This is a genomic window from Corallococcus sp. AB032C (genome assembly GCF_003668935.1).
GTDB classification, from domain to species: domain Bacteria; phylum Myxococcota; class Myxococcia; order Myxococcales; family Myxococcaceae; genus Corallococcus; species Corallococcus exiguus.
The window spans coordinates 1-56,787 of the sequence record NZ_RAWP01000048.1; the positions used below are offsets into that span (position 1 = coordinate 1).

Here is a 56,787-nt window from a genome sequence, read left to right on the forward strand (position 1 = left end):
CCGGCCTTGTACTCCGCCGTGAACTCCCGGCGCGGCCTGCGGGGCTTCCTCTGCTTTTCGTCAGTCGCGGACATCCCGTGCTCCTTCCATCACATCTCGGGTGTCCACGGAACCGGGCCAGGCTCACCGTCGGAACCGAGGAGCCGTAGCACGCAAGAGCATCAAGGGCTTGCGCGCTGCGCGCGCTCGCCCCTGATGTCCATCAAGCTGCGCGGCGCGCTGACGCGCGCCTCCAGCGATGGCCATCAACCAGCCGGCTCACCCGACCATCAACAAAGGTGCGCGGCAACAAGTACGCAGGCGGGCGCGCCATTGTTTGGTTCGCGTTCGGTGAGCGAGAGCTACGACCCTATCCGCCATCACCACCGCAGTGGCTCGTTGATGCCCAGCGGCGGCAGGAAAATGCGTGGCACGTTGTGTTGACCGAGGCCGACATCAAAGACCCCGAGCCCGCGGGACCTGTCAGCGTGAAGGAGACAGTGGATTCGTGAGTTTACTGCGCAGCCTGACGTGAAGAGGCAAGCCGCGCGGGGGGAGCCAGACGGCGTTCGGCAAGGTCTGCGGCTTCGGTGGGCTGCGAGAGAAGCGCTCGGGGGGCGCGAGCGGACCTCAGCCACGCGAAGCGCATGCTGTCTCCGTGCAAGAAGTAGCCGCGCTCAAGCCGTGAAGCCAATGCCCCTGGACGCTACTGTCAGCATCCAGGGGCTTTTCACGTGAAGCGCTCCAGAAGGGAGAGGTCCGCCATGCGCCTCTATCGTCCCGTCGGGCTTGCCGAGTTGTTGTTGATCTACCGGTCGGGCATGCGGCGTTTTCCACCGCGCCTGCCGGAGCAGCCCATTTTCTACCCGGTGCTCAACGAGCCCTATGCCCGGCAGATCAGCCGGGACTGGAACGCCAAGAGCCCCGAAGGCGCCGGCTACGTGACGGCGTTCGACGTGGAGGATGCCCACGCGGCCTCATTCGAGGTCCAGCAGGTCGGTGCCCGGATGCACCAGGAACTCTGGGTTCTGGCCGAGGCCTTGGATGCGTTCAACGATCACATCCAGGGACGGATTCGTGTGATCGCCGCGGACTTTGGTCCGCACTTCACGGGCAGGATTCCAGAGGCCTTCTCCCTGCGTGGGCAGAATGCGCGGACCCAACTGAAGACCCTGATTGGGATCCACGGGTACAACGGGATGGACTTCCACGCAGAGGTGACCGCGAACCATGAGGCCGTGTTCGCGCACCTCCCCTATTGGGGGCAGATCGCCACCGGGAACGGGACCCAGGTGGTGGAAGCAATCCGCGAGGTGTGGAGCGGAGCCTTCCCGGAGATCCCGCTGGGGGAGGCCCGTGGATGAATTGGTCCGTCTACGCCGACTTGTCGCGCTCACTGACCGCTGCGGAGCGGCGGTCTGTCTTTGAAGCGCTTGACGAGGTCGTGCTCGATAGCGGTTGTGTCGGCCCGCAGAATGGCGGAGTCGAAGAGGTGCATTTCCGCGTGGATGCTGTCTCTGCCGCGGAAGCGAGCGTGACTGCCGCGAGGCTGATGGATGTCATCCTCGCGAAGTCGGGTGTCCAAGTGCGATACGAGCTTCAGCTGCAGCCCGGCTACTGAGCGCTGGAGCCGTGGTACGTCTTGCGCAGCTTCAGGTCCGGCACGTCCACCGTGCCGTTCTTGTTGTCCGTGCAGTACCAGAGCGCGCCGTGCGGGGCCTGGACGCCGCCCTTCTGCGTGCGCGTCAGGCCGTTGTAGACGGAGCCCGCGATGAGGTAGCGGAACACCTGCGGCGCGGTCGCGCTCACCAGTGTGTTGTTCTGCTGCATCTCCTTCCAGACCACGCAGTACTGCTTGAGCGCGGCCCAGGCACCCTTGGAGTAGCGCGGGCTGCCCAGCATCCAGACCTCCAACTGGGGGCACATCTCCCCTTCGCCGTCGTCCGCCGCGCCGTAGTTCATCGCCTCGCAGACCTCATCCGCGCGGCTTTCGTTGAACGTCACGTCGCCCTCTGCCTGCCAGCCGGTGAGCCGTGACAGCTGGAAGCGGCGGATCATCAGCGCGTCATCCCTCGTCAGCGACGGCGCCATGAAGGCCTGCGGCTCCGGCAGGGCGAACGTGCCTCCGCCTTGCGGCCCCACACCCGCGTCCAGCACGTAGCCGCCCCATGTGTACATGAGGAACAGCGACCACGCGTCCTTCACGAAGGCCCGGTACGAGGGCGGCGTCGCCAGCGCCAGGCCCCAGTCGAGGATGTCCGTCATCGCCGCGACGGCCCAGTCGTCCGACTCCTGGTACCAGTAGTACCAGCGATACGCCCTCGTGCCCGCCTTCGTCAGGAACGCCTGCATGCCTCGCACGGTGACGTTCTTGTGCGCGGCGAAGTCCCGCTCGTAGGTGGCGACGTGCGCGTCCAGGCACCAGAAATAGATGGTGACGCTCTGTCCCGCACAGCGTGTCGCCAGCGCCTTCGGCGCGGTGATGTCGCGGTTGCGGTCTGTCGGAGGAGGGCCAATCCAGGTGTAGTGGACGTCCATCCGGTGAAGTCTACTCCGTCCACCGCCCCCTCTGCGTGGGCTCCTTCAACGCCTGCTCTAGCGCCGTCAGGAAGCGCTTGCGCGGCCACGACTCCGCGCCGAAGCGCTCCAGGTGCTCTGTCTCCACCTGACAGTCGATGAGCTGGAAGCCCCACCCCTTGAGTCGTTCCACCGCCGTGGCGAACGCCACCTTCGACGCGTCCGGCGCCAGCGCGAACATGCTCTCCCCGAAGTACGCCGCGCCCAGCGACACGCCGTACAGCCCGCCCACCAGCACCTCGCCGTCCCACGCCTCCACCGAGTGCGCCAGCCCCAACTCGTGAAGTCGGATGTACGCCTGCTTCATCGCGTCCGTAATCCACGTGCCGTCCTGCCCCGGCCGGTGCACGCGCGAGCACGCGTCGATGACCTTCGGGAACGCGGTGTCGTATCGCACCGTGTACGTGCCTCGGTTCATCACCTTGCGCAGCGAACGCCCCACGTGAATCTTGTCCGGCTCCAGCACGAAGCGAGGGTCGGGCGAGTGCCACAGGATGGGCTGGCCCTCGCTGTACCAGGGGAAGATGCCCTGCGAGTACGCGGCCACCAGCCGCTCCGGACGCAGGTCGCCTCCCACCGCGAGCAGGCCGCTCTTGTCCGCCTTGGAGGGCGGGGGGAACAGCTCCGGCTCTTCGTCACTCAGCAGGTAGATGGGCACGCGTGCGCGCCAGTCTAGCGGGACACGTTGAGCTTCACGTCACCCTTGAGGAAGTAGGGGACCTGCAACATGGGGCCCTTCAGCTCGCCCTTCACGCTGTAGGGCAGGACGCCCTTCCCGATGAGCGCCTTGACGCCCGGGCCCCAGGACTGGGCCGTCACCGCCACCTCCACCGGGTACACGCCCGTGGCGGACGCATCCACCGAGTCCGCCTGCGCGGTGGTGCCCTCCTCCAGGGGCTTGTCCGCGACGGCGACCTGGTAGGTCAGCGAGTCCAGCCGCAGCGGGAACGGGTTCGGGTTGCGCACGCCCAGCCGCAGGTTGATCTGCACCTCCTCCGGCGAATAGCGGGCCGCGTCCAGGCTCTCCACGATGACCTCCGGCAGCCTGGGCACGCGCACGGCACGGCTGGCGGCGAAGGGCAGGGTGTCCTCGCTGCCGCCGGAGCGCACCACCAGCGTGCCTCGCAGCGCGATGAGCACCGTGCCGCCCTGGGCGCTCAGGCGGGCCAGGTCCTCCGGGCTCTTCACGTAGGCGGATTTCTCCTCGATGGAGAAGTCCGCGGGCGCTCCCGGCGCGAACGGCACCCCCAGCTTCGTGGAGCCCGTCTTCACCACCTGCCCGTCGGCGACGAGCTCATAGTCGGCGCGCTCCACGACGCCGTTGGCGGTGCCGGTGATTTGTCCGGTGTAGCGCACGGAGGCGTCGGTGAGCCCCTGGGAGACGACGGCGGTCTCCTGGGCCGTCAGGGCAGGGGGGCCCCCGGAGCGGACGGGGGCGGAAGCACACCCGGAGTTAAGGGCGAACAGCGCGGACACCAGGGCCATCAGGCAGGTCGAGCGATTCACAAAGGACATTCTGGGGAGGCCAGGGGCCAGTCCCAAGGGGATTTCCGCTAGACTGTCCACCAACCGTGGCTCCCCGACGTCCCAACTTCAACCGGACCCTGCGCTCCCTCATCCGGGACATCGCCGCGCGCATGCCCGAGTTCAACCACGTGAAGGTGGGCCGCATCCTGGTGGTGGCGGGCGAGGCCCGCAGGGCGTCGCGAGGCACGGTGAAGCCCCTGTGCTTCAAGGGGGGCAAGAGCATCGACAAGGCGGGGCGGCGCAAGCCGGAGGTGCGCATCCGGGGCCGCCGCATCCTGTACTGCATCACGCTGCGCCCGCTCTTCTTCCGGGGCTCCACCGCGAAGTCGCGGTTGGAAACGCTGATGCACGAGCTCTTCCACATCTCGCTTCGCTTCGACGGCACGCTGCACGCGGGCCGCCGCCACGCGAAGCTGGGCACGGAGTTCGGGCGCCGCCTGCGTCCGCTGGTGCGCCGCTACCTGAAGCTGTGCCCGGAGGCGCTGCTCGCGGACCTGGCGCACTCGGGCGAGGTGCGGGTGCTGCAGTGGCTGGAGCGCCCGGGCCCGGCCTACCACCCACGCGCGTCGCATCGTCGCGTGCGCAAGGTCTACACGGAGGATCAGCTCTACTCCGGAGTGGCCCGAATGGTGACGCCGCGTCCGCGAGTGGCCCGCGAGGCCCATGTGCGTGACGACAAGGTGCACTGAAGCGCGTGATGGCCGCGCCCACCGACTTCGTCAGCCTGGGAGCGCTCCACCGCGACCTGGAGGAGCTGTTCCTCCTGCACCAGGAAGCGCTGATGGGCATGGACCTGCCCGCCGCGCGTGAACGGCTGGCGCGCTACCGCGAAGAGCTGACGCGGCACCTGGAGGCGGAGGAGGCGCTGCTCTTGCCGGAGCTGCCGCGCGCCGGAAGGATCCGAGGCGCCGCGCCAGAACTCTTCACCGGCGAGCACCAGCGCATGCGGGAGCTGCTGGCGAAGTGTCAGGAGGCCGTGGACGCGCTGGACGCGAGCGCTCCGGACTACCGCCGCGCGGTCTTGCGCGTGTTCGACATGGAGAGCACGTTCAAGCATCTGGAGCACCACCACTCGTTGCGCGAGGAGACGTATTTGTTCCCCGCGCTGGATGGGGTGCTGAATGAAGAGGAGCGGAAGGCGCTGTTGGCCGCGTTCCTTGAGCGCACGGCCCCTACCTCTCCGAGGGCGTGAACCGGGCAAGGTCGTGGATTCCAAGCGCGCGCTCCAACTGAGCCACCTCCTTGCGCGCGTTCTCGAAGCCGTTGCTCCCCAGCAGCCGGTGTTCCTGCTCTTCGAAGCGCTCACCGAGCTCCTTGAATTGCTTCTCGTCGAAGAGGTTGCGGAAGGCGGGAAACAGGTCCGTGTCCTCGCGCGCGGCGTGCGGCCCGTACATGCGGATGAACAGATTGAGCTGCCGCGCGACCGTGGCTCTTGGCTGGGGTTGCGTGAGTGCGTCGCGGCCTGAGGTCGCGGCGAGGATGGACTCGGTGAGCTTGCGCCCTGCGGCGTGTTGCTCGATGAGCACCTGAACGAGTTCCCTCTGCTGGCCCGCCTTCACCAGCCGGGGGAACACCTCAGTCTCCTCTGTTTTCTCGTGGTAGGCCTCGCCAAAGCGGCGCATGAGCCGGGTGGCCTGGGCGAGCACCTCCACAGGAGCCTTCTCTTCACGAAGGTCGAGGCGGCGAGCGATCTCCTCATAGACCAGGAGCGTGCGGCGGATGATGCCGTGCTCGCGCATCAGGTCCTCGGTGGCGTTCACCTCCGCGGGTTTGGACTTGGGTGCAGCGCTCGCGGTGCTTCCAGCGCCCAGCAAGACGACCGTGGACAAGAAGCGGCGACGGCTGGACGCCTCATTCATGGACATGCTCTTTGTATGAGCCGCTGTCTCGTCGGCCGAACTTGTCCAACAGTCGAACAGGTTTGTGCGTGGCGCGGCACGACTGCTTGTCGATGGCATGCGAAGGTCGCCCCTGAGCGCGACACATGAGTGATTTCGAGACGGTGTGGCATGTGGACCCGGCGGGCAGGACGGGTGCGGACCGCGTGCTGGTTCTGACGCCAGGGGATGTGACGGTGCTCGTGGTGGCGGATGGGGCGGGGAACTCACGACGTGGCGCCGAGGCCGCGGAGGCAGTCCTGCATGGCGTCCAGGACGCCGTGGAGGCCGGGGCCGACGTGGAACGTGAAGAGACCTGGCGCGATGTGCTGGTGCGGTGCGACGCGGCGCTGGGGGCTTCGGGCCAGGGAGGAGAAACCACCGCCGTGGTCGCCTGTGTCACCCCACGACGCGTGGTGGGGGCCAGCGTGGGGGATTCGGAGTTGTGGCTGTTCCAGGGCAGCGAAGCGACCGCGCTGACGGAGCATCAACACCGCAAGCCCCTGCTCGGTAGCGGGCAGGCTCGGCCCGTCACCTTCGAACGCGTGTGGCGAGGCGGCGTTCTTCTTGGCGCGTCAGATGGATTGTTCAAGTACGTCGACCTCCGTCGCATCCAGGAGCATGTGACCATCGCCGACGCACACGCCGCGGTGCTCGCGCTGGCCGCTCTGCCTCGACTTGCGAGCGGCGCGCTCCCGGATGACGTGGGGCTCGTCCTGTGCCGCCCGAGCGCTCCACGCCCCTGACGCGGTTGTCCGAAGCTCGGGATCGTGGAACCTATTGGAGGGCGAGCGGGCAGGGGGGCCGTCGGTCTCCTGGCTCTGCCTGCCGTCGAGTCGTGCGTGCTGTCTTCGCGGGCGCTGGCTCGAACGAGGTTTCCTCCTGGTGGGACGCGGGGTCTGGGTGTGGTGCTGGGCGCTCGTGGCGCTGGCGCTCGCGGGTTGCGACCCGGGGGCGGAGCTGACGCCCTGTGCCGTCGACTGCGAGGGCGCGGCCTGCGCGGCCTGTGTCACGTCCCTGCCTGAAGAGACTGCTCGGCCCGCGCTCGCGTGTGATCAGCTCCCCGCGCCGTCACGGTGCCTGGGGCCTCGCGTGGTGGAGCGCTGTGTCGATGGCGCCGTGCACCGGGAGGACTGTGCGGAGGACACGACCTGCGTCGAATCGCCGGAGGTCGCCTGTGTCTCAGGTACTGCATGCGTCGACGGCGTCTCGCGGTGCACGGAGTCCCGGGCGTTGCAGGTGTGCACGAATGGCCGGTGGGTCGCGCGCGCTTGCGACGTGGCCTGTGAAGCCGCTCCTGGCCGGGGCTTCTGCGGCAGGCCCGGGCCCACGTTGAGCGGCACGGTGCGCTACGCGCGCCGCTTCCCGGATGCGGAGTTCCGCGCGTGGACGCTGGACGTGGAGCCGGTGCCTGCTCGCGGGTTCCTCATCGTGTCGTTCCAGGGCACGAAGGTGCTCGACTCGCAGGTGACGGATGACGCCGGCCGCTTCACGCTGAAGGTGTCGTCCTCCTTGGGAGATGACGACCGCGTCGTCGTGTACGCCGCTGGCCGGGGACGGGACGGCGCGGTGGCCTACGCGGTGGCGGACCCGGGGCTGCCGGGCGCGCAGTCGGTGAAGACGGTGCCGGGGGACGCGGCCCGCATCTGGAGTTGGTCGCGCACGACGCGCGAGCTGTCCGAACAACCTGCGTTCACCCTCGCCGAGTCTGAGGGCTCCGGCGCGGCTGCGGTGTTCGACGTGCTGGGCACGGCCTGGCGCCAGATGCGCGAGCGCTACGGCGGACGCGACGGCCTGCCCGTGGTGGCGTGGCTGGGCTTCGGGACGACCTGGTCCTGCGGAGCGTGCTTCGCGCCCTGGCCGGTGACGGCGGTGGGCCGGAGCTGGGACGCGCAGGTGTGGCTGCCGGGTGACTCGGATGCGGCGTGGTGGTCGGACGCGATGGTGATGCACGAGCTGGGGCACTGGGTGATGGCCAGCCGGGGCACCAGTCCGGAGGAGGGCGGCTCGCACTACGTGGGCGTTCCCACCTTCCCGGGACAGGCATGGAGCGAGGGCTGGGCCACATGGTTCAGCACGGACGCGCGCCGCAGTCCCCGCTACTTTGACAGGCAGGGCGGGACGCTGTTCTGGGTGGACCTGTCCGCGCGAGCCTCCTCGGTGAGCCCGTGGACGCGGCCCCGCGCCGAAGATGGCCTGCTCCAGCCCGTGGACGAGAACGAGGTGGCCGCCATCCTCTACCGCACGGCCACCGGTACACCGTCGAGCCAGCCCCTCTACGACGCGCTCGCCGCGCCCTCGATGAACCGAGCGCCCTGGGCGCGCGGTTACACGCGGCACACCTGGACGCGGGATGAGAAGGGCGCGCTCACGGACGTCGTGGACACGGGCAGGTCCTCACCGTGTCTCGCGGACTTCCTGGACGCGCTGATGTGCCAGGGCTTCCCGAGCACTCGGGTGGACGCGGCCACCGAACCCGCCACCGCCTTCCCGTATCCGAGCCACGAGCCCCTGTGTCCATGAAGCTCCCGCGTCCGATGCAGCGAAGCCGACGGTCCACGGCCGTGATGCGCAAACGCGTGGCGGGAGCCGTGCTGGCACTGGCGCTCGTCGGAGCGCTTTCGGCGGGCATGGCCTCTGGTGTGGAGCGCGTGCGGCGCAGGAAGCCGCCAAGGCCTTCCGATTCACCTCCCCAGGCTCGGGAGAAGCCCCTCCACGCGTCCTCACCGACGCTCCTGGCGTCCGCGCGGTCGGTGGCGCTCCCCGCGTACGGAGTGGATACGTGGGACGTGAAGTCGCGCGTGCGTCAGGGCTCGCGGCCTGTTGTGCCAGCGAAGACGCACGCCACGGAGATGCCGACCGCGGTGCTCACACGAGGCACGGAGGACGGCGCCACGGCCACGGACAGCCCGGCGCCACGGCCCACGGTGCTCCCCGCCACGACGCGCATCCCCGCGCCCCTGCATGTCTCCTGGCGGTTGGTGGACGCCAGCGCGGACACGGTGCGGCTCGTCGCGCGGTTGGACCGGAGCCCGGGCTTCACCGCGCCCGTGGAGGTCTCCCTGCGCGTGCCGCCGCGAACGGTCCTCCGGGAGGGCCCCACGTCGCCCATCGTCCTGGACGGTGACACGCGGGAAGTGCCCTGGACCCTGGGCCTGCCCGAGGGCGCCAGTCCCGATGACGACCTCGTGCTGCTGGCGAGCGCCGGAGGCGAGTCCTTTGGCGTCCACGCGGAGGCGCGCTACCACTTCGGCCGGCCGCTCGCGGAGTCACCGCGTCCCACGCCCACGGGGCCTCCGCTGCCAGAGGCCCTCATGCGCTCGCGCGAATAGTCCCCTGCTCAGTTCAGGCTGAGTGACTCATGAGCAAACATGGGTCAAAGCGTCTCCCAATCCAAACACTGGCGGGGTGAAGCCGACCCTGGTTGCACCCGAGCCATGCGTTGGCTCCAGAGGTGCGATGTTGTTTGAAAAACCGCCAGAGCGGAATTGGTCGTGGTGTCTTGATTATCCTTTAACCCGCAAAGGACAATCAGGTTGGTCCAGATGCAGGCGGGGACGGGGGGCCGCTCTCCTTGGAACCTTGGCCTGTCGCTGGACCTCATGGCAGTTCCACCCCCGAAGTCTGAGGTCGAAATGGACGACAAGAAGAAGTGGATGCCGAAGTTCCTCACGCCTGCGGCCCTGTCTCTGCTGTTCGGAAGCGCGTTCGTCGGTGATGCGGCGGCGATGCAGCCTGTCGTCAGCGAGCCGCTCACGCTCGAGAGCGCCGTGGCCATCATCGACAACCAGAACCAGAACCAGAACCAGAACCAGAACCAGACCGAGATGGCTTCCGCCATGAAGCCGTCCATGCTCAAGCAGATCAACGCCGAGATCGCGCTCAGCTGATTCCTCACGGCTGATACGAGTTGCTGAAGGGCGGCAGCCCCTTCCGCACGAAGTCAGTCTGGCGGAGGCGCTCGGCTTGGCGCCCCGCTTCATCCTCGGGGCGACGACATCCGGTGCCCCAACACTCGCCGCAGCGTGGAGGTACTCGCAGATGGCATCCGTCAGCGCAACTGAGTCTCAAGCCCCTCGGCCGGACGTGGCTCGGGAGCGAGCCGATTTGCACGTCATCTTTCCTCCGCAGTGGTCCCCCTTCCAGCCGTTCCTGAGCACGCCTTCCCTCAAGGCCTATCTGGAGCAGAAGGGGTTCCAGGTCCGACAGGAGGATTGGAACGTCGTCTTCTACCGGTGGTTCATTGGCTCCGAGCGGCTTCCCCTGGCCCGGACCCGGCTGACGCGGTACGCGGAACGCCTGTCGGAAGATGACACGGTCTACCGCGCCAAGTGTCTGCATGCCCTCTCCGTGTTGGATGACCACGAGCGGCTGACACGCATGGTGGAAGGGCTCCGTGGTGGCAATGCGTGCGATGCCCTGGCTGATTTCAAGGCCAGCGTGGATGCCTTGCGCTCCCTGCTCGCGGCGTTCTCCACCGCTGAACCGGTCATTGAGGTGGGGACGACGTCGCTGTCGCACGGCGACGTGCTTCAGTCCATCGACAGCCTCCTGGCATTCCTGGCGGACCGGAAATCCAATCCCTTCATCGAGTTCTTCGAGCGCCAGGTCGCTACGGTCGCAAAGGTCCCCCGCTACTTCGGTATCTCCATCATCGGGACGGAGCAGATCGTCTCGGGGCTCACGCTCGGGTGCGTGCTCAAGAAGGCCTTCCCGGATGTTCCCGTGCTCATCGGAGGAAGCGTCTTCTCTCGCCTGGTGGAGAAGGAGAAGGTCTGGGTCTCGCGCCTTTTCGAGCAATGCTTCGACTACATCTGCCGTTTCGAGGGCGAGGAACCCGTGGCCCGATTCCTGGCCAGCCAGGACCCCCGGGCGGACAGTCCCCCCAACTTCGCTTTCATCCGGGGCGGCGAACTGGTGCTGACGCCGACATGCGAACAGCTGCCCATGGCGATGCTGCCCACCCCGGACTTCTCCGAACTACCCCTCCAGGAGTATCTCTCCCCCGAAATCGTCCTGCCCCTGCTGACGACGCGCGGTTGTTACTGGGGCAAATGCGCCTTCTGCTACCACGGGATGATCTACGGCGACCGCTACCGCATGCGCCCGCCTGAGTTGATTACCCAGGACGTGGAGGTCTTGAACCAGCGTCATGGCGTGCGGCACTTCGCCTTCAACGATGAGGCCCTGCCGCCCAAGCTGTTCCGCATGTTGCCCAAGGTGATGCCGAAACACCGGTACTTCTTCACCGCCCTCTACAAGTTCGAGAAGTACTACACGGCGGAAGACTTCAAGGAGATGCATGACATCGGATTCAGGTCCGTCTACATCGGCCTGGAAACGGCTTCCGAGCGCTTGCAGCGGCACATGCGGAAGAACAACACCCAGAAGGTGATGGTGGACAACCTCCAGTTCGCGCACGACGCGGGTATCTGGAGCCACACGTTCAACTTCTTCGGCTTCCCGACCGAAACCGAAGCCGAGGCGGAGGAGACGACGCAGTTCCTGTTGAATCACGCGAACATCCTGCACTCGGAAGGAACGGGGACCTTCGTCTTCGAACACAACGCCCCCATCCATCAGGCGCCCGAGCACTTTGGCGTGACCTCCTACCGGACGAAGGCGGACAACGTCCTCGACCTCTTCTACAACTACGAGACCTCCGAAGGCTTGGATGCCCAGGGAGCCCAGACCGCCCTCAAACGCTTCACGAAGCTCAAGCGGGAGCGGAAGCTGTATCAGACGGGGCTCTGGATCCAACGCGAGCACCTGCTCCTGCTCTTGAGCCGCTATGGGCGCGATGAACTCCGGCGCCAGTTGACCCGGGTGGAGTCCACGCCGCGACTGGGAACCCCGTCGGAGGTCCTCCGTGGCTACACGCTCAACACTCCGAACGGGCCCAAGCACTTCGTGGTGAACCGCCAGTTCTCCCGGGTCTGCATCACGAACGAGGACGCTGTCCGTATCGTCAACTGGCTGGGGCCCGAGGCGACGGGGGATGAGTTGCTTCGCTACTTCCCGGCGTTCGCCGCATTGTTGGATCCCCAGCTCCCCATGGACGAAGAACTGAAGGCCGCTTCGTAACGGCCGCGGAGCCACCGCGAGGACCCTGAAATGGATCCTCGCGGCGGGTTGCCTTGGAGCTACTCGCCGCGCATCGCGATGATGGGGTCGATGCGCGCCGCACGCCGGGCCGGCAGCCAGATGGCGACAGTCGAGACCGCTCCGAGGATGACGGTGAAGGCGAGGAAGGTGGAAGGGTCGTTGGCGCTGACGCCGAAGAGCATGCTCTCGATGAAGCGGGACAGGCTGAAGGCCAGCAGCACCCCCACCCCCAGCCCCAGGACGACCAGGCCTCCGCCCTGACGGAGCACAAGACGCATGACCTCCCGCGGTCGCGCTCCCAGGGCGATCCGGATCCCCAACTCCCGCGTCCTTTGTGCCACGAGATAGGCGATGACGCCGTAGAGCCCTGCCGCGGCCAGGATGAGCGCGATGAGCGCGAAGATGCTGAGCAACACCAGGTTCATCTGGCGCCCCGCCATGGACCGGGACACCAGCTCTTCCATGGGGAAGACGGCATCCAGGGGCTGATCCAGGTCCACGGCCTTGACCGCTTCCCGCAAGGACAGAGACATGCGCTCGGGTGCGAGGGCCGTCTTGACCACGAGCGTGGCTTCCTGGAAGAGCCAGGCGCTGGATTGGGGATGATTGTAGGGAAGATGGATTTCCGGCAGTGCTGGCTGCTCGAGTCCTACCTGCCGCACATCTTCGATGACGCCGATGATGGTAACGGGCCGCCCTCCGAGCAGAAGGTGTCGGCCGGTGGGGTTCTGCTCCGAGAAGTGCTTCCGGGCCAGTGTCTGGTTGACAATGACCACCTGCTCGCCCTGCCCATCCTGCTCGGTGAAGTCCCGGCCGGCCCGCAGCGGGATTCCCATCGTCTGGAAGAAGGCCGGTGCCGTGACGCGATACTCAGCCAGAAGCTCTTTTCCTGCTTCAGTGGGAGGCTGGCCTTCGACTTCGTAGCTCCCGCTGGTGGTCGTTCCCTGGATGGGCAGCAGGGAGATGACGGACGCGGACTTGACGCCTGGCAGTGTCTGGATTCGCTCCAGGATGGGTTTGAGCAGCCGGTCCGGCAGCTGCTCCTTCGGGTACTTTCCAACGGGCAGCGCCAGATGCGCGGTCAGCACGTTCCGTGTGTCGAAGCCGGGCTCTGTCTGAAGCAGGTTCATGAAGCCGCGCAGGAGAAGCCCCGCGCCAACCAGCAGGACCAACGACATGGCGATTTCCGCCACGACCAGGCCACTGCGGAAGCGGTTCTGCCCCCGGGTGGCCGAAGTCCGGGCGTCCGATGAAACCAGGGCTCCCCGCAGGTCCATGCGCGTTGCCTGGAGGGCGGGGATGAGCCCCACGAGGATGGCACTGCCCACGGCAACCAGCAGCAGGACGAGGAAGACGCGCCCCTGGAGTGGGACGTCTCCGGCGAGTGGGAGCGCTCGCTGCACCAGGTTCTGCAGCGACGCCAGCCCCCAGAGGGCGAAGGCCAGCCCGAGGAGCCCTCCCAGCAGCGTCAGCACCAGGCTTTCCATCAGCATCTGACGGATGAGGCGGGGGCGGCTGGCGCCCAGGGTGAAGCGCAAGGCCACCTCCTGGCGCCGCCCCGAACTCCGGGCCATCAGGAGGTTGCTGACATTGGCGCAGGCAATGAGGAGCACCAGCACGACGGCCCCCTGGAGGATGAGCAACGCCGGGCGGAGCCGCCCTACCATCGTCTCCGTCAGGGACACGACGAGCGCGCTGCGCCCGGACTGGGCCTCCGGATAGGCCTCCGCCAGACGCCGGGCCACTTCCCGCAGCTCGGTGTTGGCGCTGGTGAGCGAGGTGCCGGGACGCAGCCTGCCAAGGACACTGAAGGAGTGGCCTCCCCGGTTCTCCGCGCGCGGTCCGGAGAGCGTGAGCGGCACCACCACGTCGAGCTTGCCCACGGGGGGATAGCGGGTGGTTTCAGAAAGGATGCCAATCACAGTGAACGGCTGTCCGTCGAGCGTCAGCGACTGACCGACGAGTCGTGGATCCGCGGCGAAGCGGCGCTTCCAGAGCCCTTCGCTCACGAGCATGACCGGCGGCGCACCCGGGGCGTCCTCACCTGGCGCGAAACTCCGGCCCAGGAGTGGGGAGACGCCCAGTACCGGGAGCAGGTTGGCCGTGGCTTCAATGGACTGGAGGCGCTCGGCCCCCTCGGGCGTGTTCAGGTTGCGGCCCTGGAGTGAATAGGCAGCAACTCCGTCGAAGCTCCGGGTCTGCTCGGCCCAGTCCCGGTAGTTGGGCCAGGACACGGAGCCCTTCCAGTCAGGACCCCGCTCGGGCATCGTTTCGAAAAGCCGGACAAGCCGCTCGGGTTGTGGATAGGGCAGCGCCTTCAAAAGCACGGCATCCACGACGCTGAAGATTGCCGCGTTCGCGCCAATCCCCAATGCGAGGCAGAACACAGCGACGAGGGTGAAGCCTGGCTTCTTGATGAAGGTGCGCAGCGCGAAGCGCGCGTCTTGGACTGCATCCTCGACAAGAAATCGCCCCCACATGGTCTTCACCTCGCCTTGCGCGGTGTCGCCAGTTCATTCGACTCCGCGCTTCGTCTGGATTCCACAGAAATCAATCAGCAATGGGAATCCATGGGGGCCTTCCTGAACTTCGAGGCCCCCGCGATGCGATGATTGCTTTTGGGGAGACCGGGCGGTCGCCTGGCTACGGCACGTCCACGGCCAGCTTCCGCAGCGCGGTCTTCGCGTCCGCGTGGTCCGGCTGCAGCTTCACCGCGGCCTCGTACTCCTTCTTCGCCTCGGGCTTGCGGTTGGTGGCCTCCAGCAGCTGCGCGAGCGCGAAGTGCGGCTCGCCCGCGCTCGCGTCCACCTGCGACGCGCCCCGGAACGCCTTCTCCGCCTCCGGCAACTTGCCCTGCCGGTACAGCGTGTGCCCCAGGTACAGCAGGCCCAGCGAGTTGCGCGGCTCCACCGCCAGCACGTCGCTCAGCACCTGCAGCGCCTTGGTTTCGTCGCCGCCGCGCAGGTACAGGAAGCCCAGCTCCGCGCGGGCCTCCAGCTGCGCGGGGTCCTTCGCCACCACCGCCTCCAGCTCCGGCACCGCCAGGTCCGGCCGGCCGCGCCGCGAGTGCAGGATGCCCAGCCGCGCCAGCGCCGCCGTCTCCGCCTCCTCGCCCTGGGCGGGCGTGAGCAGCTTCTCCGCCGCCGCGTAGTCGCCCATCGCGAGCAGCAGGTCCGCCAGGCCCAGCTTCGCCGCGCGGTGCTTCGGATCCTCCTGGAGCACGGCCTCGTAGAGGGGCCGCGCCTGGGCGCCCACGTGCTTCTTCGCGTACGCCTCCGCCAGCATCAGCCGGTTCTCCACCGTGGGCTGGAGCTTCACGCAGGCCGAGTACTGCGCGATGGCGCCCTCCAGGTCGCCCTTGGCCTTGAGCGCGTCGCCGTAGCCCGCGCGCACGCCGGGCTCGTCCGGGAAGGTCTCCACCGCCGTCTTCAGCGTGGCCACCGCGTCGGCCACCTTGCCCAGCTCCAGGTACGCGCGCGCCAGGCCCTGGTAGGACTCCGTCGTCTTCTTGCCGTCGTCGGCGCTCTTCTCGATGGCCTTCTGGAACGCGGCCACCGCCTGCGTCTTCTTGCCCTGCGCCAGGTACAGCTGGCCCAGCTGCGTGTACGGGCCGCTCGCGCGGCGGGGCTCCAGCAGCAGCGCCTTCTCGAAGGCCTTCGTCGCCCGGGCGTTCTCCCCCAGCTGGAAGCACGCGAGCCCCAGGTTGAAGTGCGCCTCCGCGTACTTCGGATCCAACGTGATGGCCTTCTGGAACGCCTCCGCCGCCTTGCGCGCGTTGCCCTGGCCGTCCAGCACCACGCCCAGGTTGTTCTGCGCGCGCGCGTGCTTCGGATCCGCCTTGAGCGCCGCCTGGTACTCCGAGAACGCGCCCGTGACGTCGTTCTCCCGCATCAGCACGACGCCCAGGTTGTAGTGCGCCTCCGCGTCGCTGTCCTTCTGGCGGATGGCCTCGCGCAGCGTCTCCTTCGCCTCCGCGGCCAGCCCCTTCTCCGCCAGCGCCTTGCCCAGGTTCACCCGAGCCACCTGGAGCGCGCCGTCCAGCTTCAGCGCCTCGCGGTACGCCTCGATGGCATCATCCGTGCGGTTCGCGCGCTGGAGCACCTCGCCCAGGTTGAAGCGCAGCTCCGCGTCCTTGGGCGCCAGCTCCGTCGCCACGGAGTACTGGGTAATCGCCTCGTCCGTGTCGTCCTGGATGCGCGCCAGCAGGCCGCGCTCCGAGCGCAGCGTGGCCTCCTCCGGGAAGGCCGCGAGCGCCGCGTCCAGCACCGCCTTGGCCTTGGGCACGTCACCGGACAGCCGCAGCGCGCGCGCCAGCGCGACCTTCGCGGGCACTCCGTCCGGCGTGAGCCCCACCAGCTTCGTCAGCGGAGCCACCGCGCGGCGCGCCTGGTTCTGCGACAGGAAGGCCGTGCCCAACTTGTAGAGCGCGTCCGGGTCGTCCGGGAGCTTGTCCGCGCGCGCGGCGGGCTTCTCCGGCGGAGGTGTCTCCGGGGCAGGAGCCTGGGCCGTCAACAATTGGAGGAGAAGGACTCCGGCTTTCGTCATCACAGGTTCTCCACGTACGGGCTGGCGCGCGCGTCGAAGGTCTTCTTGGCCAGGGCGGCCTTCTTCGCCTCCCACGCCTCCTTCGCCGTCTGCGCTTCCTTCGTGTCCCCCCCGAGGTTCGCGCGCTCTTCCTTCACGGCGGCCTCGCACTCGGACACCTGCTGCTCGAAGTCCTTCGGCTCCAGACGCTCACTGCCCTGCACCTTCGCCTTGCGCGCCGACGTCAGCCGCGCCAGCTCGAAGCGGGCGAACGCGCAGCGCAGGGACAGCTTCTCCGCCTCGCGCAGCCCCACGTTGAGGCGCTGGTGCGCGCGCAGGTACTCCACGCGGGCCTCGGACTCCGCGATGGCCAGCTGCGCCACCTCGCGGGACGACGCGTCCTGCGCGCGGTCCTCCTCGTCCTCGGCGGCCTCCTGGCGGGACTTCGCCCGGCGGATGTTGTCTCGCGCGCGGTTGATTTCGTTGTCCGCCTCGTCCACCCGGTCGATGGCCAGCGCCAGGTCGTTCTCCGCCTCCAGCAGCTCGATGCGCGTCTCGTACGGCAGCTTCTTCACCAGCGCGTCCGGCACGCGCATGCCGTAGCTCGGGCCGCAGGCGGCGGTCAGGAGGGACAGGCTGAGGAGCAGGTGGCGCTTCATGGAGCGATGGCCTCGAAACGGCTGAAGATGGTCCGGCCGGAGTAGACGTCGGTGCCGTTGGTGAACGTGACGCTGAACTCGCCCGACACCCGGTCCCCGGTGTTTTTCGGAAGGGACTTCACGAAGAGGTTGCCGCGCACGAGCGGCGGAAACGGACGCACCGGTTCGTCCAGCACGCTGCGGTCCACGCTGCCCCGCTGCGAGCCGTCGTCCAGCGCCTGCGCCAGGTCGATGTCCAGCGAGCCCGCGTACTCGTTGTCCGGCAGCATGTCCGCCACCCGCGCGCTCACCTTCAACACCACGTCCTGCCCGCTGCCCTGCGTGCTGACGAAGCTCACCGCCAGCGTCCCTTCCGCCAGGGCCGCCTCCGTGCGCTGGTAGCGCAGGTCGATGAGCTCCGTCACGCTGCCCTCCAGCTTGCCGCCCTCGTCACCACACGCGGTGGTGACGAGCGCGAACAGCACCGGGGCGATGCGGCGGAAGGGCGCGCTCACTTGCATGCCTTCCACCCCGCGTCCACGTCCGGACCGTTGAGCGTGCCCATGTCCTTGAGCACGGCCAGCTCGCGGCGCGCGCCGTCCGTGTCGCCAAAGCGGCAGCGCAGCGCGGCCAGGTTGAGGCGGGCCTTGTCGTAGGTCGGGTCCGCCTCCAGCGCCTTGGCGTACGCCTCCCGGGCGCCCATGGCATCCCCCAGGTTGAGCATGGCCCAGCCCAGCGCCGCGTGCGCGGACGCGCGCGTGTCCTGCAGCTCCGTCACGCGCCCGAAGGTCAGCTGCGCCATGCCGTACTGGTGCGCGTCCAGGTAGCCCATGCCCAGGGCCTCAAGAGCCTCCGCGGTGAGCACCTTCTCCGCCTTCTTGCGCAGGTCCTCCAGCGCCGCGGGCTGCGTGGGCGCGGCCGGCTGCGGCACCGGCAGCGCGGCCACGTCCGTGCGGTTGCGGCAACCCACCACCGCCGAGTTGAAGACCTCCAGCGACTCCGCGCGGGACAGACACGCCTTGAAGGCTTCGTCCGAGCGGGCCTTGAGCGGCCCCACCTGCTGCTTCACCGCGTCCTGGAACTGCTTCGTCTCCGCGGCGGACAGCCCGCCGGGCACCGGCGTCTGGTCCACCACGTCCGCGATGTGGCCGTACGCCAGGGCAATCTTCCACAGCGACGCCACCGCCCACTCCGGATACCCGAGCGACGCGGCCTGCGTGTACACGCCCTCCATGGCCTGGAGCGCGGCGACCTTCTCCTCCACCTTGTCCGCCGGCAGGTCCTTGTAGCCGCGGTAGAGGATCTCACCCAGGTACCAGAGCCCCTTGGCCGCTTCCTCCGTCTGGCCGTTGGGGCCCTGCACCGCGGCGGTGAGGGTGGAGATGAGCGCGTCCGGCGGAGCGGTGGGCGCGGTGGTGGCCTGCACCTCCGCGAGCACCGCCGCGGCGGCCACGTTGTTCTTGTCCAGCTTGAGCGCCGTCTCCGCCGCCGTCTTCGCGCGCGAGTAGTCCTTCTGCTTCAGGCGCGTCTCGGCGAGCAGCGACAGCACCTCGCCCTTGCGCGCGCCCGCGGCCTCGGACGCCGTCTCCAGGTTGCGGGACGCTTCCTTGTACTCACCCAGCGCGATGCGCAGGCGGGCGCCGGCCATCCAGCCGTCCACCGAGGCCAGGTCGCCCGTCAGCTTCTGGCCCACCTGTTCAAACCAGCCGGCCGCCTCGTTGAAGGCCGCCGCCTCCGCCGCGTGCCGGCCCAGCGTCAGCAGCACGTCCGACAGGTACTGGCTCTTGGGGTAGGACTGCACCAGCTTCGCGCCCAGCTCGCGCTCGCGCGGCAGGTCGCGCTTCTCGCGCGCGGCGGTGAACGCGCCGTAGAGCGCCTTCTCGCCGATGTCGCTGTTCTTGTTCTCGTCCGCGACCTTCATCAGGCCTTCGATGACGTCGCCTGTCTCCTGCGCGCTCTGCAGGGCCAGCTCGTCCAGGGCCTCGGCCTTGCTCTGCGTGAGGATCTTCTGCACTTCACCGCGGAAGTTGGACGGCAGCGAGGACGCGAGGAACTTGCGGCCCGTCTCGTCCAGCTTCTTGAAGTCGTTCACCTGCCGCAGGCTGTCCAGGGCCAGGTTGCCCGCCACCGGCGCGTCCTTGTACTGCGGGTGCGCCAGCGCGAACGCGGTGAACAGCTCCGCCGCCTTCGGGTACTCGCCGTCCTCGTAGTAGGCGCGCGCGATGTTGAACTTCACGTCCAGCACGTGCGGGCTCTGCGGGTAGCGCGACACGTAGTTCGCACCCAGGAGCTTCAGGGCCTGCCGCGCGTCGGCGACCTCGAAGGCGTTGCGCTTCTGCGCCTCCTCCGGCTTGAGCGTGGAGAAGTGGGCCAGGAGCGCGCCGTACATGGCGGTGTCCACGGCCTTGCCGTCCTTGGCCTTGTCCTCGTAGCGGGCCAGCTCCTCGAACTGGCGCGCGGCCTCCGGGAACTCCTTGGCGGCGAAGAGCGCGTCCGCGCGGTTCTTCATGATGGGCCGCACGTACTGGTCCGGCCGGAACAGCCCCAGGTACTCGCGGTAGGCGGCCGCGGCCTTCAGGTACAGGTCCCGCGAGTCCGCCTTCTGCGCGGCCAGGTGCACCTGCGTGGACAGGTCGCGCGCCATCTCCTCCGTCTCCGCGAGCTGCTTCTTGCGGTCGGACTCCGACATCTCCGGGTCCGTCTTGCTCTGCACCGCGGCGCGCACGAGGAAGCGGATGTCCTCCGGCTCCGGCATCACCTTGCCCTTGGCGGCCTTGAGCGAGTCGTACAGCTTCTGGCTCCGCTCCAGGTCCATCTCCGGGTCGGGCTGCACTTCCATCAGCTTGCGCAGCGTGGGGATGGCCCACTCGTACTGCTGCTTGATGAAGTAGCGGTTGCCCAGCTTGTCCAGCGCGAGCGCGTACGTGGCGCGGCCTTCGCTGAGCTTCTCGAAGTAGTTGAGCGCGCCCTTGGGGGGCTTGGCCTCCGTGTAGCTGTAGACCAGGTCCAGCAGGGCCTCGCGCTTGACGTTGAGCGCCTTCTTCACGTCCACGCCGGGCAGGGGCGCGCTGGCGGCGGCCGCCTCGAAGAACGTCACCGCCTCCGCGTGCTTGGCCTGGTTCACGCGGATCCAGCCCATCTTGTAGCGGGCCAGGTCGTGCACCGGCGACGGCGGCAGCTCCAGGATGGCCTGGTAGTGCTTCTCCGCCTCGACGAGCTCCGCCTTGTCGAAGAAGTGGTCACCGAGAATCTGCTCGGCTTCCAGGCGCAGCGGGCTGTTGGGGAACTTGCGCGTCAGGTCCCCCAGCGTCTTGAGCATCTCGTCGAACTGGCCCAGTTCGCGCTGCTCGTGCGCCAGGTAGAACGTCACCTGGTCCCCGTCCTTGAAGTCCGGGTACTCGCGCAGCAGGCGGTAGTACATCTGCACCGCCTTCTGCTTCATCAGGCGCGTCTCCGGGGAGACGATGGCGCCCGTGGCGCCCTCCGGTCGGGTCTCCGCCTGGAGGTAGTAAACGTAGCGGCTCTTCTCGACGTAGAGCTCCGCCAGCCGGAACTGCAGGTCCGGCAGGTAGGGGGCGTTGCGGCTCTTGGAGATGAGCTTCTCGGTCTCGCCGATGGCGCGGTCCACCTTGAAGATGTCGCGCTTCAGCTTGGCGACGAGCTCCTCGCGCTCCTTCGCCTTGGACACGATGGGGTTGGTGTTGGGCCCGACACGGCCAGGGCCGGGGGCCGCGGCCGCGAGCAGCGCGGCGGTGATGAGTCCGGTGAACGGGCCGGTCATGGGGTTTCCTCGATGCAACGGCTCTCGATGCGGACCCGGTAGGACTTGAGCTCGTCGTTCCAGTATTCGTTGTCGAACTTGAAGGCGACCTGCGCGGGCGACAGCAGCTCTTCCTCTTGCGCCGCCACCACCTGCGCGCCCTTCTTCACGCGCTCGTACAGCTTGAGGCCGACCTCGTACTCCATGAGGCGCACCTGCTCCGCGGCGCGCAAGAGCGTGTCCGCCTCCTGTCGCACGGCGTCCTGCAGCCGCGCGTCGTACACGCGCACGGCCTCCGCGTGGGACAGGTCGTAGACGCGCGTCAGGTGTCCGAAGAGCCGGTCGCCAAAGCTGCCGGCGTAGCGGCCCAGGCGCTCGCCCTCCAGGTCCAGCAGCGACACGAACTTCGCGGCGCGCTGGGTGCCGCCGTGCGCGTTGGCGGCGCGGCGCAGGCGGGCGTCCTGGCTCAGATCCTCGCGGTTGCGAACGGACTCCAGCGAGTCCGCGTACCGGCGCGTCAGCTCCTTCGCCGCGCGCTTGGCGGGCAGGTAGTGGCACAGGTCGCGGAAGATGAGCGCGCGCAGCAGGTACTTGTCCGGCATGAACTCATCGCGGAAGGACGGCGCGTCCAGCGTGGTGAGGATGCCCAGCGACGCGCGCAGCTCGCCCAGCTTGTAGCGGGTCCACGCCTCCTCCAGGTAGAGGCTGGCGCGGCCGGGGTCCAGCTCCGGCAGCTTCACCTTGCCGTACGCTTCCAGCGCCCCGGGGAAGTCCTTCTTCTCGTAGCGCAGGCGGGCCACCGCGAGCGCCGCCTCGTTGCGCGCCTCGCGGGTGAGCTTCTCGTCCTGGGACAGGCCGAGGAAGTCCTTCACCATCTCCTCCGGCGGATCCTTCACCTGCTTGAGCCGGGTGACGAGCAGCGCGAACTTCGCGCGGCTGGCCTCCGCGCTCGTCTCCGGCAGCTTGGAGAAGTGCGTGTTCGCCCAGCGCTCGTTGCCCACGCGCAGGTCCACCAGTCCCTGCTGATAGTGCGCGTAGGCGCCCGTCTCGTCCGGGAGGAAGCCCAGGTCGAGCGCGCCGAAGACCTGCTCGTCGATCATCACCTCGTCGTGCGGCCGGTCCGTCAGCCCCTTCAGCGCGTCCAGCGCGCGCGGCAGCACGTTGGGGTTGGAGCGCTCACGCGCGATGCGCGCCAGGTACGTCGCGCCCGCGTGCGTGAGGCCCAGGTCGATGAGGCTCCGGGCGAGGAAGTACTGGCCCCACGCGTAGTTGTCATCCGTGCGCGGCGTGGCCTGGAGCCACGCGTACAGCGGGCCCGCGGCGTCGCGAGGCTTGCCGTCGAAGTAGGCCTTGAGCGCGTTGTCGAAGGTCTCCGGCGGCACCTTCTGCGGCGGGGGCGGAGGTGCTTCCGCGACGGCGGCCTTGGCGGGAGCGGGCGTGCCAGCGGCGGTGCCCGCGTCCGTGGGACCGGTTGTGCCCGCGTCCGTGGGGGCGCCAGCGGCCTTCGCGGTGGCGGCCGGTGGGGGTGGCATGGGCAGCGTGCCCGCGTCCGGTGCCGCGCGGGCGACCGTCGGGGACACGAGGAGCGCGGCGCTGGCGAGCGCGGCGACGATGAGCGGGCGGGACGTCATTCCGTGGCGCCGAAGTTGAAGGCCGTCCCAATCTGCACGGTGGGCACGTTGATGATGCGCGACGCGCCCGCGAAGACGGTGTTGTTGGTGACGTCCAGGCGGAAGGACACGTTCTGGCTGGAGAACATGCGCACGCCCAGGCCCAGGTTGACGGCGGGACGGAAGCCGTCGCTGCGGTCCACCTTCACCACCGTGCCACCCGCCAGGAGGAAGACCTCGAAGTGGATGACGTTGGAGTTGAGGAAGGACGTCTTGCCGTACAGCGGGCTCCACATGAGGTCGGAGCCCACCATCCACTGCACCTGGTCCTCGAAGGCGGTGGCGGTGGGGGCGGCGTCGAAGTCGCGCTCCAACTGGCGGCGCAGGCTGGTCTGCACGTTGTAGCTGTACGTGCCGCGGCCCACCTGCCACGCGACGCTGTCGCTGAAGTGGTACGTGTAACCGACGGTGCCGATGAGCCCCTTGTAGAAGGCATCCGCGGGCAGCACGCCCACGCCGAGCGAGAGCTCGTGGTGCATGCGGTAGAGCCGGTCCTGCACCGCGGAGACGGTGCCGGGGTTCTCGAGTTCCTCGGCCTGGGCGCGCGCGAGGCCGGGCACCAGGCACAGGAGGGAGAGCAGGAGGAATCGCACGGGGACTTTTTCCTGTCAGGTGGCGGGGGACGACGTGGGGTGGGGGGATGGCCCCCGCGTCAGTAGCCGACCGAGTTGAAGAGGAACGGGTACGTGATGATGACTTGGCCGCCCTTGGGAGCTGGGAACTGCCAGCCCTTCAGGCTGCTGAGGATGCACGCCTCGACGGAGGCGTTGCGGAGGGTGGAGGACTTCGTCTTGGCGGAGGCGACGCGGCCGTTGAGCCCGATGGCCCACTCCAGCACCACCTTGCCAGCGAGGCCGGGGTCCTTGAGCAGCGCGCGCTCGTAGCAGCCGTGCACCTCATTGAGGTGGCTGTTGATGACCTTGGCCACGGCTTCGCGGTCCACGGTGCCCTGCGTGGAGGAGATGCTGCGCGCGGTGGCGCGCGTGACGGTGCCGCCCACCGCGCCCTTGCCCACGCCGCCAGCGCCCAGGGCGCCAATGCCGCCGCCGCCCTTGCCGCGCAGCAGCTCCGCGCCCAGGGTGGCGCCGCCGCCCTTGCCGCCGCCGCCCAGGCCGAAGGTGCCCAGGCCCGCGTTGGCGATGGGCGCCTTGCCGATGAGGCCCGCGAGTTTGTAGTTGGTCTGCTTGGCGTTCTTGCTGCCCGGGCCGCTGCCCAGCTTGTCCACGGCGGCCAGCAGGTCGTTGGCGGCGGGGCCCGCGGCGGACAGCTTCGCGAGCGCCTTGAGCGCCTTGCTCTCCGGAGCGGCGGCCACGGCCTTGGGGACCTGCACTTCCTTGACGGGCTTGGGAGGAGCCTTCTCCGCGACGACGGGCTTCTCCTTCACGGGCTCCTTCTTCTTGAGGGCCTCGAGCTTCTTCTTGGCCTCTTCCTTCTTCTTGGGCTCGGGGGCGATGAGGCGCAGCGCGACGGGCGGCAGGTTCTTCTGGGTGAAGTCCGCGGTCGCGGGGCCTTGAGGCCGGGTGGCGATGAACCAGCCCAGGCCGCCGCCGAAGATGGCGAGGAAGAAGAGGGTCAGCCAGGGCAGGCCCTTGAGCGGGTTGACGAAGACGCGCTCGGGGGCGGGGGCCGCGTAGGCGACGAGCGACATCTTGCCCTGGGTGAGGCGGGCGGCGGCGCCGTCGCGCAGGGTGACGAAGCGGCGGCTGCCGTCGGACTCGAGCGCGGCGGTGGTGACGGGGGCGAAGCGGCCGTCGCTGTGCGCCTTCTCCACGTCGGTGCCGGGGGGCACGAAGAGGCGGTAGTTGCCGTTGACGGACTCGGCGAGGGTGAAGTCGGCACCCTCCGGGAGGGTGAAGCCCCACAGCGGCATGGGGGCCAGTTCCTCCTGGGCGGCCTTCACGGGCTTCTTCGCGTCCGGGGCGAAGCGGCGCGCGTCGCGGCGCACGGCGCCCCAGTACAGCTCCAGGTAGAGCTGGGCCGCGCCCTTGCCCGGGCCGATCTTCGGCGCGTGCGTGGGGCGGCTGGCCGGGGTCTTGTCGAGGACGAGGGGGCCGGAGGTGGGCGCGGCGACGTCCGCGTCCAGGTCCGCGAGCAGATCGTCCGCGACGAGGAGGCTGGGCATGACCTCCGACGGAGGACGGCGCCGCGCGGAGGGGACGGTGCCCGGGGGAACGGCGGGAGCGGGGGCCGGCTTCGAGGCCGCGGGCTGCGCGGCGTGGACACCATTCGGGTGCGCTGCCTGCGGTGCGTGGCCCGCATGAGCGTGCGCGGCCTGCGGTGCGTGGCCCGCGTGAGCGTGCGTGGCCTGGGGATGCCCCGCGTGCGCGTGCTGCTGAGCGAAGGCCGCCTGTTGAGCCTGTTGCGCCTGCTGCTGGGCCTGCGCACCCGGATGCTGCGCGTGCGCCGCATGTTGTGCCTGCTGCGCGTATGCGGCCTGCTGCTGCGCATGTGCCGCCTGCTGGGCCTGCGCGGCGCGCTGAGCCTGCTGTTGTGCCAGCGCGGCCTGCTGCTGAGCGTAGGCGGCCTGCTGAGCCTGCTGCTGCGCGTATGCGGCCTGCTGCTGCGCATGTGCCGCCTGCTGGGCCTGCGCGGCCTGCTGTTGTGCCAGCGCGGCCTGCTGAGCCTGCTGCTGGGCGTATGCGGCCTGCTGAGCCTGCTGCTGCGCGTAGGCGGCCTGCTGAGCCTGTTGCTGAGCGTAGGCGGCCTGCTGAGCCTGTTGCTGCGCGTAGGCGGCCTGCTGAGCCTGCTGTTGTGCCAGCGCGGCTTGCTGCTGCTGCGCGACGACGGTCTGCTGTGCGTGCACGGCCTGCGCGCCGTGCTGGGGCGCGAAGCCATTCGTGGGCCCGAACGCGTGCGTCGCCCCGTTCCCTCCGTTCGGGATCGCGGAGTGCGGAGCCCCCGCACCTCCGAGGAGCGCGGCGACCTCGGGAGGCGGCTGCGGCTTGGTCTCGACGGGCCGCTGGTTGAGGATCCGCGTCTTCAGGACGAACGGACCGCACAGCACCTCGTCCACGGAGCGGATCTCACAGGCGGTGACCTGGTGCCCGTTGACGAAGACTCCGCTGGTTCCACCGCCCGCGTCCTGGATCGCGGTGCGGCCGTTCTGGAAGTACAGCAACGCATGGCGCGGCGACACGGACGCGTCGTCCAGCCGCAGATCCGACGACGCATCGGAGCCGAGCGCGTAGGTGCCGGGGACGAAGACCTCCGTCCCCACCAGGAGGCCGTCGCGGAGGATGACGACTTGCAGGACGCTGGGCTGGCCGCTCAACGGTGACGCTCCCTTCGAAGGGTGATGGGCGGTACGGCCCTACTGATCGTAGACGGTGGCGAGCGTCTCCGAGCGGAAGCTGTCGCGCTCGCGGAGCATCGACCGCGTCTTCAGTTCCTTGCGGTCATAGAGGTACACGGCGCCGGACTTGTTCGTCTGGCCCTGGATGAGGCGGTCGTCGAAGTCGATGCGCGACGGGCCGCGCTGCGGCGGCGCGGACGACGCGGCGGCCGAGGCATCCCCCGTCACAGGGTCCGTGACGGCCGTGCTCGACTTCGTCTCGATGCGCGGGGGCGCCTTGCTCGAGCCCTTCTTGGCCTTGGCCGGCTTCACGGCCTTCGCCTTGGGAGCGCGTGCACGCCCCTGGGCCCAGGCATCGTTCGAGGGGGAGAGGGGACCGAAGCCGAGCACGCTGGCGACGGCACAGAAGAGGAGGAAACGTCGCATCATCAACAGGTTAAGCGATGCGAGCCCCGACCTGTCAACGCACACTCCAGCCCCATGGCATGGCTTGTGGCGATCAGGTGTGGGGGGCAGTCCACCTCACCTGGGGCGGACGCTCCACGACTTGTCCTGCTTCGTGCCGGTACGCTGGAAACGTCCCGTGGGGTTCCCTCCGAGCGGCGCCTCCCCAGCATGCGAGCAGACGTGGCACGAAGTCATCGTGACACGGTGGGCGGATGGAGGATGCTCGCGCGCGGGAGGCATGCCCACGCGTGATAGGTGTCACTCGCAATCGGGGATGGATCGCGGCCGTGCTCGGAGCCCTGGTGCTCCTGGGCCTTGGGGTCTTCGTGTGGATGCCCCCGCGCGGGCCCGAGCCCACGCCCGCGCCGTCCGCCGCTCCCGCTGAGCCGCGCCCCATCCTCCAGGCGGTGGGCCCGAAGCTGACCAGCAACCAGACCTCGCAGCCGCTCGCCCTCTATGGTGAGAACCTGGTGCCGGGCCTGCGGCTGGTGCTCGGCGCGCCCCTGTCGCGGGAGGTGCCGCTCACGGTGGTGGACGCGCGCCATGGCTACGCGAGGCTCCCCCCCGACCTCAAGCTCCCCGAGGGCACCTTCCAGACGGACGTGCAGCTGTCGCTCGCCGCGACCGGTCCCCGGCCCACGGGCACCGCCCGGCTCACCCTGGTCAACGACGCGGCCTTCCCTGACCTGATGGCGATGGCGCTGTCCCCGGACGGGCGCACGCTCTTCGTCGCGTCGCCGCCCACGGACACGGTGTTCGCGCTGGACGTGGAGTCCGGCCGCGTGGAGGCGATGGCGGTGGGAGACGGGCCGTCGGCGCTCGCGACCTGGAAGGACGCCAGCGGCCATCCCTGGTTGGGAGTGGCCCACCAGTACGGCGCGGAGCTCTGGCTGTACGCGCTGGACGCGCCGGAGCGGAAGGCCCGGGTCGTCCCCGCTCCCTCGGGTGCATGGGGCCTGGAGGTGGACGGAGCGAAGGGCGTGGCCTTCGTCGCCGAGCACCTGCGCGACACGGTGCACGCGCTCGCGCTGGAGGATGGCCGCGAGAAGTGGAGCGCGGCCGTGGATCCGAACCCGCGCGCGATGGCGCGGTGGAACGGACTGCTCGCGGTGGGCAGCCTCCAGACGGGGCAGGTGGTGCTGCTGCGCCAGGACGACGGCCGGGAGCTGGCGCCGGTGGTGCCGAAGCCCGGCGTCCCCATCGTCGGAGGTAGCACGGAGGCCTTCTCCGCGCAGGTGATGGGCGGCAAGGCGCCGCGAGCCCTGGTCGCGAGCGACCGCTTGAAGCGCCTCTTCATGTCGAGCCTGGGGCCGAACGTGGGCCCCAACGCCCAGCGCATGGAGGTGAGCGCGAACAGCGGCGTCGCGGTGCTGGACCTGGACCGGCAGGAGGTGGTGCGGCACCGGGGCTTCGGCGCGGGCGTGACGGAGGGGCTGGCGCTGGATGACCGCGCCGGGCTGCTCTACGCGGCGGACGTGGGCCTGGGCCAGGTGCGGGTGCTGGACGCGAAGGCATTGGTGAAGAGCGACGCGGCGGCGCGCGAGGCGGTGCTCCAGACGCTGCCGGTGCTCGCGCCGGAGGGCACGCCGTGGATCCGCCCGGAGCAGGACCTGGGGACGAAGGGCAGGGCGGGACTGGAGCTGCACTCCGGGCCGCGCTCGCTGGCGCTGTCCCCGGACGGACGCACGCTCTACGTGCTCAACCGCTTCACGGGCACGGTGGCGGTGGTGGACGCGAGCGAGGCGCGCGCTGGCAAGGCGCGTGTGACGCGGCAGTGGCCGGTGGTGGACGTGCGTTCGCGCGAGCAGCGCCGGCTGGGCCAGGTGCTCTATTTCTCCGACGTGGGTCGCACGGGCATGAGCTGCGACGCGTGCCACATCGAAGGGCACACCGGAGGCGTCTTCTTCGAGAAGACGCGCCCCATGCGCATCTACCGGTCCACGACGGCCCTGGGCAGCCGGGACACGCCGCCCTACTTCACGCCCGCGAGCACGCGCAGCATCGCGGAGACGGTGGAGACGGTGGGCGGGCGCAACCGCTACCACAACCCGGATCCGCTGCCATCGGAGGTGGAGGCGCTGGCGCTCTACACCTCGCTGCTGCCCACCGCGCCCAACCCGTACCGGGGAGAGGACGGCGCGCCGCTGGAGACCGTCACGCTGCCGGACGGCAGGGCCGGCCATCCGGTGAAGGGTCTGGCGCTCTTTGAAGGGAAGGCCCGGTGCATGGCCTGCCACCCCGCGCCCCTCTTCACGCTGGACCAGGACCCATCGACGCGGGGCCAGTATCAGGACGTCGGCACGCCCATCGCGCTGCCGCTGCGGCTGGAGCAGCAGCAACTGGTGACAGGAGCAGCGCCGCCCTCGCTGGTGGGCACCTGGGACGTGTGGCCCCTCCTGACGAGCGCCACGGCGGGCTACACGGTGCAGGAGGACCGGCTCGTGGTGGGCTCGCGCTTCCCGCTGCGCACGCTGCTGGAGACCCCAGGCCTGACCCACGGCGCCGCGCAGGAACTCACCGCCGAGGAGCGAGATGACCTGCTCGCGTATCTGCTCACGCTGTGAGTAAAGTCGACGTATGCCGCGATTGCTATCTCTGGCAGTCTTCATCAGCGCCGCCGCCCTGCACTGGGCGTGTGCCGCGGCTCAAGCTCCTGGCACACCGATGCACTCCGCATGTCGCGAGCTTCCGACCATCGAGGAGTGCCGTGTCGCCGCAAAGAGCATTACGGACGAATGCCTTCGGGAGTGCGTCAGCCTCCAGTGCGGTGGTGCGAAGATAAACTGCGGAGCGGACGTGAAGAAGGAGTGCGCGCTCCGGAAGGGCACCGGCGTCACCGCGCTGGGGTACGTGTGGAGGCCGCCGGATGCGGGCTGCCAGAATCCGGTCCACGAGGTGAACTGGTGCGAGGAGCCCTCGTCGCGCGAGTGCCGTGCCCAGGCGATGGTGCATGAACTGGCCCATTCCTGTGGCTGGAAGCATCGGCAGGGCTTTGGGGTTCCTGGCGACGATGGAGATCTCCGGTGCGAATGACACGCTCGATGCTCCTGACCCTCAGCCTCATGGGACTGAGTGGCTGTCAGGGGGGCCTCTTCTCCAGTGCGAGGCCTGGTGCCGACGCTCAGGCCGCCACCTGCCCCACGCATGAAGCGGCAGCCGCGCGGGTGGAGTTCCAGCACGCGGGCTTCGACGGACAGACCCTGTCAGGGCGCCTGTTGCTGGGGACCTCGAGTGGAAGCCTGTGCCTGGACCGACGTCTCATCGAGAGCCACACGCTGACGGTGGAGCGGGTCCTGGACTGTGCCAACGGGCAGCCCCTGCCGTTCCTCGTCGTCGACGTCCGGACGTCACCGCGCCGGGAAGAGGACATCCTCCTCCTCGGGCCAGGCCAGTGGTACGGGCGGGATGTGTCCGTCCCCCTCTTCCCCCAGTCCGCGACCGGGCAACCCGGACCTGAATGTGTCGATGTGGAGCTGTCCATCCACGCACTGGATGCAGCCAAGATCGCGAAGCCCAGGTTGCGCGTGACGCGCGCCCCAACTCCCGAACGGGAGCCTCCACCCTTGAAGCCCGCGCCCTAACGCGCGGTCCCGGAGTGGAAGGGGAACAGCACCGCGGCGCGGACCCGCGTGCGCATCGTTTCGGCGACCAGGGGCCACCCGAACGCCGCGAACGTGAGCACGGCCATCATCCCACTGAACATCCACAGCCCCATCATCACCGCGATGCCCAGGTGCAGGCTCATCGTCAGCGCCACCCAGAGCCCTCGCGTGCGCCGGGGCCAGACGCAGAACGCGTAGCCCACCTCCACCACCAGCGTGCCCCACGTGGCCAGCTTCACCATCCACGGCACCGTCGCGAGCCACGCGAAGTCGAACTGGCCGTACTGGGGCTGCATCAGCACCTCCCAGAGCGCCGTCCCGTCCCGCCACACGGGCCCCAGCATCTTCTCCAGGCCCGTGGTCAGGTAGATGAGACACAGGTGCACCTGCAACACGCGCAGCGCCAGCGTCGCCAGCGCGGACGGCGCGCCGGAGAGCCTGCCCGCCCGCACGTCCAGGGAGTACGCCGTGCCCACCGGCATCACCGCGCAATAGAACAGGCTGATGTGCGCGAAGGTCTCCACGCCGTAGGAGAAGAAGCTGATGCTGTTGAGCAGCACCGTGTGGAGGAGCCACGCCACCACCGACGACAGCCGCGTGTGCAGGCCCAGCAGCAGCCCCAGCAGCGCCACCACGTAGACGAACGTCAGGCCCTGGATGCTGGCCGCCTGCGAGAAGCCCAGCGGCGCCAGCGCGGCCACCACCGCGCCCACCCGGGGCACGGAAGGGGATGCCATCGCCTCGGAGACGCTCCAGGGCACCCAGCCCCGGTCGCCCAACAGCTCCGGAAGGCTCTCCGACAGGCTCCACGCCTGGATGAGCAGCAGCGCCGCCACGCTGATGCGCAGCACGCCCAACGGCTGCGGAGAGGAGGGCTCGCCGACGAACGCCGCCAGCCTGGCTCCCACGGCGGACCTCCAGGTCTGGGCGCTCATGGCGTCACCTCCCCCGTGGACACGGCCGCGGGCACGCGGCGCTGGAACTCCGCCCGGTAGGCCTCCGTCCAGAGCGGCTGAGCCCCTTGCTGGTGCCCCTCCATGCTGGGCAGTCGCAGCGACTCCACGCGCACCGTGACGGTTCTCGCGTCCGGGTGCCGGCCGAACATCGCCGCCGCCCACGCGCGGGCCAGCGCGTCCCGGCTCTCCTCCAGGCTGAAGCGCAGGTTCATGGACTGGATGCGCACATTCACGGCGCCGTTGTCGGACCGGAAGTCGTCATGCATCGGTTCGCCGGACGCACCTTCCAGGTCGAAGGAGACACGCACCGCCGGGCTGATGCCGGGGGCGAAGAAGCTGAAGCCACTGCTCGACCCCGTCCAATGTCCATAGGCCTGGGTCCAGGTCCTCGCGGTGTCCGTCAGCGGGAGCAAGGGCACGTGCAGCGCGCCACGGGCCACCATCAGCAGGTGCAGCACGGCGAGGCCGGTCAACAACCCGTGCCGGGGAGTCAACGTGTGTCGCATGGGGGCTCCAGACCGAGCGCCGGAGGGGGCACCTCCGGCGTCGGGTCCGTCTTGAATGAACCGCTACATCACTTCAGGGGGTCGTGACGTCCGGTGGCTCAGTTGCAGTTGCCCGAGATGCTGCCGCCGCCGATGAAGATGCCCAGCAGGTTGCCCGTGGTGTTGCCCAGGATGTTGCCGCCACCCAGGATGTTGCTGAGGATGCCGCAGTTGCCGTTGCCGCTGCCGGAGCCACCCGCCAGGGGGCCCGTCTTCGACACCAGCACGACCTCCTCCATCGACACCGCCATGCGCGGATCGTGGCTCTTCACCTCACGGTTGTGAGCCATCGCGCCCGTCGCACCCAGCGCCAGCACGAACATCGCCACGGTCCCGCCCAGCTTCACGTGCGTCTTCTTCATGGTCTTGCTCCTTGGGGATTGGTTGGACAGCACGGGCAATGTCTTTCCCCTCCCCGAAATCGGAACCATCCCGGGAAGACCAGGAAATTGTCGGGAGCTGATTCCAGGCGGGATGTGGACATTCCAGTCTGGTTGGCGGCGAGCTTTTCTCTGCCGGCGCGAAAAGGCGGGAGCGGTGTCGGGGCCTTCACGTGGAGCCGGCCCTCGGGTCGCTTGCGTTGGAAGGGGGGGCTGAGGTCTACAATCCAACGAATGCGTTCCTCCCCCCGGGTCGCCTGGCTCCTGCTTCCAACGTTGTGGCTGTCGTGCACCGACGCGGGGCTCTATTCGATTGATGACCGCGCGGGCGGTACTCGTGACCGCGCCAACTTCGAGGGAGACCTCTGCGTCCCCGAGGCCACCGGCGACGCGTTCCCCGTGAAGGTCGTGTTCGCGCTCCAGGGCGGCACTGGCGTGGAGCCGGAGGTGGTGGGCTCCGCGGTGGACGGGCTCACCACGCTCACCTCGCGCTTCACCGGCCCGCAGGTGCGCTTCGGGCTCGTGGCCTTCCACTCGGTGGCCACCGGCCTGCAAGGCAGCTTCACGGACGCCGCTTCGTTCCAGGCCGTCCTGCCGCGCTACGCCAGCTATCAGCAGCAGGGCCCCATCAGCATCCGCTCCGCGCTGCGGCTGGCCAAGAGCCTGATGTCCGGCGACATGCAGGCCTCCTGCAGGGGCGAGGTCGCGCGCTCGCGCTACGTGGTCGCGCCCGTCATCCGCAGCTCCGACGTGAGCTGTGACAACCCGGCCTACAACATCGGCATCGACAGCCGCTGCACCGCGCTGGCCCAGGCCGCCGGCTGCAACGCGACCCCTGAGTCCCAGGCCCAGTGCAACGCTTCATGCAGCCAGTGCGAGCTGACCGCCGTGGTGGGCGAGCTCAAGGGCCTGGTGGAGCAGCTGGGCGCGGGCGACGTCAGCGTCCAGCCCGTCTACGTCCGCGGCCAGACGCCGGACCCCGTCACCCGCCTCCAGGTGGCCGCCATCGCCAACGCGGGAGGCAGCGCGCCCGTGGAGACGGACTTCGTGGGCCTGCCCAACGCGCTCGCGCGGCTGGACTACGGCGCGCTCGACAACGCGCTCAAGCTCAAGCGCTTCCTCGCCTTCAACCGCAACGTGCAGGTGCGCAACGGCCAGATGCTCACCGACAGCGACGGCGACGGCGTGTCGGACGACGACGAGCGCGCCCTGGGCCTGGACCCCACCTCCCCCGACACCGACCAGGACGGGCTCATGGACGGCGTGGAGCTGCGCATGGGCCTGGACCCGCTCGCCGTGGACATCATCAACGGCTGCAGCGTGGTGCAGGACACGGACGGCGACCGGCTCAACGACTGCGAGGAGCGCGTGCTCGGCACCGACCCCTGCGTGGGCGATACGGACGGCGACGGCCTGCCAGACCTGGTGGAGGCCCTGTCGCAGACCAACCCGCTCATCGCCGAGGACCTGCTCGACACCGACCGCGACGGCGTCTCCAACGTGGCGGAGGTCGAAGCCCACAGCGACCCGCTCAGCGCCGACCTCGACTTCCACCGGGAGCGCGGCTACGGCTACTCCATCGTCCCGCTGCCCCCCACCGCCACCAGCGACCGCGCCTGCTACCGCACCCGCGTGGAGAACGTCTCCCTGGTCCCCACCCTGGAGCGCCCCCACCCGCTGATTCCCGGCGAGGTCATCCGCGCCGGCACCAACGAGGTCTACCTCTACCTCCAGGTGGGCCGGGACAATGATCCGCGCGGCGCCGGTGTGGGTTCGCTCTTCATCCAGGAAATCCAATACGACCCCGACACGGGCCGCACCCCCGCGGGCATGGTCCCCATGCTCTCCGACGACTTCATCGTGGGCACCTGAGACGGCCCGCTAGCGTGGGGTATCCCCCACAGTCTCAATGGGGTGTCCCCCCCACACCCTTCCTGTAGCAGGCTCTTCCGAACGCGCAACCCCTTGAAGTTCCTGACCCTGAAACTCCTACAGACGCGGGATCGCCTCTTGCTAGGGCAGGGGTTGTGAAAGGAGTCACCATGACTATCAGTCGCATTGCCCCCCTGTTGGCGCTTGGAGCGTTCCTGGTGCTGAGTCCCCGCACCGTGCAGGCCCAGGAGCAGAACCCGGACAACCCGGAGTGCCTCGGAGATGAGTGCGGCAGGCCCAAGGAGGAGGGCGGCGGCTGCGGTTGCGGCTGCGGCTGTTCCGTCTGGGTGGCGTACACGGACGACGGCAAGACGCTGTCGTACACGGACGACGCGGACGGCGACGGCAAGGCGGACGACAAGGACAACTGCCCGTTCACGTCCAACCGCGACCAGGCGGACGGCGACGGCGACCTCTCGGGCGACGCCTGCGACAACTGCCCGGCCGTCTCCAACGCCACGCAGCTGGACACCGACGGTGACGGCATCGGCGACGCGTGCGACCCGGATGACGACAACGACGGCAAGCTGGACGGCGAGGACAACTGCCCCTCCATCCCCAACGCCAACCAGGCGGACAACGACGGGGACGGCATTGGCGACGTCTGCGACGACGACGACGATAACGACGGGTACAAGGACGGCGTGGACAACTGCCCGCTCATCGCCAACCCGGATCAGGTGCTGCCTGCGGACGTGAGCCTGTGCCGCGTGGACGCGGACGGCGACAACGTCTCCGACAACCTGGACAACTGCCCCGGCCTGTCCAACCCGGACCAGAAGGACACGGACGCGGACGGCATCGGCGACAAGTGCGACCCGGACATCGACAACGACTCCGTCCTCAACGCCGCGGACAACTGCCAGTTGGTGGCCAACCGCGACCAGGCGGATGACGACGGCGACGGCATTGGCGACGCGTGCGACACGCGCTACTGCGTGGTGCTCAATCGCGACCACCCGAACGACTGCCTCGACCCGAAGGCGCCCTTCAGCGTGGGCACCGGCCGCACCATCAGCGTGGAGAAGACGGGCATGGCGGTGCGTCCGCCCCTCTTCGCCAACCGCAACGGCGCGGCCATCGAGTACACGTGGACGGTGGTGAAGCGTCCCTCCGGCTCCACCGCGGTGGTGGAGAACCCCAAGGGCGCCGTCACCTACAGCCGCCACTGGGAGTACCAGTACGTGGACGGCAGCGTGCCCAACTTCAACCCGGACAAGGAAGGCGAGTACGAACTGCAGGTGTCCACGCGCCTGGCCTTCGCGGACCGCGTGTTCCCCAATGAGCGCGCCTCCGTGTCCAGCCTCTTCGTGACGGTGGGCAAGCAGGACGCCGACGGCGGTGGTTGCACCTCGCTGCCCGCGGGCGGCAGCGCCGCGGCCCTGGGTGCTGGCGTGCTCGGCCTGCTCCTGCGCCGCCGCAAGAAGGCGTAAGTAAGGATGTTCCCCGTGCCAGGAGGTCCGCATCGCATGCGCCGTCTGCTCGTCGTTCCGTTTCTTGCGACCGGCCTCCTGGTCCTGGGTGTGCTGTCCTGTTCAGACACGCTCCTGGAGCCGCGCGCCCAGGAGCAGTCCCAGCTGGATGACCGGCTGACGCTCACCGGCCGGGTGTGCACGCGCCCGGCGAACCCCACCGGCTTCCCGGTGAAGGTGGTGCTCGTCGTGGACGAGTCCGGCAGCATGTGCGTGTCGGATCCTCCGGGCTCGCAGGAGGGCAGCGGCTTCTGCGAGCGCGCGGAGGTGCAGGCCATCATCCCGCCGGGCGTCACGGAGCCCGCGCGCGTGCGCGCCCTGAAGAACGTGGTGAATGGCTTCCGGCGCATCAACGACGCGCGCCAGGGCAACATCAGCATCGCCATTGCCCCGTTCGAAACGAACGTGAAGAACACCTGGCCGCCGGCCTCCACGGGAGACCGCTTCGCGCCGCCGGGCAACATCAACAGCTACATCGAAGGTCTGCAGTCGCAGCTGGGCAAGGGCACGGACTACCAGGGCGCGCTCAGCTACGCGTACAGCCTCATCGCCAGCGACATCGAGGCGGTGTCCCAGTCCACGCCGGAGCTGCTGCCTCGCACGCGCTACGTCGTCGTGTTCCTCACGGATGGCACGCCGTACCCGCGCTGCTCCGCCAACGACAACCTGTCCGTCTACGCGGGGCCGGACACGCCGGACCTCACCTGGCGCGACTCCATCACCAGCTTCTGCAACGCCACCAGCACCACGGACGCCATCACCGGCTTCGAGGTGGGCACGGACCGCAACCAGAACTACCAGCTCTTCAGCTACGTGCGCCGGCTGATGGAGCTGAAGACGCAGTACAACGTGGGCGACGTGCGCATGCACACGGTGCTGCTCTTCAACGAGGAGGCCGTGCGCGCCTGCGGCCCCATCTGCCAGGACATCTACGGCACCTACCCGGGCGTCCCGGAGGCGCAGTACCCGGCCGCGGCGAAGAAGATCGCCTCCTTCCTGCTCAAGCGCTTCGCGGAGATGGGCAACGGCGTGTACCAGGAGTTCAGCGACACGGCCGAAATCTCCGAGCTGGGCCTGGGCGCGCTGGACTACTCCTCCTTCGCGTCGCCCAACGTGATGAAGACGCTGCTGGTGGAGCCCCTGAGCTCCGCGCCGGGGGATGACGGCCGCGTGCTGGACAGCGACGGCGACGGCGTCCCGGACTCCCTGGACAACAGCTTCACGCTCAAGACGAACCCCTTCACCATGGACAGCGACGGGGACTGCCTGAGCGACGGCTTCGAGTACCGGCGTCAGGACCAGGGCTTCAAGCCGGGCAACGACCTGGACGCGCGCGGTTGCAACCCGCAGTCCCCGCTGACGCCCGGCTGCACCTGCCGGGACACGGACGGTGACGGGCTGTCGCAGTTCGCCGAGGACTACCTCAAGACGCGCCAGGGCATCGTGGACAGCGACGGCGACGGCATGCCGGACGGGCTGGAGGCGAAGTACGGCCTCAACCCGCTCCAGTCGAGCGTGTCCGGCCTGGACACGGACGGCGACGGCATCCCAGACGACGTGGAGTTGAAGGCCGGCAGCGACCCCACCCGGCGCGACCGGCCCTTCCACGACAAGTACGGCATCCAGTACGAGGTGAAGAAGGTCCCGGGCGGCACCGACACGGACGGCGTCTGCTACGACTTCACCGTGTCCAACCTCCAGCTGGTGACGCCGCCGGACCGCTCCGGCGTGAAGCAGGGCTACAACCTGTTCAAGGTGTGGTTCGCGGAGGCGCCGGAGAGCGGCGTGGCCACGGACTACGGCGTCTGGCGCACCGCGTGCGCGTGGGCCCAGTACGCGCCGCCCAGCGTGCGCGTGCCGCTGGCGCCGGACCTGGCCATGGAGGACGGTGACTTCCGCCGTCCGGATCAATTGGTGGATCCCTGGAGGACCCAGGGCAGTTGCGTCGGCGTGTCGCCGTCGCAGGGAGGGGCGTCGCCGTGAGCCGCGCGGGACGTTGGTTGGCGCTCACCCTGGTGGGGTTCGCCGTGGTGGTGGCCTGTACGGACTCGTACCTCTATGACCCGCGCCGCGACACGGACGTGCCCGCGGACCGGGCCGTGGCGCTGGACGGGCGCTTCTGCACGCTGGGCGCCAATGAGGTCATCCGGCCCATCAAGATCATCGTCGCCATGGACGCCAGCCAGTCCATGCGCGTGAGCGACCCGGACGGTGTGCGCGCCACGGCGCTGGTGGACCTCATCGAGAACCTCCCGCAGGACGAAGAGGTCTCCATCGCGGTGATGCTCTTCGCGGGCAGCACCACGGCGTTCCTCACGCAGGACCCCGGGCCGCCGGCGGAGGACGGCTTCGTGCAGGTGTCGCGGCTGGACGCCACCGCGAAGGCCATCCTCACGGAGAAGCTGCTCACCTTCCGCAACACGGACACGTCGCCGAACCGGGACTCGACGGACTTCGTCAAGCCGCTGTCGGACATCTACTCGCTCATCAACACGGACATCGCGCGGGCGCGGCAGCAGCCCAGCGGGAGCGACGCGCTGGCGCAGGCGCGCTACTCGGTCATCTTCCTGTCGGACGGCAAGCCCACCAACAACCAGGACGACGAGCTCATCCGCGGCGACGCGGTGGTGCGCATCCGCCAGCTGCGCGACCTGGTGGAGGACGTGCGCTTCAACACCGTGCACGTCTTCAACCCCACGCAGCCGGTGCCGTCCGTGTGCGACCTGGTGGCGGAGGACGGCGGCTTCGGCGACGGCGGCTGCCCGCTGCTCATCATCAACCAGAACGCGGACCGCCTGGACAAGATGGCCACGCTGGGCGGCGGCAACTTCCGCGACTTCCGCAACAACGAGCCCATCAACTTCCTCAACTTCCAGTTCGGCCAGGTGCGCCGCGCCTTCATCGTGAAGGACTTCGTGGCCTCCAACTTCTCCGCGCCCCCAGGCAGCCCGCTGGACGAGGCGGACACGGATGGAGACGGCCTCACGGACGCGCGCGAGTACGAGCTGGGCACCAACCCCAACCTGCGCGACACCGACGGCGACGGCTTCAGCGACGGCGTGGAGGTGTACTTCCGCGACCGTGGCGTGGACTTCAACCCCACCCAGGTGGCGCAGCCGGACGGGGGCGGCCTGGACAAGGGCTGCCCGCCCGCGCTGCGCGGCGTGGACACCGACTGCGACGGCCTCCTGGACTGCGACGAGCAGTTCATCGGCACCAACGCCGCCCTCCAGGACAGCGACGGCGACGGCGTGCCGGACGGCATGGAGTGGCGCGGCGGCACGCAGGGCTCCAGCAAGGACCTGGACGAGGACCCGGACACGGACGGCCTCACCAACCGCAGCGAGCTGCGCATGCACATGCGCCCCTTGCAGGTGGACACCGCGAACCTGGCCTCGGACGCGTACCGCTACAGCATGGAGGCGGACGGCCCGGTGGATGACCAGGGCCGCCAGTGCTACCGCTTCCGCGTGGACAACGTGCTGCTGGCGCCCACCGTCGCGATGATCGCCGACGGCGGCGTGGACGGCGGCGTGGACGCAGGCACCGTGCAGCGCGGCGCGGGCTACAACGACATCTACCTCTCCGTGGCCATGCTGCCCGCGGACGACCCCACCGCGCGCACGCTGGTGCGCACCTTCCGCGTGGACTCCGTGCGCTACCCGGTGGGCGGCATCAAGTCGCCTCCGGATGGCGTCATCCGCGTGAACCCCGAGGACTTCGTGGACGGCTGCCCCGGCGTCGCCCCGACCCTCTCGCCCGTCCCCTGACTTCTTCCGAGCCTCCCATGCGCCTTCGCACCCGACTGCTCCCGCTCGCGCTCCTCCTGCTGGCCGCCTGTTCCTCTGACGGAGACGACACGCCGGACGCCGGCACGGGCGTGGTGGAGGACCTCTGCAACAACCGCGAGGAGGCGCTGACGAACGCGGACTGCGAGCTGAAGCCCGGCGTGCCCATGGAGCGCTACCTGGCGCTCACGGGCGACGTGAAGGCCGGTGACGAGGACTGGTACAGCGTCCGCATCCCCGCCACCGCCAACGCGCGCACGCTGGTGCACGTCACCGGCACGTACCTGGCGTCCAGCACGCCGGTGAACCTGTCCATCTCCGTGCGGGAGAAGGACAAGGACACCTCACTGGTGACGAAGTCCGACCAGCACGGTGCGGGCGCGCCGAAGCCGGTGGACATCGTGCTGCCGTACGGCACGCCTGGCACGCAGCTCATCATCGTGGTGCGGGATGCGCCCACGAACCCCGCGCGCCCCAACTACGACGCGCGCAACGCCTACCGGCTCACCGTGGAGCTGCTGGAGAACCCGGACACGAACGAGCCCAACGACGTCACGCCCACGCCCATCGCGCTGGCGGCGCAGGGCGCCGTGCAGGTGGGCACCGCGCGGGGCTACCTGGCCACGGACAACGACGTGGACCGCTTCAGCTTCCCGCTGACGGCGGGGAAGATCGCCTACGTGCGCATCACCGCGCCGGACCAGGGCTTCGCGCCCAACTACCGCCTGTCCTATGATCTCCTGCGCCCCAACAGCACCGACAAGGAGTCGGAGGGCAACGTGCTGCCCAAGGTGCACCCGGGCGTGATGGCCACCGCGCGCAAGGTGAAGCTGGCGGGCACCTGGGTGCTGGTGGTGAAGGGCTACCGGGGCACCAACGATCCCGAGCCCGCGGGCGACCTGCGCCAGCCGTATGAAGTCGAGGTGCGCGTGGTGGATGAGGAAGACCCGCGCGACCAGTCCGGTGACAACGACGCCTACGCCCGCGCGTACTCGAACAACCTGGGGGCGCCGGGCGCGGCCACGACCTTCGAGGGCCGGCTGGGCTATGTGGGCGACCGCGACTGGTTCGCGGTGAAGCTGTCGAGCCTGACGAAGCCCAGCGTGCTGCGCTACCGGCTGACGGAGCGGCCCACCGCCACGCGCTTCGATCCGCTGCCCCTGCCGCTGGGCCAGCTGGCGGACCGGCAGGTGCTGGTGTTCAGCACCGTCAGCACGTCCGTCACCGCGGAGCAGCGCGCCACCTGCACCAACAACCCGGCCGTGTGCCCGCGCGACGCGCGCGAGCACCCCGACGCGCCGGGGCTGGTGCAGACCTACTGCAACAACGCGGAGGCCGTGCTGTGCATCCAGTCCGTGCGCGAGGAGTCCGACCCGGCGCGCTTCCCCAGCCTGAGCAACTTCCAGGGCGCGCTGCCGGTGCCCGCGCACGGCACGGAGGTGACGTACCACTTCGTGGTGCAGGACGACGGCAACAACTGGGCGGATGACCGCGACTACCGGCTGGAGGTGTCCTGGGCGGCGGAGGACGCGGAAGAGGAGAACGCCTACAGCGGGGGCGTGGAGCAGCCGCGCGCCAAGACGCTCGGCGGCGTGGGCACGGGCAACCTGCCGGTGGGCAACGCCACCTTCGAGGCGAAGGGCCAGCTGACGCACGGCCACGGCCGGCTGCGCAACAACGACCGCGCCACGGGCCTGGGCGTGCGCGGCCCCACGGACTACGACGCGGTGCCCTCCGACACGGACACCTTCGAGTACCAGCTCCCCGCGCTGAGCGCGCCCGAGGACGCGGCGTGGCTGGTGCAGTGGGACGTGGACAACCTGCCGGATGGCGGCACGCCGCACGGCCTGGCGTTGGACCTCACCTTCTGCGACGGCACCGCCACGGACGGCGGCGCCGGCACGTGCACGCCGGTGTCGACCACCAGCACGGGCGGCGCGCTGACGCTGGCCTACAACCCCACGGCGATGCGCGCGTGGCACACCTCCGCGAGCGCGCCGCTCAGCAGCTACCAGGCGCTGTACCAGCTGGAGAAGACGGCCACCACGACGCGCGTCACGGTGGCGCCCTACACGTGCTCCTGCCTGGAGCGGCGCTTCATCCAGGGCGGCACGCTCAAGGTGGCGGTGAGCGCCACCGAGCGCACGGACTACACCCCCGTGGGCTACACGCTGCGGACCGGCTACGGCGACTACCCGCGCAGCTACACGGCGGCGGATGGCGGCCCGTCCACGTCGTGCCCGGCGCCCACGCAGGACGGTGGCACGTGGGTGGGCGGTTGCCAGTTCACCCGGTAGCCGCGCCGGGCGGGCGGCGGGGCTTCACGCCTCCGCCGCCTCCGCCGGGACTACGGCTTCGGCGCCGCGACGCCCTTGCCCTTGAGCGTCAGCTCACGCGTTTCGCCGTTGGCGGCGTTGGACTTGAGGGTGAGCTTGCCGGTGAACTCCTGCGCGGCGTTGGGCTTGAAGGCGACCTCGATGAAGGTGCGCTTGTAGGTCTCCAGCTTCAGGGGCCCGTTCTCCGGCCAGTCCTCCGGCTTCTTCATGGTGAAGACGCTGGGGCCGGAGATGGAGGCCTCGGTGAGCTCCAGCGTCTGGAGGCCGCGGTTCTCGATGTAGAGCGTGTTGAAGGTCGTCGCCCCCACGTAGGTCCCAGCGGAGAACTCCGTGTCGAAGCTCAGCTCCGTACGGTCGATGAGCAGCTGCGGCGTGTTCGGCAGGTCCTCGGACTCGTCTCCGCAGCCCGCCAGGGCGATGATGGTGAGAGGCAGCCACAGGTTGCGCATGCGCATGGACATCCACTCCTCGCTGAGGTTCAGAAGAATGTCTGGTGTTGTAACACGGAATGTCTCGCGACTGGCGGGCGCTGTGATGGGATTGATGCTCATCGCATGCGGCGGCTCGCGGGATGACTTCATCGGCGCGCGCGTGCTGGATGTCTGCAAGGCGTCCTGGCCCGTGTGCAGTGAGTACGCGGGCTGCATCCTCGGGCCGGAGAGCTACTCCGAAGGCCGCTTCCCCGGCCGCGGGCAGGTGCTGGTGCGCGTGCCGGAGGCTTCCACCATCAAGGTGAGTTTCTACCTGGAGGAGGTGACGGCGGCGGGCGAGGAGACGGCCATCACCGTGCACGAGGAGGGCTGTCGCGCACGGCAGCGCAAGGCGTCCACGGGCCGCGCGGCGTTGGATCAGATGGAGAAGTTCGCCGTCTTCACCCAGCAGGCGGACGTCACCGGCGTGGGTGACCACCTGGTGGAGTTCGACTCCGACATGCAGGCGCGCTACGTGGTGAAGGTGGACGTGACGCCGCTGCGCCTCCAGTAGCGAAAAAGCGGCGTCTCGCCTCACCCCTTGAGTGTGCGCACCAGGTGGTCCGCCACGCGGAAGCTGTTGGCGGCGATGGTGAGTGTGGAGGGCACGCTGCCGCCGGTGGGCATGAAGCTGCCGTCCACGACATAGAGGTTCGGCACTTCGTGCGCGCGGCAGTGCTTGTCCAGCACGGAGGCCGCCGCGTCGTCGCCGAAGCGGCAGGTGCCGTGCTGGAGGATGGTGGTTTCGCCCTGCGTGCCCACGCGCTCCACGCTGTCCGGGTCCAGGCGCATCAGCACTTCCTCGCCACGCTCCACGAGGAAGCGCGTGGCGGCGAAGTCCGCCGGGTGCCGGTCCAGGGTGATGGCGGCCACGGGGATGCCGTACTTGTCCTTCACCTCGGGCTCCACCGTGACGGAGGTGCCGGGCGTGGGGAGGAACTCCGCGTAGACCTCGAACTCGAGGATGCGCGAGTCGCGGTACGCGCGCATGCGGTCCTTCAGCTCCTTGCCGAACACGCCGGACTTGCCGTTGCCCGCCAGGCCCACCGCCGCGTAGATGGGGTTGGGGTGCGCCCACATGAAGCCCAGCGTGCCGCCCTTGCGGAAGCCGTGGCGCGCGTCCGGCATCACGTAGAAGTCCTGGAGGCTGCGGTTGACGAAGGGCGCCGGGTCCGTGAGCCACGGCCGCGCGGCCTTCTGCTTCGCCACGCGGAAGTGCGCCCGCGAGCCGCCGAAGGAGCTGAAGAGGAGGTTCTTCCCCACGAGCCCGCTGCCGTTGGCGAGCCCGTTGGGGAAGCGGCTGGAGGTGGAGTTGAGCAGCAGGCGCGCGCTCTCCACGGCGGTGGCGGAGGCGATGATGACCTTCGCGGGCTGCTCCTGCGCGACGCCGTCCTTGTCCAGGTACACCACGCTCTTCGCGCGGCCCTGCTTGTCCACTTCGATGGAGCGCGCCATGCAGCCCGGGCGCACCTCCACGTTGCCGGTGGCGATGGCGTTGGGGATGAGGCTCGCGAGCGTGCTGCTCTTGGCGCCCATCTCACAGCCGTAGCTGCCGCACAGCGCGCAGTACGCGCACGGCGAACGGCCCTTGTAGGCCTTGCTGATGATGCCGCGCGCGGTGGGCAGGGCGTGCCAGCCCATGGCCGCGCACACCTTGTCGATTTCGGACGCCACCGGGTGCACGTCCAGGGGCGGCAGCGGGTAGGGGCCGCTGCGGGGCTCCGCGAAGGGGTGGGGGATGGCCTGGCCGGACACGCCCAGCTCCGCCTCCGCCTTGTCGTAGAAGGGAGCCAGCTCCTCGTAGGAGATGGGCCAGTCCGCCACGGTGGTGCCGGGCACTGCGCCCAGCGTGGAGCGCAGGCGGAAGTCCACCGGCTTGAGGCGGTAGAAGAAGCCGCTCATGTGCACGGTGCCGCCGCCCACGCAGTTGGCGGTCCACGCGGCGTTGCTGCGCTCGTAGCGGCCCTTGGCGCCCTGTCGCACCAGGTGCGGCTCCTCCCAGGGCAGCGGCATGAAGAAGTTGCGGCGGCTGTTGAGGATCTCGTCGTGGACGAAGTCCTTGGGCTGGTAGTGGCGGCCCTTCTCCAGCACCACGACCTTGAAGCCCGCGCGCCCCAGCTCCAGCGCGAGCGGCGCTCCGCCCGCGCCGCTGCCCACGATGCACACGTCCACGGAAGGAAGGCTCACGGGTGGTGTCCTCCGCACTCGCGCAGGCACTTGGGGCCGTCGTAGCCCTCCGGGGGCGCCATGGCGAGCGTGCCCACGGTGTCGAAGCCCATCAGCCGCCAGCCCACGCGGCCCTTGTTTCCACCGTAGGACGGGTCGCCCAGGAAGCCCTCCAGGCTGAGCGTCATCAACAGCTCGAAGAAGTGGGCCTCGCCGCTGCCGGCCGGGCTGTCCTTGAAGATGGCGAGCAGCTCGTCCTGCTGGGCGGGCGTGGCCTGCGCGAAGCCCTTCTGGAACATGCGCTGCGCGCGGCGCTCCAGCGCGGCCAGGCCCTGGAGGAAGTCGCGGTGCATGGACTCCAGGCCTTGAGTCTCCAGGATGCGGTCGATGTAGAGCGCCACGTCCGCGTCCTGGGCGCCGGGGTCCTCGTCGCGGGGCAGGAGCCGCTCCACGGCCGCGGCGACGACGGCGTACTCGAAGGCGGAGAAGGTGCGCAGGGCCTGGCCGGCGGAGGTGGTGCCGGTGGGCTCCGCGGGCTTCTTCTCTTCCGCCTCCTTCGAACGTTTACACGCAACGCCGCCCAGCAGCACCACGCCGCCGCCGAAGAAGGTGAGCCGCTGGATGAAGGTGCGCCGGGACAGCTTCGGGGGGAGCGAACGCGCGCGAGCCATGGCCTGCGAGCCTAACCCAGGTGCGTGTGTTTCACGGCACCTGAGAAGGGGCCGGGGTCGGTTGGCCGCCCACCGCGTGCGTGACGTGGGACCGCACCGCGAGGCGTGACGGACAACGCGCGCGGCTGACATAGGATGGCGCGCTCAACCAGGCCGACTGAACCAAGGAGAAGAACCGCATGAAACGGCACGCGTGGCTACTGGGAGCGGCGCTCGCGCTGGGATGTGGCGGCGGCAAGCCGGCCAACCCGGACGCGGGCTCGAAGCCGCAGGACGATGGCGGAACGACGGAGACGCCCTTCGTGCGGCTGACGGTGGACACGGAGCCGAGCGAACAGCTCGCCATCTCCAACATCGCGATGGCGGTGGGCCCGGACGACCGCATCGGCATCGCGTACTACGTGAAGCTGAACGACAAGGACTCCGAGTTGCGCTACCGCGAGGTGAAGGACGGCCAGGTGCAGGCGCAGGCGGAGAAGATCGCCACCGTGCAGCGCGTGTACGGCGTGTCGCTGGCGTTCAGCCCGTCCGGTCAGCCCGCGGTGAGCTACCTGGGCGGCGGAAGTGATGACTCCATCTTCTGGTTCCAGAGCGACCTGGCGGTGTCCTACCGCAACGCGAATGGCACCTGGACCGAGCAGATCCCCGTCACCCATGGCGACGAGGCCGTGGCGGGCAACCCGGTGAGCGACACGGGCTATCTCGTGGGCCTCAACCCCTCCATCGTCTTCAGCGGCAGCCAGGCCCTGGTCGTCTACCGCGACGGGCACAACGGGCAGTTCCCGCAGCAGGACTGGGCGGGCAGCGACGTGGAGCTGGCGAGCGGCGGGCCCACGGCGTGGCAGCACCGGGTGGTGGCGTCGGGCGGCGACCAGAAGGGCGCGTACGGCGGACATCTCCAGTTGCTGATGGCGGGGGCCCAGCCCGCGCTGGTGTTCGACCAGGCCTTCGGGGCCGCGGACGCGCCGGGGCAGAACGTGTACTTCCAGCGCCGCAACGCGGACGGCACCACGTGGACTCCTCCGGTGCAGGTGCAGGCGGTGGGCAACACGATGCTCGGCGCGTCCATGGCGTATGACGCCACGGTCGGCTTCGGCATCGCGGCGGTGGACCGCTCCAACAGCCGGCTCACGCTCATCACCTGCGCGGGCACGACGGGGACGAAGTGCGCGGCGGCGGGAGACTGGACGACGCCGGATCCGGTGTACCAGACGGGCTCCGGCGGCTGGTATCCGTCGCTGGCGTTCGACCCGAAGACGCACGACCCGTCCATCGCGTTCCACATCTGCTCGCTGGAGTCCGGGCGCAACGAGGGCAGCTGCTCGCCGGCTGACGACGCGCTGATCATCGCCACGCGCGTGGAGGACCAGTGGCGCGAGGTGACGGTGGACACGGCGGGCGGCTGGTCGCCGAAGCTGGCGTTCCTGTCCTCCGGCCAGCGCGTGGTGCTCTACCGCGCGGGCGGCACGCAGGCCCTGACGCTGGCGGTGGAGCGGTGAGCCTCGCGGGACGCGCCGTGGCGGCGCTGGGGCTCGCGGCCGTGCTGAGCGGCGCGGGCGCCGTCGCGTGCCGGGGAGACAACGAGCTGTCCGGCAGCGTGTCGGAGCTGTTCCCCGTCACCGACGTGTCGAGGGTGGAGATCCGCCGCAACCCGGAGGCGCTCCAGGTGAGCTACTTCCGCAACAACGGCCTGGACGTGGACCTGGTCGCGCGGCTCACCGTGGACACGGAAGGCGTGGACATGAAGCCGGGCACGAAGGTGAACCTCGGCGGCACCACGCCCTCCGGCCGCGACCGCGCGTCGGTGGTGCACGTGGCCGCGGGCGAACCGGCGCGCGTCTTCACCCAGGTGGAGCGCGGCGACCTGGTGCTGGACGAAGGCGGCAACGTGGGCGAGGCCACGCGCGGAGACTTCTCCCTGTCGTTCAAGAAGGGCGACGGCTACGGCGCGGGGCGCAGCATGGAGGGGACGTTCAACTCCCTGGCGCTCGACGCGGGCTTTGGCCCGGACCTGGGCGACGTGGTGGTCGACGAGCCCGCGCCCTGAATCACTCCGGGGCTTCCGGTGACTCGAACCGGAAGCCCTGGGTATCAGCTCACGGCGTGCAGGTGTCGAGCGTGGCCATGCCCTGGGAGAGCGGTCCCTGGTGCGTGGCGAACCGCGCGAGCGCCGGCGCGCCGCCGTCCAGGAAGAGCTGGCGCGCGGCGTCCACCGCGTCCCGTGCGTGCACCGTCACGGTGGATCCAGTGGCGTCCGTCACCGTCACCGCGCCGTCCGCCTGGCCCTGCGCGCGGATGAGCAGGGCGCCCGCCTCGTCGCGCGCGACCATGCCGTCCTCCAGCGGTTCGAAGTAGCGCACCACGGGCTCCTGGCCCTCGCGCTGCAACTCCAGACGCATGACGCTGGACTCCACGTCGCGAGACATCTTCAGCGTGTCGGTGGGGCTGAGCTTCACGATGCGCGTGTTGGAGTCTTCTCCCTCCACGCTGCTCACCGGGTTGCTGCCGGTCCAGAACTCGATGCTGTTGACGACGAGCGCGTCCACCAGCGTGCCGATTTCATAGACGGGCACCACGACGAACACGAGGAACACCAGCCACTGGACGAACTTGTTGCCGGAGATGCCCTTGTTGAACTGCCAGATCTTCGTCGTGAGCTTGAACGAGCCGAAGCAGCCCGTCGCACTCATCATCAGGACACCTGCGCACAGCACACCGAACCTGCGGGACGGACGCAACTTCATGAAGCCCTCCTGGGGGATGGGGGACCGCGTGAAAGCGGCCGCCACCATGCCACGAAGGCGTCAGTCCGGCTCGCTCTGAACGAGCCCGTATTTGTGCAGCAGCGAATAGAGGTGCTTGCGGTCCAGCTCCGCCTCGCGCGCGGCGCGGGCGATGTTTCCCCGGGCGCGGCCCAACAGGCGCGTGAGGTACTCGCGTTCGAAGGCGCGGACGAGCTCGTCCTTGCACACCTTGAACGGCCCGGTGAACTCCACCGGCAGGAAGTCCCCGGCGGGCGTGGGCACGTCGCGGGTGAACTCGCGCAGGAGGTTGTCCCCGGTGAGGCCTGGGATGTCCACCATGTGCCGGGCGCGCTCCAGGGCGTTGCGCAATTCGCGCACGTTGCCCGGCCAGGTGTGCCCCAGGAACTGCTCTTGAATCTTCTCCGGCAGCCGGGGCCACAGGCCCTCGCCGGCGAAGGCCTCCACGAGCAGGGGGATGTCCTCCTTGCGGTCGCGCAGGGGCGGCAGGCTGAAGGTGAAGACAGACAGGCGGAAGTAGAGGTCCTCGCGGAAGCGGCCCGCCTGCGTCTCCGCCCACAGGTCCTTCTTGCTGGCCACGACGATGCGCGCGTCGAAGGAGATGGGCGTGGAGGAGCCCAGGCGGCGGAACTCGCGGTCCTCGATGGCGCGCAGGAGCTTGGGCTGCAGGTCCAGGGCGAGGTCGTCGATTTCGTCCAGGAAGAGGGTGCCGCCGTGAGCGCGCTCCAGGCACCCGATGCGCTGGCCCACCGCGCCGGTGAAGGCGCCCTTCTCATGGCCGAACAGCTCGGACTCGATGAGCGAGTCGGACACGCTGGCGCAGTCGAACACGACGAGCGGCCCGGCCGTGCGGGGGCTCAACTTGTGGATGGCCTTGGCGCCCGCGCCCTTGCCGGAGCCCGTCTCGCCCACGAGCAGCACGGTGGAGTCCGTGGGGGCGATGCGCTGGAGCAGCGCGAAAATCTGGCGCATGGGCACGCTGCGGCCCACGAGGTCGCCCAGCCGGTCCTCGGCGGTGGGCTCCACCTGCACGGGCGTCATCTGCGGGCTGAAGCGCAGGCGCACGTCGCCCACTTCCAGCAGGGCACCGGGGCGCAGGTAGGCCTCGCGCACCTGGGCGCCATCCAGGAAGGTGCCGTTGGTGGAGCCCAGGTCCTGCACGAGGAAGCGGTCGCCCTGACGGCGCACCACCAGGTGGTTGCGGCTCACCGTGGGGTGGTCGATGACGACGTCGTTGTCGGTGGACTTGCCGACGCGCAGGTCCTCCGTGGCGAGCGGGTACACGGTGCCCGCTCGCTCGGTGTCCAGCAGCACCAGGTGGAAGCGCTGCGCGGACAGTCGCTCCGCCTGCGCACGGGCGACGACGACGGTGTGCGCGGGGATGGGGGCGGGAGGGACGGTGGACATGAGCGGGCGGGATTCTAGACGGCTTCCGGCCCGCGCGGGCTGTCTGTCGGTGCAGGCCGTGCCCGACTGGTGGGTAGCCGGGCACGGCGCGTCAAAAGCGTGTGTGCCAGTTTGTTTTCTCGCGGTGCGAGAGGCCAGCGTCAGCTGCTGGTTGAGATGCTTCAGGATGAAAGCATCGCGGTAGTCCGCTGCACCACGCCCGCCCTGTCGAGCGTGATGATGCAAGGACAACGGCCGCCCTCCCCATGACGGGAGGGACGGCCGTGTCAGGACTTCGGTGTGGAGGCCGCGTCAGTTGCCTTCGTAGATGCCGATGAGGCCCGGGGTGACGACGCCCGTCTTCGCGTTCTTGGTGCCTTCGAAGGAGACGAGGACGCGGCGCTTGCCGGCGGAGCGGTCGAACTGGATGTCGGACACGCTGCTGACGGAGGTGAGCACGTTGCCGAAGACGTCACCGCTGTACTTCACCGTGCCGGCGCCCTTCAGGCGCGTGATGCCGCCCCACCAGTTGGCGCCCACCCAGAGGCTCCCATCCCAGGGGTCCGTCGCCACGGAAGAGGTCGGCGCCATCGCGGGGTTGCTGCCGCTGGCGGGCGCGTAGTTGACCAGGTCCTGCATCACCTTGGTCTCCACGGCCCCGTCGGCGCTCAGGCGAGCGAGGCCGAAGTAGAAGGAGCTGACCCACACACCGCCGTTGGACGCCGGAGCCATGCCGGAGACGTTGTCGTCCACGCGCTGCGCCGCGGTGGGGTAGTTCGGCACGGCGTCAGGCCAGATGTCGAAGCGGTTCCACTCGTAGCCCGAGTCCTCCGTCTCGCTCTGGGCCGACCAGTAATCGTCCCCGTTGGTGCCGTAGCGGAAGCGCGTGGAGCGGATCTGCCCGCCGAAGAAGACGTCGTGATTCTCCGTGATGGAGAGGCCGTAGTAGCGGTCCGACAGCAGCTCGCCCTTGGAGCCGGAGATGGCGGGGTGCACGTGCTCGTAGAGGCCCGCGCACTCGAACTCCCACTTGAAGCCAGCCGTATCCCAAGGGCGCGGATCCCAGCAGTACGACGGGACGATGCCGTTGAACTTCGCGTCGCCCATGGCGAAGCCGTGGTTGCCGCCGAACCAGACGACCTCCTTCACCGGGTCGTAGGCGATGCGGTAGACGGTGCAGAGCTTCTCGCGTCCGCGCAGCTCCGCGCCCACCTTCTTGGGGCCGGTGTGGATGTCGTAGTGCACGACGTCGATCGTGCCGTCCGCCTTGAGCATCACCTTGTCCGCGTCACCGCTCTTGTAGACGCTGGCGTCCGGCTCGCGGTGGGCGTTCTCCGCCTGGTCCCACTCGTCCTCGCAGGTGGGCATGCCCGCCTTGGGCGGCTTGCCGGCGTAGCCGACGAACACCGTTCCGTCAGGGCCACCCGCCACGGAGATGACCTTGAGGTACGGCACTCCCGGCGGAGGACCCCCCACTCCGTCGCGCATGCGGCCGAAGGGATGGAGTCCGTCGGACATCGTGAAGCGCTGGATGGAGTTGGAGCCCTTCTTGATGAGGAACAGACCTTCCTCGCCGCCCGCGACCCAGACGTTGCCGCCCTGGTCCGCGGAGATGCCGTAGACGTAGCGCGGCGCGCCCTGCTCCTGGTTGTAGAACGTCCATCCCGGCGCTGAGGGCAGGGGATAGGTCTGCACCTGCTCTGGCGTGCCCGCGTCGGTGCCGGCATCCGTGCCCGCGTCGGTACCGGTTCCCGCGTCCGTGCCCGTGCCCGCATCCGTCCCGGTGCCAGCGTCGGTTCCTGCATCCGTGCTCGTGCCGGCATCCGTGCCCGCGTCCACTTCACCCGTGCCCGCGTCCGGCAGCCGCGGATCCTCCACGGGCGTCACCGGCACCACCGGCTCATCCACTTGCCGCGTGTCGCTGTCGTCCCCGCCGCAGCCCGTCCACCCCAGCGCTCCGACCAAGAGGAGCGCCCCCGTCCATCGCCACCCGTGCTTCATATGCCAACCACCTCACACTGGGCCGGGAGAAGGTCCCCCGGCACGAAGCCATTGTTCGTGGCCATCAAGGCAAGGAGGGTGCCAGCCCTGGAGGGCCGGCCACCGTTGGACTGTCGCCGGTGGGCGTCCGTTGCTCGACAGGGCGTGGGCAACCGTTTGCCCATTGTGTGAACGCCGGGGTCCCGGAGCGGCCCCCAACCGTGCTAGGGCCTGGGCAATGGCAGGCAACGACGCGCGCGGCCGCACCCCGCTGTCCCTCGTGGGGCAGGAGCCGGACCTCGTCTTCTACACACGGCAGGCTGCCGAACACGGCGGGCCCGTGCTCGTGCTGGGTGCCGCCAACGGCAGGGTACCGTGGTCGCTCGCGGGCCACGGCTTCTCCACCGTCGGCGTGGACCCCTCCGAGGCGATGATCCGCTCCGCCGAGGAGCGCCGCGCCTCCGAATCGCCGGACGTCTCCGAGCGCACGCGCCTCATCGCCGCCGACCCCCGCGCGCTGCGGCTGCCGGAGCAGTTCCCCCTGGTGCTCGCCCCGCAGCACGCGCTGGGCCTGATGTCCGGCCGCGATGACCTGGAGGCGTTCCTCGCCACCGTGCGCCACCACCTGGCCCCCGGCGGCACCTTCATCTACGACGTGCTCAACGCCCCGCGCGAACCCGTGCTGCCTCGCGACGACGACGAGCCCGGCGCCGCGGTGGAGCCCCGCCGCCCCCTCTTCGCGCTGCACCTGCGCGAGCGGCGTCCGGCCGGCGGCCAGAGCCCCATCCGCCGCCTCAAGCTGAAGCACTTCCTGCCGGAGGAACTGGAGACCGCCCTCACCGCCAGCGGCCTCACCCTTCGCGAGCGCTTTGGCCGCTTCGACGGCAAGCCCTTCGACCTGGAGGACCTGCGCCAGATTGGCGTCGCCGGGACGTGAGCGGCGTTCACCGCTCGAAGCGGTAGCCCAGCCCGCGCACGGTGAGGAAGTGCCGGGGCGCTTCCGGATCCGACTCGAACTTCAGCCGCAGCTGGCGCATGAAGTTGTCCACCGTGCGCGCGCTGCCCTCGTAGTGGTAGCCCCACGCGCCGGACAGCAGCTCCTCGCGGGTGAAGGTGCGGCCCGGGTGCGCCAGGAAGTGCGCCAGCAGCTTGAACTCCTGCGCCGTCAGCTCCACCGGCTGTCCGTCGCGCGCCACCGTGCGCTGGGACAGGTCCACCTTCACGTCCCCGAACGTCACCGGCGGCGGCGTGATGCCCGTGGCCCCGAACCGGCGGCGCAACACCGCCTTGATGCGCGCGAGCAGCTCCTGCAACCCGAAGGGCTTCACCACGTAGTCGTCCGCGCCCAGGTTGAGACCCAGAATCTTGTCCGACTCCTGGCCCCGCGCGGACAGCACCACCACCGGCGTGTCACGGCCGCGCTGGCGCAGCTCGCGGATGACTTCGTAGCCGTTCAGCTCCGGCAGCATCAGGTCCAGCACCAGCAGGTCCGGCGCCTCGTCCAGGGCCTTGGCCAGGCCCGTGCGGCCGTCCTGGGCCTGGAGCACTTCGTAGCCTTCGAAGCGCAGGTTCATGGACACGCCGGTGAGGATGGACAGGTCGTCCTCCACCACCAGGATGCGCTGGGGCTTCTCCTCTTGGGGAACGGACGTGCTCATGCGCGGCTCACCGGGAGCTGGAGGGTGAAGCAGCTGCCCTTGCCGGGCTCGCTCTTCACTGTGATGCGGCCGCCGTGCGCGTCCACGATGCGCTTGCTGATGGCGAGCCCCAGGCCGCTGCCCTCCGTCTTGCGCGTGAGCAGGTTGTCCACCCGGTAGAAGCGCTCGAAGATGCGCTTGCGGTCCTTCTTGGCGATGCCCACTCCGTTGTCCTCCACCGACAGGTTCACGTGTCCGCCGTCTCTCTGTGCCCGGAGGGCGATTCTGCGGTGGGTGGGCCCACTGTACTTGTAGGCATTCTGCAACAGGTTGAGCAGCGCGCCCGCCACGGCGACCCGGTCCACGTCGACATGGGGGAGCCCGTCGTCCACCTTCACGGTGAACTCCATGCTGTCGCCGTGCCGCTGCGTGCGGAAGGCCACCACCGCCGCGTCCACCACGTCCGTCACCGGCAGCGACTCGCGCTGGTACACCTTGCGGCCGCTCTCGATGCGCGCCCAGTCCAGCACCCGCTCGATGAGGTCCGACAGGCGCTCGGTCTCCTTCGTGAGCAGGTCCAGCACCTCCTGCTGCTGCGCCGGGTCCTTCAGCCGGCCCAGGGCCAGCGTCTCGATGAACATCCGGATGGAGGTGAGCGGCGTGCGCAGCTCATGGCTCACCAGCGACACGAAGTCTGTCTTCATGCGCGACAGGCGCGCCTCGCGGTAGAGCACGCGGGCGGTGTAGCCCACGCCGAAGGTGAGCGTCAGGTAGAACAGGCCCAGCAGCACGCCGTACACGGCGCGGTTGCGCGTGGACGCGCTCGCCACGGGGTCCTCGCCGGTGGGCAGCACCACCAGGCGGAAGTCCTGCAACGGCGCGGACAGCACCCGCTCCGCGAGCACCGGCTGCCCCAGCGCGTTCTGCCGGGCCTGGGCCACCTCCGACATCAGCCGGTTGACGAGCCCGCCCTCGCTGGACGTGTCGCGCGGCACGGGCAGCAGCGTGAAGCGCACGGGCTCCGACGTGGCCCGCCCCTGCGCCTTCTCCGACAGGAGCGAGTCCAGCGCCAGTCCTGACAGCCGCACGCCCCGCACGGTGGCGCCCTGGCGCTCGGCGGCCACCATCACCGCGCGGCCGCTCGTGGAGAGCGAGAAGACGGTGGGCACGGTGGGCAGCGAAGCGGCCTCTGGCACCAGCGCCGCCAGGGACTCCGCCAGCTGCGGGTCCTTCGTGCGCACCAGGCCGTTCTCCACGTGGAAGGTGCCGTCCGGGTCGGACAGCTCCTGGTCATCCGGCAGGAGGAAGGCCAGCCGCTCGCTGCCCACGCGCTCCAACCGTCCGCTGTTGAGCGCGCGCGGCACCTCCGCGGACAGGTCCGCCAGCGTCCCCCGCCACGCGGCCTCCAGGCGTTTCTCCACCGCGGCGCGCTCGTTGATGATGGCCACGACGCCGAAGCCGGACAGGCCGGCCGAGGGCAGCACGACCAGCAGGATGAGCAGCGCGAACGTGCGTCGGAAGCTGAGGATGACGGGCGCGGGACGAGACACGGCTCCCTGTGTCTACACGCGACGGCGGCCGGGTGCTCGCGGCTTTTGAGGGGAGGGAGGAGTCTTCCCGACATTGTCCGGAGGCATACGGCGGGTGGAGAGGACGTCGACTTCGGGGGGCGGCTGAGCGAGCATGCGGCTCTCGGGAAGGCGTGTGAGCAGGGCCGGCACGCTTCCGGACAGGCCGTGGGGCATGCGCGCAGGGTGGGGTCGGAGGCGCGCGCGAAAGCCTTCGCGGGAGGGGATGGCATTTCCGATGCGACGGCAGGGATGGGCCGCGCTGTGCGCGGTGACGACGCTGGTTCTGTCGGGTTGCAAGGAGCGTGAGGTCGCGGGCACCTGGAGCAATGCCTCCGGGTCCGTGGCGCTCAGCCGGGACGACTCGCTGCTCTACGTGGTGGACGCGGACAACGGCATCCTCGCCGTGGTGGACACCGCACGCCGGGAGAAGGTGTCCGAGGTGCGGGTGGGCCCGCGTCCGGAGCGCGTGGCGGTGGGCCCGGACGACACCGTGTACGTGACGAACCGGGGCGGCAGGAGCGTGTCCGTCATCCGCAAGGGAGACGCGGTGGAGGCCGCTCGCGTTCCGGTGGGCGTGGAGCCCACGGGGATGGCGCTGTCTCCGGATGGCAGCACGCTGTACGTGGTGAACAGCGCCATGCGTGAGTCCGCCGCGCGGGGCAGCCTCACCGCCATCGACACGGGCACGCTCACGGCGCGCTGGGAGCTGCCGCTGGGCGAGGAGCCGCGAGGCATCGCGCTGCTGGAGGACGGCCGCAAGGCGGCGGTGTCGCTGTTCCGGCAGGGCGACGTGATGACGGTGGACCTGTCGGACGCGAACCAGCCCCAGGTGATGCGCGGCGGCACGGACCTGCTCGCGAAGGCGAACCGGCCGTCGCCCCCCGGTGCCGGCGGGTCCTCCTCGGAGTTCGATGCGCCGGTGCCCATGAATCCCAACCAGGGCCCGCGCTCCTTCCGGTCGCGCGGCATGGTGGACCTGTTGAGCGCTCCCGACGGACGTCGCCTCTTCGCGCCGGTGCTGTGGTCGCGCGAGGACCCGCTGGGCGGGCCCGTGGACGGCCGTGGACCCAATCCGGGAGAGTCGATGTACGGCGGCGGGACGCCGTGCGGCGCGTCGGCCGGTGGCGGCGTGGTGGCCGCGGGGCTCATCACCTTCGACGCGGAGGACGAAGCGCCCCGCCCGGTGGTGGACGACCTGGACGAGTGCAAGCCGCCGCCGGAGGAGAAGCCGGACTACCCCACGTCGCTCGTCGCGAGCCCCTTGTTCGACACGCCCTTGCAGGGGCCGGCGGCGGCGGTGGTGGACCCCACGGGCGCGTGGCTGTTCCTGGTGAACCAGGACTCCAACAACGTGGCCATCCTGCCCTCGTGGCGCCGCTCCGGTTCGGACCTGGTGAACGAGACGAGCCCGGTGCGGCAGCTGATTGCCGTGGGGGCGGGCCCCAATGGCATCGCGCTCACGCGGGACGGGCGCAAGGCGTACGTCTACAACGCGTTCGACCACACGGTCAGCACGCTGGGGTCCAGCGGCAATGCGTTCGGGGACATCCGCGAGGAGGGCGAGCGCCTGGTCATCGTGGGCGACACGCTGTCGCCGATGGCGGCGGCGGGCCGGCGGTTGTTCTTCAGCGCGGTGGATGCGCGGATGACCAGCCCGTCCGTGGCGGTGTCCTGCGCGTCGTGCCACCTGGAGGGCCGCGAGGACGGCCACGTGTGGGGCTTCCCGGACGGGCCGCGCCAGACGCCCAGCCTGGCGGGTCGCATGACCACGGCCACGGCGCCCTTCCACTGGAGCGGCGAGTTCTCCGCGCTGGGGGACTTCATGAGCGCCACGGTGAAGGACCGCATGGGTGGCCAGGAGCTGGACGCGGACACGGTGGCGAAGCTGGGAGCGTTCATCGACGCCATCCCCGCGCCGGACAACGCGTTCCATGGCGAGCCGCTGACGGCGTCCCAGACGCGCGGGGCCGCCCTCTTCACGCAGGCGAAGTGCGACACGTGTCACACGGGCGCGGCGCTCACGGACAACCGCAACGTGGACGTGGGCACGTTCGTGCTCTCGGGCGTGCTGAAGGACGCGGCGGTGGTCATCAAGACAGGGCTCAACACGCCGTCGCTGCTGGGCGTGGGCCGCACCGCGCCGTACCTGCATGACGGCAGCGCGCCCACGCTCAAGGCCCGCCTGATGAACGGCCGCGAGACGAACCTGCACGGCACGACGGCGGGGCTGTCCGACGCGGACATGGACGACCTGGTGGCGTACCTGGAGACGCTGTAGCGGGGGAGCGAACCGCACCGGCGCGGTCATTCCCTCTGGAGATGACCGCGCCGTGCAGGGTTCTTGCTTGAGCCGTGCCGCGAGGGCATGGAGACCCCCGCTCATGGGTCCCACCTCTCAGTCGGCGGGTTCGCTCCGTCTCAAGATCGCGTCTTCGCCCTGGGGGCTCGTGGCGCTGCTGCTGGTCCACCACTTCGGGCTCTGGGCCTGGACGGCCTGGCGCCGGGACATCCCACCGCTCCTGGTGTTGGATCGCTGGGACTCGCACCACTACAGCACGCTGGTCCTGGAGGGTTACTCATGGCCCCTCTGGGCCTTCCTGCCGCTGTACCCGGGCCTGGTCTGGCTGGTGCGGCAGGGGCTGGGGGGCACGCTGCCGCCCCAGGTCGTCGGCGCGGCCCTGTCCACGGCATGCCTGCTGGGCTTCGTCGCGTGGAACACCCATTGGGCGCGGCAGGG

47 protein-coding genes (1 of these 47 only partly in view) are annotated in these 56,787 nt (G+C 69.5%); 23 read left to right on the forward strand and 24 right to left on the reverse strand.

Translation table 11 applies throughout. The features are described from left to right. Positions 1-743: 743 nt before the first annotated feature. Positions 744-1,343 (forward strand): hypothetical protein, encoded by a 600-nt coding sequence (locus tag D7X99_RS21475; RefSeq protein ID WP_121779404.1) that lies wholly within the window; start codon positions 744-746, stop codon positions 1,341-1,343. Then, positions 1,340-1,600, forward strand: a complete 261-nt coding sequence (locus D7X99_RS21480; protein ID WP_121779405.1) for a hypothetical protein — start codon at positions 1,340-1,342, stop codon at positions 1,598-1,600. The genes D7X99_RS21475 and D7X99_RS21480 overlap by 4 nt, the downstream gene beginning before the upstream one ends. Here the strand turns inward: D7X99_RS21480 and D7X99_RS21485 are convergent. Genes D7X99_RS21485 through D7X99_RS21495 form a run of 3 tightly spaced genes read right to left on the reverse strand, consistent with a single transcriptional unit; the run spans position 1,594 to position 4,071 of the window. Beyond that, positions 1,594-2,517: a hypothetical protein gene (locus D7X99_RS21485; protein ID WP_121779406.1), complete on the reverse strand. Its 924-nt coding sequence runs from the start codon at positions 2,515-2,517 to the stop codon at positions 1,594-1,596. The genes D7X99_RS21480 and D7X99_RS21485 overlap by 7 nt on opposite strands. Before the next feature lie 10 nt (positions 2,518-2,527). After that, a complete protein-coding gene (aat, locus tag D7X99_RS21490; protein ID WP_121779407.1) occupies positions 2,528-3,214 on the reverse strand; it encodes a leucyl/phenylalanyl-tRNA--protein transferase in 687 nt (228 codons plus the stop codon). A 14-nt stretch (positions 3,215-3,228) separates the two neighbouring features. Further along, positions 3,229-4,071 carry an LEA type 2 family protein gene (locus D7X99_RS21495; protein ID WP_169825151.1) on the reverse strand — a complete coding sequence of 281 codons (843 nt, stop codon included), beginning with the start codon at positions 4,069-4,071 and terminating at the stop codon, positions 3,229-3,231. A 56-nt stretch (positions 4,072-4,127) separates the two neighbouring features. Here D7X99_RS21495 and D7X99_RS21500 point away from each other — a divergent pair, with 56 nt between their 5' ends. Continuing rightward, entirely contained in the window at positions 4,128-4,772 is a 645-nt protein-coding gene (locus tag D7X99_RS21500; protein ID WP_121753471.1) for a hypothetical protein, read from the forward strand. An 8-nt stretch (positions 4,773-4,780) separates the two neighbouring features. After that, entirely contained in the window at positions 4,781-5,275 is a 495-nt protein-coding gene (locus D7X99_RS21505; RefSeq protein ID WP_121753470.1) for a hemerythrin domain-containing protein, read from the forward strand. Here D7X99_RS21505 and D7X99_RS21510 read toward each other — a convergent pair. After that, positions 5,256-5,942 carry a hemerythrin domain-containing protein gene (locus tag D7X99_RS21510; RefSeq protein ID WP_158627044.1) on the reverse strand — a complete coding sequence of 229 codons (687 nt, stop codon included), beginning with the start codon at positions 5,940-5,942 and terminating at the stop codon, positions 5,256-5,258. The genes D7X99_RS21505 and D7X99_RS21510 overlap by 20 nt on opposite strands. A gap of 125 nt (positions 5,943-6,067) precedes the next feature. Here D7X99_RS21510 and D7X99_RS21515 point away from each other — a divergent pair, with 125 nt between their 5' ends. The 5 genes from D7X99_RS21515 (at position 6,068) to D7X99_RS21535 (ending at position 12,044) form a co-directional block, all read left to right on the forward strand. Next, a complete protein-coding gene (locus D7X99_RS21515; protein ID WP_121779410.1) occupies positions 6,068-6,706 on the forward strand; it encodes a protein phosphatase 2C domain-containing protein in 639 nt (212 codons plus the stop codon). A gap of 139 nt (positions 6,707-6,845) precedes the next feature. Next, positions 6,846-8,483, forward strand: coding sequence for a hypothetical protein (locus tag D7X99_RS21520; RefSeq protein ID WP_121779411.1), 1,638 nt, complete (start codon positions 6,846-6,848; stop codon positions 8,481-8,483). A 14-nt stretch (positions 8,484-8,497) separates the two neighbouring features. Then, positions 8,498-9,292 (forward strand): hypothetical protein, encoded by a 795-nt coding sequence (locus tag D7X99_RS21525; RefSeq protein ID WP_121779412.1) that lies wholly within the window; start codon positions 8,498-8,500, stop codon positions 9,290-9,292. A 303-nt stretch (positions 9,293-9,595) separates the two neighbouring features. Then, a complete protein-coding gene (locus D7X99_RS21530; RefSeq protein ID WP_121779413.1) occupies positions 9,596-9,850 on the forward strand; it encodes a hypothetical protein in 255 nt (84 codons plus the stop codon). Between the two features lie 217 nt (positions 9,851-10,067). Further along, positions 10,068-12,044 (forward strand): radical SAM protein, encoded by a 1,977-nt coding sequence (locus tag D7X99_RS21535; RefSeq protein ID WP_233613589.1) that lies wholly within the window; start codon positions 10,068-10,070, stop codon positions 12,042-12,044. 59 nt (positions 12,045-12,103) lie between these two features. Here D7X99_RS21535 and D7X99_RS21540 read toward each other — a convergent pair whose 3' ends face one another. The 9 genes from D7X99_RS21540 to D7X99_RS21580 all read right to left on the reverse strand — a co-directional run bounded on the left by D7X99_RS21540 (position 12,104) and on the right by D7X99_RS21580 (position 26,378). Then, positions 12,104-14,545, reverse strand: a complete 2,442-nt coding sequence (locus D7X99_RS21540; protein WP_121779444.1) for an ABC transporter permease — start codon at positions 14,543-14,545, stop codon at positions 12,104-12,106. Positions 14,546-14,708: 163 nt separating this feature from the next. Further along, positions 14,709-16,610, reverse strand: coding sequence for a tetratricopeptide repeat protein (locus tag D7X99_RS21545; protein ID WP_121779415.1), 1,902 nt, complete (start codon positions 16,608-16,610; stop codon positions 14,709-14,711). Further along, entirely contained in the window at positions 16,610-17,248 is a 639-nt protein-coding gene (locus tag D7X99_RS21550) for a hypothetical protein (RefSeq protein WP_121779416.1), read from the reverse strand. Before D7X99_RS21550 ends, D7X99_RS21545 begins: the two co-directional genes overlap by 1 nt. Further along, on the reverse strand, positions 17,245-17,748 hold the full coding sequence (locus D7X99_RS21555; RefSeq protein WP_211483890.1) for a hypothetical protein: 504 nt from the start codon (positions 17,746-17,748) through the stop codon (positions 17,245-17,247). Before D7X99_RS21555 ends, D7X99_RS21550 begins: the two co-directional genes overlap by 4 nt. Next, the gene (locus tag D7X99_RS21560) at positions 17,739-21,008 is read right to left on the reverse strand and encodes a tetratricopeptide repeat protein (RefSeq protein ID WP_121779418.1); all 3,270 of its coding nucleotides are present in this window, start codon (positions 21,006-21,008) and stop codon (positions 17,739-17,741) included. Before D7X99_RS21560 ends, D7X99_RS21555 begins: the two co-directional genes overlap by 10 nt. Then, a complete protein-coding gene (locus D7X99_RS21565) occupies positions 21,005-22,618 on the reverse strand; it encodes a hypothetical protein (protein WP_121779419.1) in 1,614 nt (537 codons plus the stop codon). Before D7X99_RS21565 ends, D7X99_RS21560 begins: the two co-directional genes overlap by 4 nt. Then, positions 22,615-23,250, reverse strand: a complete 636-nt coding sequence (locus D7X99_RS21570; protein ID WP_120576595.1) for an outer membrane beta-barrel domain-containing protein — start codon at positions 23,248-23,250, stop codon at positions 22,615-22,617. The genes D7X99_RS21565 and D7X99_RS21570 overlap by 4 nt, the downstream gene beginning before the upstream one ends. Positions 23,251-23,309: 59 nt before the next feature. Further along, the gene (locus tag D7X99_RS21575) at positions 23,310-25,928 is read right to left on the reverse strand and encodes an AgmX/PglI C-terminal domain-containing protein (protein ID WP_121779420.1); all 2,619 of its coding nucleotides are present in this window, start codon (positions 25,926-25,928) and stop codon (positions 23,310-23,312) included. 39 nt (positions 25,929-25,967) lie between these two features. Next, on the reverse strand, positions 25,968-26,378 hold the full coding sequence (locus D7X99_RS21580; protein WP_233613590.1) for a hypothetical protein: 411 nt from the start codon (positions 26,376-26,378) through the stop codon (positions 25,968-25,970). 230 nt (positions 26,379-26,608) lie between these two features. Between D7X99_RS21580 and D7X99_RS21585 the strand changes: the two genes are divergently transcribed. From D7X99_RS21585 to D7X99_RS21595, 3 genes are all read left to right on the forward strand, one after another. Then, the gene (locus D7X99_RS21585) at positions 26,609-28,960 is read left to right on the forward strand and encodes an MtsA protein (protein WP_121779421.1); all 2,352 of its coding nucleotides are present in this window, start codon (positions 26,609-26,611) and stop codon (positions 28,958-28,960) included. A gap of 232 nt (positions 28,961-29,192) precedes the next feature. Further along, positions 29,193-29,429 (forward strand): hypothetical protein, encoded by a 237-nt coding sequence (locus tag D7X99_RS21590; protein ID WP_120600056.1) that lies wholly within the window; start codon positions 29,193-29,195, stop codon positions 29,427-29,429. An 8-nt stretch (positions 29,430-29,437) separates the two neighbouring features. Beyond that, positions 29,438-29,977, forward strand: coding sequence for a hypothetical protein (locus D7X99_RS21595; RefSeq protein ID WP_147476210.1), 540 nt, complete (start codon positions 29,438-29,440; stop codon positions 29,975-29,977). On the opposite strand, the gene D7X99_RS21600 is transcribed toward D7X99_RS21595, so the two are convergent. The 3 genes from D7X99_RS21600 to D7X99_RS21610 all read right to left on the reverse strand — a co-directional run bounded on the left by D7X99_RS21600 (position 29,974) and on the right by D7X99_RS21610 (position 31,861). Next, entirely contained in the window at positions 29,974-30,933 is a 960-nt protein-coding gene (locus tag D7X99_RS21600; protein ID WP_121779423.1) for a hypothetical protein, read from the reverse strand. The genes D7X99_RS21595 and D7X99_RS21600 overlap by 4 nt on opposite strands. Next, a complete protein-coding gene (locus D7X99_RS21605) occupies positions 30,930-31,460 on the reverse strand; it encodes a hypothetical protein (RefSeq protein WP_147476211.1) in 531 nt (176 codons plus the stop codon). Before D7X99_RS21605 ends, D7X99_RS21600 begins: the two co-directional genes overlap by 4 nt. A gap of 98 nt (positions 31,461-31,558) precedes the next feature. Then, entirely contained in the window at positions 31,559-31,861 is a 303-nt protein-coding gene (locus D7X99_RS21610) for a hypothetical protein (RefSeq protein ID WP_120600060.1), read from the reverse strand. Between the two features lie 252 nt (positions 31,862-32,113). Between D7X99_RS21610 and D7X99_RS21615 the strand changes: the two genes are divergently transcribed. The 5 genes from D7X99_RS21615 (at position 32,114) to D7X99_RS21635 (ending at position 41,368) form a co-directional block, all read left to right on the forward strand. Further along, positions 32,114-33,751 (forward strand): calcium-binding protein, encoded by a 1,638-nt coding sequence (locus D7X99_RS21615; protein WP_121779425.1) that lies wholly within the window; start codon positions 32,114-32,116, stop codon positions 33,749-33,751. 170 nt (positions 33,752-33,921) lie between these two features. Further along, complete coding sequence (locus D7X99_RS21620; RefSeq protein ID WP_121779426.1) at positions 33,922-35,244, forward strand: thrombospondin type 3 repeat-containing protein; 1,323 nt, start codon at positions 33,922-33,924, stop codon at positions 35,242-35,244. A gap of 36 nt (positions 35,245-35,280) precedes the next feature. Beyond that, a complete protein-coding gene (locus D7X99_RS21625) occupies positions 35,281-37,266 on the forward strand; it encodes a vWA domain-containing protein (protein ID WP_121779427.1) in 1,986 nt (661 codons plus the stop codon). After that, positions 37,263-39,053, forward strand: coding sequence for a vWA domain-containing protein (locus D7X99_RS21630; RefSeq protein ID WP_121779428.1), 1,791 nt, complete (start codon positions 37,263-37,265; stop codon positions 39,051-39,053). Before D7X99_RS21625 ends, D7X99_RS21630 begins: the two co-directional genes overlap by 4 nt. Before the next feature lie 17 nt (positions 39,054-39,070). Further along, the gene (locus D7X99_RS21635; protein ID WP_121779429.1) at positions 39,071-41,368 is read left to right on the forward strand and encodes a hypothetical protein; all 2,298 of its coding nucleotides are present in this window, start codon (positions 39,071-39,073) and stop codon (positions 41,366-41,368) included. A 50-nt stretch (positions 41,369-41,418) separates the two neighbouring features. Here D7X99_RS21635 and D7X99_RS21640 read toward each other — a convergent pair whose 3' ends face one another. After that, complete coding sequence (locus tag D7X99_RS21640; protein ID WP_169821850.1) at positions 41,419-41,862, reverse strand: hypothetical protein; 444 nt, start codon at positions 41,860-41,862, stop codon at positions 41,419-41,421. An 88-nt stretch (positions 41,863-41,950) separates the two neighbouring features. Here D7X99_RS21640 and D7X99_RS21645 point away from each other — a divergent pair, with 88 nt between their 5' ends. Next, entirely contained in the window at positions 41,951-42,391 is a 441-nt protein-coding gene (locus D7X99_RS21645; protein ID WP_233613591.1) for a hypothetical protein, read from the forward strand. A 20-nt stretch (positions 42,392-42,411) separates the two neighbouring features. On the opposite strand, the gene D7X99_RS21650 is transcribed toward D7X99_RS21645, so the two are convergent. Together D7X99_RS21650 and D7X99_RS21655 are read right to left on the reverse strand one after the other, a co-directional pair. Further along, positions 42,412-44,064, reverse strand: coding sequence for a GMC family oxidoreductase (locus tag D7X99_RS21650; RefSeq protein WP_121779430.1), 1,653 nt, complete (start codon positions 44,062-44,064; stop codon positions 42,412-42,414). Next, a complete protein-coding gene (locus D7X99_RS21655) occupies positions 44,061-44,714 on the reverse strand; it encodes a gluconate 2-dehydrogenase subunit 3 family protein (RefSeq protein WP_121779431.1) in 654 nt (217 codons plus the stop codon). Before D7X99_RS21655 ends, D7X99_RS21650 begins: the two co-directional genes overlap by 4 nt. A 179-nt stretch (positions 44,715-44,893) precedes the next feature. On the opposite strand from D7X99_RS21655, the gene D7X99_RS21660 reads away from it, so the two are divergent. Both D7X99_RS21660 and D7X99_RS21665 read left to right on the forward strand, forming a co-directional pair. Continuing rightward, complete coding sequence (locus D7X99_RS21660; RefSeq protein WP_121779432.1) at positions 44,894-46,213, forward strand: hypothetical protein; 1,320 nt, start codon at positions 44,894-44,896, stop codon at positions 46,211-46,213. Then, positions 46,210-46,761 carry a hypothetical protein gene (locus D7X99_RS21665; protein WP_121779433.1) on the forward strand — a complete coding sequence of 184 codons (552 nt, stop codon included), beginning with the start codon at positions 46,210-46,212 and terminating at the stop codon, positions 46,759-46,761. The genes D7X99_RS21660 and D7X99_RS21665 overlap by 4 nt, the downstream gene beginning before the upstream one ends. Positions 46,762-46,810: 49 nt before the next feature. On the opposite strand, the gene D7X99_RS21670 is transcribed toward D7X99_RS21665, so the two are convergent. From D7X99_RS21670 to D7X99_RS21680, 3 genes are all read right to left on the reverse strand, one after another. Beyond that, positions 46,811-47,458, reverse strand: coding sequence for a DUF3332 domain-containing protein (locus D7X99_RS21670; protein WP_121779447.1), 648 nt, complete (start codon positions 47,456-47,458; stop codon positions 46,811-46,813). A gap of 60 nt (positions 47,459-47,518) precedes the next feature. Continuing rightward, entirely contained in the window at positions 47,519-48,883 is a 1,365-nt protein-coding gene (locus D7X99_RS21675; RefSeq protein ID WP_121779434.1) for a sigma 54-interacting transcriptional regulator, read from the reverse strand. 291 nt (positions 48,884-49,174) lie between these two features. Next, on the reverse strand, positions 49,175-50,863 hold the full coding sequence (locus D7X99_RS21680; protein ID WP_121779435.1) for a hypothetical protein: 1,689 nt from the start codon (positions 50,861-50,863) through the stop codon (positions 49,175-49,177). Between the two features lie 217 nt (positions 50,864-51,080). Between D7X99_RS21680 and D7X99_RS21685 the strand changes: the two genes are divergently transcribed. Further along, on the forward strand, positions 51,081-51,779 hold the full coding sequence (locus D7X99_RS21685; RefSeq protein WP_120581424.1) for a bifunctional 2-polyprenyl-6-hydroxyphenol methylase/3-demethylubiquinol 3-O-methyltransferase UbiG: 699 nt from the start codon (positions 51,081-51,083) through the stop codon (positions 51,777-51,779). Between the two features lie 7 nt (positions 51,780-51,786). Here D7X99_RS21685 and D7X99_RS21690 read toward each other — a convergent pair whose 3' ends face one another. Together D7X99_RS21690 and D7X99_RS21695 are read right to left on the reverse strand one after the other, a co-directional pair. Then, entirely contained in the window at positions 51,787-52,500 is a 714-nt protein-coding gene (locus D7X99_RS21690; protein WP_120561824.1) for a response regulator transcription factor, read from the reverse strand. After that, complete coding sequence (locus D7X99_RS21695; protein ID WP_121779436.1) at positions 52,497-54,029, reverse strand: cell wall metabolism sensor histidine kinase WalK; 1,533 nt, start codon at positions 54,027-54,029, stop codon at positions 52,497-52,499. The genes D7X99_RS21690 and D7X99_RS21695 overlap by 4 nt, the downstream gene beginning before the upstream one ends. 256 nt (positions 54,030-54,285) lie before the next feature. Here D7X99_RS21695 and D7X99_RS21700 point away from each other — a divergent pair, with 256 nt between their 5' ends. Then, on the forward strand, positions 54,286-56,328 hold the full coding sequence (locus D7X99_RS21700) for a c-type cytochrome (RefSeq protein WP_121779437.1): 2,043 nt from the start codon (positions 54,286-54,288) through the stop codon (positions 56,326-56,328). Positions 56,329-56,431: 103 nt separating this feature from the next. Continuing rightward, positions 56,432-56,787 carry the 5' end (the start) of a hypothetical protein gene (locus tag D7X99_RS21705; protein ID WP_121779438.1) on the forward strand. It continues 754 nt past the right edge of the window, so the window shows 356 of its 1,110 coding nt (coding positions 1-356); the start codon lies at positions 56,432-56,434; its stop codon lies off the right edge, out of view.

Bases quoted from the DNA above. Each gene is read 5' to 3' on its own strand.
- D7X99_RS21540 (WP_121779444.1), bottom strand. From the start codon at position 14,545: ATGTGGGGGCGATTTCTTGTCGAGGATGCAGTCCAAGACGCGCGCTTC.
- D7X99_RS21700 (WP_121779437.1), top strand. From the start codon at position 54,286: ATGCGACGGCAGGGATGGGCCGCGCTGTGCGCGGTGACGACGCTGGTT.
- D7X99_RS21525 (WP_121779412.1), top strand. From the start codon at position 8,498: ATGCAGCGAAGCCGACGGTCCACGGCCGTGATGCGCAAACGCGTGGCG.
- D7X99_RS21550 (WP_121779416.1), bottom strand. From the start codon at position 17,248: ATGAAGCGCCACCTGCTCCTCAGCCTGTCCCTCCTGACCGCCGCCTGC.
- D7X99_RS21625 (WP_121779427.1), top strand. From the start codon at position 35,281: ATGCGCCGTCTGCTCGTCGTTCCGTTTCTTGCGACCGGCCTCCTGGTC.
- D7X99_RS21515 (WP_121779410.1), top strand. From the start codon at position 6,068: ATGAGTGATTTCGAGACGGTGTGGCATGTGGACCCGGCGGGCAGGACG.
- D7X99_RS21635 (WP_121779429.1), top strand. From the start codon at position 39,071: ATGCGCCTTCGCACCCGACTGCTCCCGCTCGCGCTCCTCCTGCTGGCC.
- D7X99_RS21560 (WP_121779418.1), bottom strand. From the start codon at position 21,008: ATGACCGGCCCGTTCACCGGACTCATCACCGCCGCGCTGCTCGCGGCC.
- D7X99_RS21660 (WP_121779432.1), top strand. From the start codon at position 44,894: ATGAAACGGCACGCGTGGCTACTGGGAGCGGCGCTCGCGCTGGGATGT.
- D7X99_RS21615 (WP_121779425.1), top strand. From the start codon at position 32,114: ATGCGTTCCTCCCCCCGGGTCGCCTGGCTCCTGCTTCCAACGTTGTGG.
- D7X99_RS21530 (WP_121779413.1), top strand. From the start codon at position 9,596: ATGGACGACAAGAAGAAGTGGATGCCGAAGTTCCTCACGCCTGCGGCC.
- D7X99_RS21680 (WP_121779435.1), bottom strand. From the start codon at position 50,863: ATGAAGCACGGGTGGCGATGGACGGGGGCGCTCCTCTTGGTCGGAGCG.
- D7X99_RS21585 (WP_121779421.1), top strand. From the start codon at position 26,609: ATGGAGGATGCTCGCGCGCGGGAGGCATGCCCACGCGTGATAGGTGTC.
- D7X99_RS21595 (WP_147476210.1), top strand. From the start codon at position 29,438: ATGCTCCTGACCCTCAGCCTCATGGGACTGAGTGGCTGTCAGGGGGGC.
- D7X99_RS21685 (WP_120581424.1), top strand. From the start codon at position 51,081: ATGGCAGGCAACGACGCGCGCGGCCGCACCCCGCTGTCCCTCGTGGGG.
- D7X99_RS21565 (WP_121779419.1), bottom strand. From the start codon at position 22,618: ATGACGTCCCGCCCGCTCATCGTCGCCGCGCTCGCCAGCGCCGCGCTC.
- D7X99_RS21480 (WP_121779405.1), top strand. From the start codon at position 1,340: ATGAATTGGTCCGTCTACGCCGACTTGTCGCGCTCACTGACCGCTGCG.
- D7X99_RS21655 (WP_121779431.1), bottom strand. From the start codon at position 44,714: ATGGCTCGCGCGCGTTCGCTCCCCCCGAAGCTGTCCCGGCGCACCTTC.
- D7X99_RS21670 (WP_121779447.1), bottom strand. From the start codon at position 47,458: ATGAAGTTGCGTCCGTCCCGCAGGTTCGGTGTGCTGTGCGCAGGTGTC.
- D7X99_RS21605 (WP_147476211.1), bottom strand. From the start codon at position 31,460: ATGCGACACACGTTGACTCCCCGGCACGGGTTGTTGACCGGCCTCGCC.
- D7X99_RS21620 (WP_121779426.1), top strand. From the start codon at position 33,922: ATGACTATCAGTCGCATTGCCCCCCTGTTGGCGCTTGGAGCGTTCCTG.
- D7X99_RS21545 (WP_121779415.1), bottom strand. From the start codon at position 16,610: ATGACGAAAGCCGGAGTCCTTCTCCTCCAATTGTTGACGGCCCAGGCT.
- D7X99_RS21690 (WP_120561824.1), bottom strand. From the start codon at position 52,500: ATGAGCACGTCCGTTCCCCAAGAGGAGAAGCCCCAGCGCATCCTGGTG.
- D7X99_RS21600 (WP_121779423.1), bottom strand. From the start codon at position 30,933: ATGAGCGCCCAGACCTGGAGGTCCGCCGTGGGAGCCAGGCTGGCGGCG.
- D7X99_RS21475 (WP_121779404.1), top strand. From the start codon at position 744: ATGCGCCTCTATCGTCCCGTCGGGCTTGCCGAGTTGTTGTTGATCTAC.
- D7X99_RS21645 (WP_233613591.1), top strand. From the start codon at position 41,951: ATGCTCATCGCATGCGGCGGCTCGCGGGATGACTTCATCGGCGCGCGC.
- D7X99_RS21610 (WP_120600060.1), bottom strand. From the start codon at position 31,861: ATGAAGAAGACGCACGTGAAGCTGGGCGGGACCGTGGCGATGTTCGTG.
- D7X99_RS21580 (WP_233613590.1), bottom strand. From the start codon at position 26,378: ATGATGCGACGTTTCCTCCTCTTCTGTGCCGTCGCCAGCGTGCTCGGC.
- D7X99_RS21555 (WP_211483890.1), bottom strand. From the start codon at position 17,748: ATGCAAGTGAGCGCGCCCTTCCGCCGCATCGCCCCGGTGCTGTTCGCG.
- D7X99_RS21675 (WP_121779434.1), bottom strand. From the start codon at position 48,883: ATGTCCACCGTCCCTCCCGCCCCCATCCCCGCGCACACCGTCGTCGTC.
- D7X99_RS21505 (WP_121753470.1), top strand. From the start codon at position 4,781: ATGGCCGCGCCCACCGACTTCGTCAGCCTGGGAGCGCTCCACCGCGAC.
- D7X99_RS21640 (WP_169821850.1), bottom strand. From the start codon at position 41,862: ATGCGCATGCGCAACCTGTGGCTGCCTCTCACCATCATCGCCCTGGCG.
- D7X99_RS21495 (WP_169825151.1), bottom strand. From the start codon at position 4,071: ATGTCCTTTGTGAATCGCTCGACCTGCCTGATGGCCCTGGTGTCCGCG.
- D7X99_RS21485 (WP_121779406.1), bottom strand. From the start codon at position 2,517: ATGGACGTCCACTACACCTGGATTGGCCCTCCTCCGACAGACCGCAAC.
- D7X99_RS21510 (WP_158627044.1), bottom strand. From the start codon at position 5,942: ATGAATGAGGCGTCCAGCCGTCGCCGCTTCTTGTCCACGGTCGTCTTG.